This is a genomic window from Kitasatospora sp. NPDC101447 (assembly GCF_044767225.1).
In the GTDB taxonomy this organism is placed as follows: Bacteria; Actinomycetota; Actinomycetes; order Streptomycetales; family Streptomycetaceae; genus Kitasatospora.
Window position 1 is genome coordinate 1 of record NZ_JBIWNL010000041.1, and the last position, 55,963, is coordinate 55,963.

Sequence of the window (55,963 nt, forward strand, 5' to 3'; positions counted from 1 at the left end):
CACCCCGGTCTCCCGCGGCGACTCCGGAACTGTACGGGGACCGGCCCACCACATGCAAATCGCCCCCGCCCGGGAGTCCGGGCGGGGGCGATCCGTCGGTCGAGCACCGTCAGGCGCGGCCCATCTCCTCGGCGATGGCCGCCGCGAAGGCGTCGATGTCGGCCTCCGTGGTGTCGAAGGAGCACATCCAGCGCACCTCGCCGGTGTGCTCGTTCCAGAAGTAGAAGCGGTAACGCTTCTGCAGCCGCTCGCTCACCTCGCGCGGGAGGATCGCGAAGACCGCGTTCGCCTGGACCGGGCGGACGATCTCGACGCCGTCGATGCCGCGGACGGCGGCCTCCAGGCGGCTGGCCATCGCGTTCGCGTGGCCGGCGTTGCGCAGGTAGAGGTCGCCGGAGAGCAGGGCCTCGAACTGGACCGACACGAAGCGCATCTTCGAGGCCAGCTGCATCGAGGTCTTGCGGAGGTACTTGATGTTGCGGACCCGCTCGGGGTTGAGCACCACCACGACCTCGCCGAACAGCAGGCCGTTCTTCGTCCCGCCGAAGGACAGCACGTCGACGCCCACGTCGGTCGTGAAGGCGCGCAGCGGCTGGCCGAGCGACGCGGCGGCGTTGGCCAGGCGCGAGCCGTCGACGTGGACGAGCATGCCCAGCTCGTGGGCGTGCTCGGTGATCGCGCGGATCTCCTCGGCGGTGTAGAGGGTGCCGAGCTCGGTGCTCTGGGTGATGGAGACCGCGAGCGGCTGCGCGCGGTGCTCGTCGCCGTAGCCCCAGGCCTGCTGGTCGAGCAGCTCGGGGGTGAGCTTGCCGTCCGGGGTGGGGATGGTGAGCAGCTTGATGCCGCCCATCTTCTCCGGGGCGCCGCCTTCGTCCACGTGGATGTGGGCGGTCTCGGCGCAGACCACCGCGCCCCAGCGCGGGAGCAGCGACTGGAGGGCGACCACGTTGGCGCCGGTGCCGTTGAAGACGGGGTACGCCTCGGCGGTCTCGCCGAAGTGGCGGCGGAAGACGTCCTGGAGGTGGGCCGTGTAGTCGTCCTCGCCGTAGGCGACCTGGTGGCCGCCGTTGGCGAGGGCGATCGCGGCCAGGACCTCCGGGTGCACGCCGGCGTAGTTGTCGCTGGCGAAGCCGCGGACGGCGGGGTCGTGCCGCCGTACCGCGTCCGTACGGGTGAGGTCGGTCATCGGGCTGTCAGCCACAGGTGCTGTCCGTTCAGTTCTGCTGCGGGGCGGTCCCAGAGGCCCGCCAGGTGATCGGCGAGGTCCGAGGTGTCGGTGAAGCCGGCGAACTTCGCCTCCGGCTTCTCGGCCCGCATCTCGGGACTGACCAACGCCTTGATCACCAGGATCGCAGCCGCCGCGGTGGGCTCGCCGTCCGGGGCGGTGGTCTCCTTCTTGAAGGAGTCGGCCATGGCGAGGGTCCACGCCTCGGTGGCGGCCTTGGCCGCAGCGTAGGCGGCACCGCCGGCCGTGGGCTTGTGCGCGGCCGAGGCGGAGATCATCGCGTAGCGGCCGGACTCGCTGCGGACCAGCGCGGGCTGGAACGCCAGCGAGGTGTGCTGGAGGGTGCGCACGACGGTGTCGTGCAGGAAGTCCCAGTCGTCCAGTCGGCTGTCGAAGAAGGTCTTGCTGCCGCGCCAGCCGCCGACCAGGTGGATGAGGCCGTCGACGTGACCGTGCTCCGACTCCAGGTGGTCGGCCCAGTCGTGGACCTCCTGCGGGTCGAGCAGGTCGATGACCTGGCCGCTGATCTTGGCTCCGCGCACCGCCACCCGGGTGGCGTCCAGGGCGGACTCCAGGCGCTGGGCGTCGATGTCGGCACCGATCACGGTGGCGCCGTCGGCGGCGAGGCGGCGCAGCACGGCCCGGCCGGCGGGGCCGCTGGCTCCGGCGACGGCGATGACCTTGCCGGCCAGCGGCGCGTTGGTGGAGGTGGTCACGCTGCGGCTCCCTGGATGGTGTTGCCGGTGATGCCGGTGGTGGAGGCGATGACGCCGCTCAGCTTCTTGTTGAGGGCCTCGTAGAACATGCTCAGCGGGAACTCGTCCGGGAGCACGGCGTCGCACAGGGCCTTGTTGAGGGCCTTGCCGTCGGTGATGTCGAGCGGCAGGGCCTCCGGGCCCTTCGCCCAGGTGGAGGCGGGGTGCGGGGTGAGGTACTGGGAGACCAGCTCGTAGGCGGCGATCCAGTGGGCCGGCTTGGGCCGGTCGATGCCGTCGCGGTACAGCTTCTCGATGTCGGCGCAGAGCGCGTTGGTGACCTGCGGGGCGCGCTCCCAGTCGATGGAGAGGCGGTTGTCGCGCCAGCTCAGCGCGCCGTGCTTGTGCAGGTACGCGAAAAGCAGCTGGCCGCCGAGGCCGTCGTAGTTGCGCACGCGGTCACCGCTGACCGGGAAGCGGAACATGCGGTCGAAGAGGACGGCGTACTGGACGTCGCGGGCGTGCGGGTTGCCCTCGGACTCCAGCTGCACCGCCTCCTTGAAGGTGGTGAGGTCGCAGCGGAGCTCCTCCAGGCCGTACATCCAGAACGGGCTGCGCTGCTTGATCATGAAGGGGTCGAACGGCAGGTCGCCGTGGCTGTGGGTGCGGTCGTGGACCAGGTCCCACAGGACGAAGGTCTCCTGCGCGCGCTGCTGGTCCTGGAGCAGGCCCTCGGCGTCGGCCGGGATCTCCAGGCCGAGCTGCTGGACGGCGCTGGTGGAGACGGCGCGGAAGCGGGCGGCCTCGCGGTCGCAGAAGATGCCACCCCAGGTGAAACGTTCCGGCGCCTTGCGCACGGACACCGTCTCGGGGAAGAGGACGGCGGAGTTGGTGTCGTAGCCGGCCGTGAAGTCGGTGAAGGTGATCGGCACGAACATCGGGTTGTCGAAGCGGGTGCGCTCCAGCTCGGCCAGCCAGTCGGGCCACACGACGCGCAGCAGGACGGCTTCCAGGTTGCGGTTCGGGTTGCCGTTCTGGGTGTACATCGGGAAGACGACGAGGTGCTCCAGGCCGTCCTCGCGCTGGTCGGCGGGCTGGAAGGCGAGCAGCGAGTCGAGGAAGTCGGGCTCGCGGTAGCCGGTGTCGGCCCACTTGGCGAGGTCCGCGTCGACGGCGGTGAGGTACGCGGCGTCGTGCGGGAAGTTCGGGGCGAGCTCCTCGACGGCGGCGCGGACGGTGGCGACCAGCGGGTCGACGGTGTGCCGCTGGACGGCGGCCAGGTCGATCGAGCCGTCCTTGGACTGCAGCGGGCGCAGCGTCTCGACGGCCTCCTTCAGGCGCAGCCAGGCCGGGTGGCCGGCGAGGGTCGAGACCGGGGCGTCGGCCGCCGCAGCGAGCCTTGGCGAAAGATTCTGCATCGTGGACTCACTTCGACAGGAGTTATTTCAACGGGGACACCATAAGTACGAAAGGTTCTCCCGTTCAAGGGGGTCCGGACCGGCAAAGCTGCGGCGCCCGGCCGCTCCGGCCCGAAATCCTGTGCGGGAAGGCGGTTGTCCGACATGTGGACACTGATCTGGATGTTCTGGACAGATGCGCCGTTCTGATGCGAACCTCCCGGCATGTTCCCGGCGGTGATCACGGTGGCCGTACGCCACGACAGCCCGTTCCGGGTGCCCACCCGTCGACACGGCTGCTGTTGCCGTCGGTGTCGCGCGCGCGGTCTCCGCCGCCGCTGTTGCCGCTGCTGTTGAGCCGGCCTCCGGCCGCTGTCCGGCTGCCGTCGACCCGGCCGCGGCGGATCCGGCTCGGGGGCACCGCGGACATGGGCCCGTACGCCGACCATGCCGTGTGTGTTCCGGCGCCGCCACCGGGGAAGTGACCCGCCGGGAACCCGCCCGCCCCGCCACGCCCTGCCGTCCCGGCCGTTCGTCCCGCCCGTCGTACCCGTTCCGCCCCGCTCCTCCCGCCCGTCCTGCCTGCCCCTCCCCCCGTCCTGCCCGGTCCTTCCTCTGGAGTCCCGCCATGACCCTCCGCAAGCCGTCCGCCGTACTGTCCCTCGCCGCGCTGGTGGCCGCCGCAGCCACGCTGAGCGCGTGCGCGCCGCAGGACTCGAAGTCCGACGCCGCCTCCGGTGCCCCGGGCACGGGCGGCACGGCGGCGGGCTGCGCGCCGGGGGCGCTGGCGACGCGCACGGCCGGGACGCTGACCATCGGCACCGACAAGCCCGCCTACGACCCCTGGTTCTCCGAGGACAAGCCGGAGAACGGCAAGGGCTTCGAGTCGGCCGTGGCCTACGCGGTGGCGGAGAAGCTGGGATACCCGACGTCCAAGGTCAGCTGGGTGGTCGCGCCGTTCGGCAAGGCCACCGCGCCGGGAGCCAAGGAGTTCGACTTCGACATCAACCAGGTGTCGATCAGCGACGAGCGCAAGCAGGCGGTGGACTTCTCCTCCGGCTACTACGACGTGCGCCAGGCCGTCATCGCGCTGAAGAACTCCAAGGCGGCGGGCGCGAAGAGCATCGCCGACCTCAAGGGCGCCAAGCTCGGCGCGCAGATCGGCACCACCAGCCTGGACACCATCACCAACACCATCAAGCCGACCGGCCAGCCGGCCGTCTTCGACTCCAACGACCTGGCCAAGGCCGCGCTGAAGAACGGCCAGGTCGAGGCCCTGGTGGTGGACCTGCCGACCGCCTTCTACATCACCGGCGCCGAGGTGCCGGAGGCGCAGGTGGTGGGCCAGTTCGAGGCGGCCTCGCGGGGCGAGCAGTTCGGCCTGGTCCTGGACAAGGGCTCCAAACTGACCGGCTGCGTGTCGCAGGCCGTGGACGCGCTGCGCTCGGACGGCACGCTGGCGAAGCTGGAGAAGCAGTGGCTCTCCGACGCCGTCTCGGCACCGGTGCTGAAGTGAGCGCTGACACCAGCCCCGGCACGGCCGGGGACGCGACGGCGACCGGAGCCTTGGAGCTCGCGAAGCCCGTGGACGGGGAAGGGGACGACGGGTACCGCCCGTCCGAGCGGCGCCTCGCGCACGAGGCGTACCGGCGCGCCCGGGCCCGCCGGTCGGCGCTGATCGCCGCGGCCTCGACCCTCGCGACGGCGGTCGCGCTCTACCTGCTGATCGTCAACTCCCCCGGCTGGCAGGTGACCCGACGGACCTTCTTCAACCTCGACTACGCGCGCCAGGCGCTGCCCGAGGTGCTGAAGGGGCTGCGGGTGAACCTGGAGCTGATGCTCGGCTGCGGGGTGCTGATCCTGGTGTTCGGCCTGCTGCTCGCGGTGCTGCGGACGCTGCGCGGGCCGGTCTTCCTGCCGGTGCGGCTGCTGGCCACCGCGTACGTGGACTTCTTCCTCGGGCTGCCGATGATCATCTGCCTGCTGGTGATGATCACCGGGGTGCCGGCGCTGCGGCTGACCGGGGTCACCACCGATCCCCTGCTGCTGGGCGGGGCCGCGCTGGTGCTGACGTACTCGGCGTACGTGTCGGAGGTGTTCCGCTCCGGGATCGAATCGGTGCACCCGAGCCAGCGGGCCGCGGCGCGGTCGCTGGGGCTCACCAATGCGCAGGCGATGCGGTACGTGGTGCTGCCGCAGGCGGTCCGGCGGGTGGTCCCGCCGCTGCTCAACAACCTGGTGAGCCTGCAGAAGGACACCGGACTGGTGTCCATCGGCGGTGCGATCGACGCGGTGTACGCCGCGAAGATCATCGCGTCCCGGTCCTTCAACTTCACGCCGTACCTGCTGGCGGGTCTGGTGTTCATCGTGCTGACCGTTCCGCTGACCCGGTTCGCCGACTGGCTGACCGCGCGGATGAACCGTCGGCAGTTCCAGGGAGGTGCGGTGTGACGGCGCAGGTGCTGCGGCTGGAGTCGGTGCGCAAGACCTTCGGCGCCCACGTGGTGCTGCGCGACGTGGACCTCGCCGTGCCCGAGCACTCGGTGACGGCGTTGATCGGGGCCTCCGGCTCCGGGAAGTCCACGCTGATGCGGTGCGTCAACCTGCTGGAGGGCATCGACGACGGCGCGATCTTCCTGGACGGCGAGGAGATCACCGATCCGCGCGCGGACGAGGACGCCGTGCGGCGCCGGATCGGGGTGGTGTTCCAGTCCTACAACCTGTTCCCGCACATGACCGTGCTGGAGAACATCACGCTCGCGCCGCGCCGGGTGCACGGGGTCGCGCGGGCCGAGGCCGAGGCGCGGGCGCTGGAGTTGCTCGACCGGCTCGGGCTCGTGGCCAAGGCGAAGGAGTACCCGGACCGGCTCTCCGGCGGGCAGCAGCAGCGCGTCGCCATCGTGCGGGCGCTGGCCACCGGGCCGCGGCTGCTGCTCCTGGACGAGATCACGGCGGCGCTCGACCCGGTGCTGGTCGGGGAGGTGCTCTCGGTGGTGCGGGACCTCAAGGAGCAGGGGATGACGATGGTCCTCTCCACCCACGAGATGGGGTTCGCGCGGGAGGTCGCCGACCAGGTCTGCTTCCTGGACGACGGGGTGGTGCTCGAACAGGGTCCGCCGGAGCAGGTGTTCGGCGATCCGCGGGAGGAGCGGACCCGGCAGTTCCTCAGCCGGGTGGTCGCCTCGGGGCGGCTCCAGGGCTGAAGCCGGGCAGCCGGCGGGGGTGCGCGGCCAGGAGCTTCGCAACGACGGTCACAACCGTGCGCCCCCGTACGCGCCCTGGCCGCACCGAGGTGACTCCGGTGATCGTGGACGGGACGACCGTCACCGCGGACGGGGGCGGCGAACGGCGGCGAGGAACGACGAACGGATGACAGCCGACAGCTGACAGATGTTGAAATCTGTCAGCTGTCATCTGTTCGCCGACCGCTGTTCGTCGTTCGCCGCCCTCCGCCGCCCGCCGCCCCGGGAGGCCGCCGTTGCACGGACCCACCCTGGTCAACTGGCTGCTCGCCCTCCTCACCGCCACGGCCGGCGCCACCTGCCTGGTCAGACTGCGCCACTCCCCCGCCCCCTGCGCATCGGGCACGCACCGCCCGCGCGCCCGGGAGTCCGACGCCGCCGAAGCCCTGATGGGACTCGGCATGGCCGCGATGGCCGTCACCGGCGCCACCGTCCCGGCCGCCGTCTGGGCTTCGCTGTTCGGCCTCCCCGCCGCGGCCTTCCTGCTCGCCGCCGCCCACGCCCCGGCCGGCCGGGGCCACCGGCTGCACCACGCCGTCGGCGCGCTCGCCATGACGTACACGGCCCTCGCGATGGCCGGGCCCCCCGGCCACCAGCACCACCAGGGCGGCCTGGGCGTGCCGCTGCTGACCGGCAGCCTCCTCCTCTACTTCGGCGGGTACGCCGTCTGGGCCGGCAGCCGGCTGCTGCGCACCCCGGCCGGCACCCTCGCCGTCGGCACCGCGGGACTCCCCCAGGCCTGCCGGCTCACCATGGGCATCGGCATGTTCGCCATGCTCCTGACCATGTGACGCCTACCCGCCCGCCCGCCCGCCCGCGCCAAGACCCCGTCGCGCGCGTGGCGTTGGTCACTGGCCCGTCGAAAGCCGTTCCACCGGGCGTCGCCGGCACATAGGTTGGCAGGGAGCGCGCTGTCGCGTTCCGTGCGTACTCGGGGAGCCCATGCGATGACTGCCCTGATCGGCCTGTTGCTGCTCGGACTGCTGCTCTCGACCGTCGCGCCCCGGCTACTGGCCCGGGCCGGCTGGGTGGAGCGCGAACCGGTGCTGGCCCTGCTGGTGTGGCAGTGCCTCGTGGTGGCGGTGCTGCTGTGCTGCGCACTGGGCCTGCTGCTGGCCGCCTCCGCCGCCCTGCCGGAGCTGCGCGCGCTGGTGTTCTCGGGCGCGCCGCACGGCGTGGAGGCCGCGTACGGACTGCAGGACGCCGAGGGCTGGGGCCGACTGTGCGCCGCGGTACTGGCGGCCGGGGGCGTCCAGACGGTGCTGGCGCTCACCCGCGAGGTCCGTACGGCCAAGGCACTGCGCGACCGGCGTCACGCACAACTCGCCACCCGTGCACCGGAGTTGCCCGAGTCGATCGAGACCGCCCGGAGCCGCCGGGAGCGGCTGGTGGTGCTGGAGAACATCCGCCCGGAGGCCTGGTCGCTGCCGGGCCCGAACTCCCGCCTGGTGGTCACCACCGGCGCCCTCCAGCAGCTGACCGATCGGGAGCTGGCGGCCGTGCTGAGCCATGAGCGCGGGCACGTGCGGGCCCGGCACCACTGGCTGCAGCAGTTCGCGCAGGCGCTCGCCTCCGGCTTCCCCGGCGTCGGCGTGTTCAGCGCGTTCCGGGACCAGGTGGCGGAGCTGGTCGAGCTGGCCGCCGACGACCGGGCCGCACGCCGGCACGGCCGGCACACCACCGCCCTCGCGCTGGCCGAACTCAACCTCGACCGCGGGGTGTTCGGCTCCTGTCCGCCCGGTCTGGCGCAGTCCCCGAAGCGGGTGGACCGGCTCCTCGCGGGCCGTCCACGACTCCCGGTGTCCCACCGGCTCCGGCTCACCGTGGTGGCCCTGGCCGCACCCGCCGCAGCCGTTCTGCTGGCCGTCGCCCCGGGGCTGCACTCCCTCCTCTGAGCCGCCCGGGGCCCGCGCGGACAGCCCGGTCCGCCCGATCCGACCCGGGCCCGATCCGCCTCAGCCCCATTCGACCCGCGCCCGCTCCGACCAGACCAGACCCGCGCCGACCAGGCCGGAGAGAAAGTGACGGCGGATCAGCCCGACGGGGCTTCGCAGGGCTTGCCGAGCCCGTTGCCGAGGGTCAGTTCCAGCACCTCACGGTGGAGCGGCCGGGCCTGCTCGTAGCGCTCCCGACCGGCCTCGGTGAGGGTGAGCACGATGCCCCGCCGGTCCTTCTCGCACATCGCCCGGGTCACCAGCCCGGCCTTCTCCAGGCGGGCGATCAGCCGGGAGAGCGCACTCTGGCTCAGGTGGACGGTGGGCGCCAACTCGCTCACCCGCAGCGCGTGGCCGCCACCGGCGTCACATCCCTCGACGAGGCGCTCCAGCACCTCGAACTCACTCATGCCCAGCCCGAACCGGTCGCCCAGCTCGCGGTCGAGCATGCAGGCGGCCGCAGCGTGCCTGGCCAGCAGGTCGCGCCACTGCGCGACGAGGCCGGCCTCCGCCGGGGAGTCGAGTTCTGCCACGCCGCTACCCTAGCACCTGCGCCGTGAATTATTGCGTTCACATCTAATTCATTTGCATTGAATGCATGCGCATGTACTGTCCTCCCCATGACCACCGCGACCGTCACGCCACCCGACGCCCCGTCAACCAGCGGGCCGCACTGGACTCCCCGCCTCTGGGGCACCCTGATCGTGCTCTGCGCCGCCATGTTCCTGGACGCCCTGGACGTCTCGATGGTGGGCGTCGCCCTCCCGTCCATCGGCTCCGAACTGCACCTGTCCACCTCCACGCTGCAGTGGGTGGTCTCCGGCTACGTGCTCGGCTACGGCGGCCTGCTGCTGCTCGGCGGCCGCGCCGCCGACCTGCTCGGCCGCCGCCGGGTCTTCCTGGTCGCCCTGGGTGCCTTCGCCGCCGCCTCGCTGCTCGGCGGCCTGGTCGACGACGGCGGGCTGCTGATCGCGGCCCGCTTCCTCAAGGGCGTCAGCGCCGCCTTCACCGCCCCGGCCGGCCTCTCGATCATCACCACCACCTTCGCCGAGGGCCCCGCCCGCAACCGCGCGCTGTCGATCTACACCACCTGCGGCGCCAGCGGCTTCTCGCTCGGCCTGGTGCTGAGCGGCCTGCTCACCTCGGTCGGCTGGCGCTGGACCTTCCTGATGCCCGTCCCGGTCGCGCTGCTCGCCCTGGTGTTCGCGGTCCGCCTGCTCCCCCGCCCGGTCGAGGAGCCCGCCAAGGGCGGCTACGACGTACTGGGCGCGATCACCGGCACCGCGACCGTGCTGCTGCTGGTGTTCACCGTCACCGAGGCGCAGGGTGCCGGCTGGCTGAGCGTGCGCACGGTCGGCTCGCTGGTCGCGGTCGCCGCGCTGGCCGCCGCCTTCCTGCTGGTCGAGAGCCGTACCGCCCACCCGCTGGTCCGGCTCGGGATCTTCCGCAACGGCTCGGTCGCCCGGGCCAACCTGGTCGCCTTCGCGATGACCGGCGCGTACGGCGGCTTCCAGTTCGTGGTGACCCTCTACCTGCAGCACCTGCTCGGCTGGTCGGCCCTGCAGATGGCCCTGGGACTGCTGCCGGCCGGAGCGTTCATCGCCCTCTCCGCGCCGTTCATGGGCCCGATCGTGGACCGCTTCGGCACCGGCCGGCTGCTGCCGATCGGCGTGCTCGCCCTGGTCGGCGCCTTCGCCCTCTTCCTGCGGCTGGACGAGCACAGCTCCTACGTCGCCCTGGTGCTGCCCTCGATGCTGCTGCTCGGCGTCGGCTTCGCGCTCGCCTTCCCCTCGGTGAACATCGCCGCCACCGACGGCGTGGCCGACGAGGAGCAGGGCCTGGCCTCGGGCCTGGTGAACACCGCGATCCAGGTCGGCACGGCGGTGGTGCTGGCCGGGGCGACCGCGATGATCACGGCCGGCAGCGCCGGCGGCGACAGCCCGCAGGCCCAGCTGGACGGATACCGTCCGGCGCTGGTGTTCGTCACGGCGGTCGCACTGGTCGGACTGCTGGTCGCGACGGTCGGAGCGCTGGTGGACCGACGCCGGAGTACCGCCCCTGCGACGGTGCCTGACTATGATTATCCGTCAGTCGGGCCGACGCCGGCCCGGACCGAAGTCCTGACCGAGCACTGATCCCGTGAGCCCCGCCCGCGGCCGACCCCCGGCCGTCGGGCAATGGCGCCGGCTCCACCAAACCCCCGTGTTGGTGGAGCCGGCCGTCTTCGTACCGGCCGCCCGGGCGGCGCCCGTCAGGGCACGGTTGCGCGGGGCGGCTGTCGGCTTCGCAAGTATATTGGCCCGGAGCCAACGAACGTTCGGAGCAGACACGATGGCACCTCGCGGGGATTCGGTCAACGAGGAGATGCGGCAACGCTCCCGCCGACGCATCATGCGGGCCACCGTCGAGCTGGTTGACCAGCGCGGTTACGCGGGCACGACACTGACCGACATCGCCGAGCGGGCCGGACTGGCCCGCGGGCTGGTCTCCTACTACTTCGACGGCAAACGACTGCTGATGCAGTCCGCGACGCACCGGATGATGCACCAGGCACTGTCCGGCGCCCTGGCGGAACTCGCGCCCGACTCCTCCCCCGAGGCCCGGCTGGCCCGCGCCATAGACGCCGTCCTCGCGCTGGCGATGGAGCACCCGCGGGTGATGCGCTCGCACCTGGCGCTGATCCTCGACCCGGACACCGGCGCCTTCGTCCAGGACCCGGAGCAGCAACAGCTCGGCGCCATCCTGCAGGGACTGCTGCAGGACTGGGGCGCGCCGGACCCGGTCGCCGAGCACGCGGTGCTGCGCAGCGCGCTGATGGGGGGCTGCATCGGGGTGCTGCTGCCGGGCGCCGAGATCCCGCTCGCCCCGATCCGGGCCGACCTCTTCCGCCGCTACGACCTGGCCTGGCACCTCGGCAGTCCGCCGCAGCCCGACCCGCCGGAACGCGAAAGGCCGCCGGCCCGCGGTTGACGGCGGGGTGGGCGGCCTGCCACTCACTCACTCACTTCGGTCTGCTGCCGGGGGCTCCGCGAGGGAGCGGGCCCCCGGGGTTTCAGCGCTCCTTCAGGATCGAGGCGAGCAGGTCTATGGTGCGCTCCGGCGTGAGGCTGTCCACGCAGAGCCGCTCCATGACCTGGATGTACGCGTCGACGTCGTCCCGCTTGTCCAGGTAGAGCGCGCTGGTGAGCTGCTCCAGGTAGACCACGTCCGCGAGGTCCTGCTCCGGGAAGCGCAGGATCGTGAACGCGCCGGACTCCCCGGCGTGCGCCCCAAAGCGGAACGGCATCACCTGGATCACCACGTTGGCCTGCTCGGCGACGTCGATCAGGTACTGCACCTGACCGCGCATCACCTTGGGCCCGCCGACCGGCCGGCGCAGCGCGGCCTCGTCGATGACCGCCCACAGACGAGGGCTGGCACCCTCGGTCAGCAGCTTCTGGCGGCGCAGACGGAGGCTGACCCGCCGTTCGACCTCCTCCTCGCTGATGACCGGCCGACTCTGGCCGAAAACCGCCCGTGCGTACTCCTCGGACTGCAGCAGCCCGGGGATGAACTGCACCTCGTAGGTGCGGATCAGCTGAGCGGCCTCCTCCAGCCCGACGTAGGTCTGGAACCAGCCCGGCAGCACGTCGTTGAAGCTGTGCCACCAACCGGACTTGTTGGCCTCGCGAACGAGGCCGAGCAGGGCCTCCCGCTCGATGCCGTCGTCGACGCCGTACAGGCTGAGCAGGTCGGCGACGTCACGCTCCTTGAAGCTGACGCGGCCGAGCTCCATGCGGCTGATCTTGGACTCGGAGGCGCGGATGGCGTAGCCCGCGTCCTCGCGGGTGATGCCGCGCGCCTCTCGCAGGCGACGCAACTGCGAGCCGAGGAGGATCCGGCGGACCATCGAGCCGCCGCCCGGCTGAACTGTGGTCATGCGGTCGAAACCTCCACCTAGGGCAAACAGCGCACAGTCTGCCATCAGTTGAGCGCTCACGGTGCCGATACTGACGGATGTTCCTATCAGTTCTGCACTCCGCACACCAGGATGCACGTGCATCCGGCGCTTGCATATGCCAATAGTGCGACTGCACGTGAATCGACTCTTGCATCTGCAGTGAGCGCACACCACCATGGTGCACGTGCACCTGCACATCCCTGGCAATCCCGCGGGCTCCGCGTCGACCCCACGCGCGACTCCGTGCACCGGCCCGACGGCGTCCCCCGCGTCATCGGGCGTTCGAGTGCGCGTGCGTCTGGTCGAAGGGGCGGCCGAGCGGCCGAGCGAGTCGGAGGTGACCGGCATGACCCCGGCGGGTCCAGCCGTGTCCGCCCCCTTATGGGAGGAGCTCTTCATGAGCACCGGTACGGCTTTGGCGGTTGACCCCCATGTGGTCACCTGTACGCTCGCTCCTCGCTTCGAAGCCGTCAGAACCGCGCGCGACTTCGCCCGGACCACGCTCCAGCGCTGGGGACTGACGGAGCTGTTCGACGACGTGGCGCTGGTGGCGTCGGAACTCGTGACCAACGCGCTCCGGCATGCGATCGGCGCACGGCCCGACCCGACGGGCGGTGCCCCGGGCGAGTACGACTTTCCCACACAGACCACCCCGGACGGGCGGCTGCCGATCCGAATAAGCCTCGTGCACCGCGCGCCCCAGGTGGTCTGCGCGGTGAGCGATCCGAGCAGCGTGGGCCCGGTGGCGCGGGAGGCGGACTTCGTCGCCGAATCCGGCCGCGGGCTGCACCTGGTGGAGTCGTTCAGCCGCTCCTGGGGCTGGCACCCGCTGGGCAGCGGCAAGGTGGTCTGGGCCCTGTTCGAGGCGGAGCCGGCGGGCGGACCGCTGGACGGACACCCGGAGATCGGCGGACGCGGGGCGCTCGACGCACTCGGCGGCCCGGTCGACATCGGTGGACGGCACCGGCGCTCGGCCTAGCGCCCCGCGGCACGTGGCGAGCAGCTCCCGACGCCGTGCGGTCGACCGAGGAACCGGCCCGGCGGTCGGCCGGAGGACCCGCTCGGCGATCAGTCGGAGGACCGGCTCGGCGATCGGTCGGAGGACCGGTCCGGCGGTGGTCGGTCGAGTGGTCGACCCGGAACGCCTTCCCGCACCAGGCCCTGCAGCGGGCCGGACGGCGGACGGAGCGGCCGGTCGAGGGAAGCCCCGGGAGGACCACGCCCCGGGCCCCTGCGCCAGGCCCCGTCATCGCTTCGCCCCGGCGGCGACCGGTACGGTCGGCGAAGGCGGCGAAGGCGGAGAAGGCGGAGCAGTCGGAGGAGACGACCGAAAAGACAAAGGCCGTCGCGGTGTCGGCACCCACGACGGCCCCCCGATGGTGAAGCACGGCGGCTGGTCAGACCGCCAGGTGGTCGAACTCCCCGTCCTTGGCCCCCAGCAGCAGGGCGGCGATCTCGGCCCGGGTGTAGATGAGGGCCGGACCGTCCGGGAAGCGCGAGTTGCGCATCGCGACGTCGCCGCCCGGCAGGGCCGCGAACTCGACGCAGTTGCCCTGGGAGTTGCTGTGCCGGCTCTTCTGCCAGACCACCCCCGTGAGATCGGCCGCGGCCATCCCGTTGTAGGTGTCGTGCGAGCCGTGCGTGTTCTGCGAGTCGTGCATAGAAGTCTCCCGAAGAGCTCCGGAGTTGTCGTCCAGCGCGGCGCCCCCGGCACCGCCGAACGAACGGACCGGCCCCGTACCGGCCCGGCACAACGCCTCACTTGACGCGATGATAGCTGCAGTGCACGTGCATCAGCACGGGACATTGCAGGTGCACGAGGCCTTTCACCCGCAGCCCCGAACTCTTCACGGGGCCTTCTCCTGACGGTACGTAAACGGACATAGCCGACTGAATCACCGGGGTCGCGATAACCGGCCGTGAGCGGCCCCCCGCTTAATGTTGATCTTCGAATGCCGGGAGTCGCACCGCCGTGACCCTCCGTCAGGCGACCTCCGGGCTGTGAGACATCTCACGCGCCGCGACTGCAACGCCGCACCCCGTCCGGCACGTCCAGGCAATGAGCCGCGCCCGCACGGGGGTTGGGTGTGGAATGTCCGGATTGTAGGCAAACCGCCCGAACCCGATGCGGCGGACACACCGGGTTCGCACAGCGGCCGCGCGAAACCCGTACGGCAGCCGACTGCAGGCCGGACGGGCAGATGTCCTACGATCTCCGGCATGAGCACCGCAGCCATTCCGGGCGCGCCACTGCCCGTCCGCACTCCAGGCTCCCGTGCGCGGGGGCGCCATCGTCGTCCCGAGCGCCCCGAGATTCCGACCGGCGCGCCGGCCCTGGTGCTCGCCGTGCCCACGGCCGCCGGGCCCGAGTCCCGCTCGGTCGTCGAGGAGCTGCTCTCCATCGTCCGCAGCGAGCAGAACGGCGTCCAGGCCGCAGTCGGCTACCTCCCCGGCGACTCCGCCGAGGGTGAGGGCGGCGAGGACCGCACCGTCGCCGAACTCCTGGCCACGGCCGCCGAAGCCGGCCTGCCGATGCCCGTCCTGGTGCCGCTGGTGCCCGGTCCGCACGGCTTCCTGCCCGAACTCCACGCGCTCGCCGCCGAGTACGGCGCGCCCGTCACCGACGCGCTCGGCCCGCACCCGCTGCTCGCCGAGGCCGTCCACGTACGACTCTCCGAGGCCGGGCTGGCCCGCGCCGACCGCGCCCGGCTCTTCGCCATCGCGACCGCCGCGGACGGCGTGGTCCTGACCACCGTCGGCGGCGAGGACGCCGCCGCCGCGGCCGGCATCACCGGCGTGCTGCTGGCCGCCCGCCTGGCCGTGCCGGTCGTGGCCGCCGCGCTCGACGTGCCCGGCTCGGTGGCCGCGGCCGTCGACCACCTCAAGGAGACCGGCTCCCAGCGCCCGGCGCTGGCCCCGCTGGTGATCGGGCCGGAGGCCGACTCCGAGCTGCTCGCCGCGGCCGCCGAGGAGACCGGCTGCCCGTCGGCGGCGCCGCTGGGCGCGTACCCGACCGTCGGCCAGCTGATCGCCTCGACCTACCTGGCCGCGCTGCCCGCACCGTCCGCGGAGGAGCTGGCGCGGGCCGAGGCGGAGGCGGCGGCCGCCGCCGAGGCCGAGGGGGTCGTGGAGGGCACCCGTGGCGCCCACGCGGCCGCCGAGGGGCCTGCCGGACAGTAGCGGACACCGCGCGCCCGTCGGCGCGCACACGGGGCCCGGAACGACTTGCGTTCCGGGCCCTTCGCTTTGCCCGCTTTCCCGCTCTTGCGGCGTACGGGAGTTACCGGAGTTAAGCGAACAATGAATGGAATGTCCGTTCTGCTGCTGTTTGCCGGGGAATGGCGAGCGCACTCCGGGGCGCTCGAATCACGTCCGCCCCACCGGTTCGACCGGTGCGCCATTTCGCGCTTCGACACACCGTCATGCCATTCCTGAGACAAAGACAGTTGTGGGCATCCGCAATCGCATTGCCGAAAAACGATCATTTACGATCATGATTAGCCGCCAATTTGGCACTTCCCACTAATCCGTGATGCCCGTCACAGCTATTTGCAGTTTGAACTTAAGTCTGCTTAACGTGCTCCCCGTTCGTGACCACACGGACCCAGTTCATCCGCGACGCCGAGTCCTGCCGTCGGATGTCCTGGCAGCGCGAAAACGCACCACGGCAGGAGCGGGGGACCCACAGGTAAGTCGCCCCGGACCGCTCCCAGGAACGGTTCAGGGCTAGGGGTGAAGCCGCGCTCACGCGCGGCCGGGCAACTCCGGCCCGAATCCGACAGCTCACCTCGCAGGCGTGGGAGAGGACCGCGTCTTCATGCTGCCCACCAACGGCACCCGTCTGTCCAGCCGCACCCGCCGCGTGATCGCCGCCATCGGCGTCGCGGGCGTCGGCCTCACCGTCCCGTGCCTCGTCTCCGGCACCGCCTCCGCCGCCTCCGTCGCGACCTGGGACAAGGTCGCCCAGTGCGAGAGCAGCGGCAACTGGAGCATCAACACCGGCAACGGCTTCTACGGCGGCCTCCAGTTCACCCAGAGCACCTGGTCCGCCTTCGGCGGCACCGCCTACGCCTCGCGCGCCGACCTGGCCACGAAGGACCAGCAGATCGCCGTCGCGGAGAAGGTCCTCGCCTCGCAGGGCCCCGGCGCCTGGCCCGTCTGCTCCGTCAAGGCCGGCCTGACCAAGGGCGGCACCCCCGCCGCCGTCGACACCTCGGCCGCTGCCGCTCCGGCTGCTCCGGCCGCCCCGGCTGCTCCGGCTGCCAAGCCCGCCGCCCAGACCCCGGTCCCGGCGGCCAAGCCCGCCAAGCCGGCCGCGCCCGCCCAGGACACCGCCGACTCCGCCGCCGGCACCTGGGCCCAGAAGCACCAGCAGGCCGCCCAGAGCGACGACTACACCGTGGTCGAGGGCGACTGGCTGTCCTCGATCGCGGACAAGCACAACGTCCAGGGCGGCTGGGAGCGGCTGTACGAGCTCAACCGCAGCACCCTGACCGACGGCCCGAACACCATCTACCCGGGCCAGCACCTGACCTTCGGTGACCACGGCCAGACCCAGCAGTCCGCCTCCTCGGACAAGTCCGGCTCGGACTTCACCTGGTTCAACCGCTCGCAGAAGTCCGGTCAGTCCGCGAACGGCGGTTCCGTGAACGCCAAGCCGGTCGCCCAGACCCAGACCCCGGCCGCCCAGGCCCCGGCCCAGGCCCCGGCCGCCAGCGGCAGCATGGCCGCCGCGGTCGCCTTCGCCGAGTCCAAGGTCGGCCAGGCGTACGTCTACGGCGGCACCGGCAACGGCGGCTGGGACTGCTCCGGCCTGACCCAGGCCGCCCTGCGCGCCGCTGGCATCTCCGTCCCGCGCGTCGCCGCCGACCAGGCCGCCGCCAGCACCCACGTCTCGCTGGACAGCCTGCAGCCGGGCGACCTGCTGTTCTGGTCCAACAACGGCAAGGACTCGGGCGTCTACCACGTCGCGATCTACGTCGGTGGCGGCAAGTACGTCGAGGCCGCCAACCCGAGCGCGGGTGTGCGCGAGCAGACCGTCGCCAACTGGGCCCCGGACTTCGCCGGCCGGGTCTGAGCACGGCGAGACGGCTGACGGCAGGCAGCTGACAGCTGACAGCTGACAGATTTCAACATCTGTCAGCTGTCGTCCGTCGTCCGCAGACCGCGGGCCGTAGCCGTCGGCCGCCAACCGAACACTGATCACCCGCCACCCCCGGGGAAGAGTCTGGTCGCTCCTCCCCGGGGGTCGCGGCGTATCCCCGTGGTGGAACCGGACCCGAACGGGCATGCTGCTGCTCTGCACCCGAGGAGGAGTCACATGGCCCAGGTCACCGTCACGCTCGACGCGAACCTCGCGATCGACGCGATGATGCTCTCCGGTACCAAGAACCCGCAGGACGCCGTCGAACTGGTCCTGCGCGACTACCTGGCCCGCGGCCGCCGCACCGAGGCCCGCACCGGCGACCCGGCCGACGGCAACCGCCTCGCCCAGGACCGCACCACCGACACCGAGCACGGCTGAGCGCAGTCGAGATCTGCCGAGATCTGCCGAGCGCTGCCGAGCAGGGCCGAGCAGGACCGAGCACAGGCACGCCGAAGGGCCCCGGAGAGCAACTGTCCTCCGGGGCCCTTCCCTCGGCCCTGTGGCCGGTGCTCAGCGCGCGCAGGCCCCGGTGGACCCGCGCATCACCAGCTCCGGCTGGAACATGAACTCGCCGCGCTGGACGGCGTTCCCGCCGACCTCCTCCAGCAGCGCGTCCACCGCCGCCGTGGCCATCGCCTCGACCGGCTGGCGGATCGTGGTCAACGGCGGCTCGGTGAAGGCGATCAGCGGCGAGTCGTCGAACCCGACCACCGACACGTCCTGCGGCACCGACAGGCCGCGCTGCCGCACCGCCCGGATCGCCCCGAGCGCCATCATGTCGCTCCCGCAGACGATCGCCGTGCAGCCCTTGTCGAGCAGCGCGCCGGCCGCCGCGTGTCCGCCCTCCACGCTGAACAGCGTGTGGTGGACGAGGTTCTCGGCCTCCTCCTGGGTGCGCCCGAGCACCTCCCGCATCGCCGCCGTGAAGCCTTCTATCTTGCGCAGCACGGGCACGTACCGGCGCTGCCCGACGGCCAGCCCGATCCGCTCGTGGCCGAGTTCGGCCAGGTGCTGGACGGCCATCCACATCGCGGCCCGGTCGTCCGGCGAGATGAACGGCGCGTCGATCTTCTCGCTGAAGCCGTTGATCAGCACGAACGGCACCCCGCGCCCGGCCAGTCGCGCGTAGCGGTCGTGGTCGGCCGTGGTGTCGGCGTGCAGTCCGGAGACGAAGACGATGCCCGCCACGCCCCGGTCGACCAGCATCTCCACCAGTTCGTCCTCGGTGGATCCGCCCGGTGTCTGGGTGCACAGCACCGGCGTGAAGCCGTGCCGGCTGAGCACCTGCTCGATCACCTGCGCCAGTGCCGGGAAGATCGGATTGCTCAACTCCGGTGTGATCAGCCCGATCAGCCCGGCGCTGCGCTGGCGCAGCCGGGTCGGACGCTCGTAGCCGAGCACGTCGAGCGCGGCCAACACCGTCTGCCGGGTGGCGGCGGAGACGTTCGCCTTGCCGTTGAGCACGCGGGAGACGGTGGCTTCGCTGACCCCCGCCTGTGCCGCGATGTCTGAGAGTCGCGCCGTAGTCACGGTCCCAGAGCCTATTGCAACCACGTCAGACCGCCCACCAGCCGGTGCTGTCCGGAGCGAGCACCGTCTCGCCGCCGTCCACCACGAGGTCGGCCGAGGCGAGCAGCAGGGTGCCCGGGGCCGCGATCCGCACCGGCTCGCCGGTGGTGTTCACGGTGCACACGAAGGACCCGCGGCGGAAGGCGAGGGTGCCCTCGGGGCCGTCCAGCCACTCGACCTCCGTGCCGGCGCCGAGGTCGGCCGTCGCCCGGCGGAGGGCCAGCGCGCTGCGGTAGAGCTCCAGGGTGGAGGACGGGTCGCCGGTCTGCGCCTCGACGCTCAACTCCGCCCAGGCGGCGGGCTGCGGCAGCCAGGACGGCCCACCGGCCACCGGGCCGAAGCCGTACGGGGCCTCGGTGCCGGACCACGGGATCGGGACGCGGCAGCCGTCGCGGTAGCCGTCCTGTCCGGCCTGGCGGAAGAACGACGGGTCCTGGCGCACCTCGTCGGGCAGGTCGGTGACGTCGGGCAGGCCGAGCTCCTCGCCCTGGTAGACGTAAGCGGAGCCGGGCAGCGCGAGCATCAGCAGGGTGGCGGCGCGGGCGCGGCGCAGGCCGAGCTCGCGGTCGCCGGCGGTGCGGATCTGGGTGCCGAGGCCGGGCTCGTTGCCGAAGCGGGTGGCGTGCCGGGTGACGTCGTGGTTGGACAGCACCCAGGTGGTGGGGGCGTCGACCGGACGCATCGAGTCGAGCGAGAGGTCGATCACCTCGCGCAGCGCGGCGGCCTCCCAATCGGTGCCCAGGTACTGGAAGTTGAAGGCCTGGTGCAGCTCGTCGGGGCGGACGTAGTTGGCGGTGCGCTGGACGGTCGGGGTCCAGGCCTCGGCGACGCCGATCCGCTGGCCCGGGTACTCGTCGAGGATCTTGCGCCAGCTGCGGTAGATCTCGTGCACGCCGTCCTGGTCGAAGAACGGCATGACGTCGTTGCCGAGCAGCTTGAGCTGGTCGGAGCCGCCGAGGTCGGGCAGGCCGGGGGCCTTGACCAGGCCGTGGGCGACGTCGATGCGGAAGCCGTCCACGCCCATGTCGAGCCAGAACCGCAGGATCGAGCGGAACTCGTCGGCGACGGCGCGGTTCTCCCAGTTGAAGTCGGGCTGCTCGGGGGCGAACAGGTGCAGGTACCAGTCGCCGGGGGTACCGTCCGGGTTCTCGGTGCGGGTCCAGGCCGGGCCGCCGAAGATGGACTCCCAGTCGTTGGGCGGCAGTTCGCCCTTCTCGCCCTTGCCGGGACGGAAGTGGTAGCGGTCGCGCAGCGGGGAGTCGGGGCCCTCGCGCAGGGCGCGCTGGAACCACTCGTGCTGGTCCGAGGAGTGGTTGGGGACCAGGTCGACGATGATCCGCAGCCCCAGCCCGTGGGCGTCCCGGATCAGGGCGTCGGCGTCCAGCAGGGTGCCGAACATCGGGTCCACCGCGCGGTAGTCGGCGACGTCGTAGCCGGCGTCCGCCTGCGGCGAGGCGTAGAACGGCGAGAGCCAGACGGCGTCCACGCCCAGGTCGCGCAGGTACGGCAGACGGCTGCGGATGCCGGGCAGATCGCCCATGCCGTCGCCGTTGGAGTCGGCGAAGCTGCGCGGGTACACCTGGTAGATGACCGCGTCCCGCCACCAGTCTCTGTGCACGCCGCCCGCCGCAGGAGCCGGGGTGGCCGCCTCGTGAGCGGTGTCGGCGACAGGCCGGGAGGTGTCGGCCAGGTTCTGGGTCATGGACGGTATCCCTTGGGGATCGGAGGAGCGGGGGGCCTTGCGCGCGAGGTGTGTCGCGGCAGGCGTCACGACTTGGAGGCACCGGCGGTCAGGCCGGTGACCAGGTGGCGCTGCACCAGGTAGAAGAAGGCCGCGGACGGGATCGCGATCAGCACGGCGGTGGCAGCCATCAGGTTCCACTGGGCGTCGTGCTCGCTGACGAAGGTCTGCAGGCCGACGGCCAGCGTGTACTTGTCCGAGCTGAGCATGAACGTCGAGGCGAACGGCACCTCGGCCCAGTAGGTGAGGAAGGAGTAGAAGGCGGCGACGGCCAGGCCCGGGCGGGCGAGCGGCAGCACCAGCCGCCAGAAGGTGCCGAACGGGGTGAGCCCGTCGACCCGGCCGGCCTCGTCGATCTCCACCGGGATGGTGTCGAAGTAGCCCTTCAGCAGCCAGGCGCAGTACGGCACGGTGGTGGTCGAGTAGACCAGGATCAGACCGGTGTAGCTGTCCAGCAGGCCGAGTTCGGAGAGCATCGTGTACATCGGCACGATGAGGACCGCGATCGGGAACATCTGGGTCACCAGCAGCGACCACATCAGCGGCTTGTGTCCGGGGAACTTCATCCGGGAGACGGCGTAGCCGGTGGTGGCGGCGAGCATGACGCCGAACACGGTGGTGATGCCGGAGACCAGCAGGGCGTTGCCGAACCAGGTGAAGAAGTCGGTGTCGGACAGCACGTGCTGGTAGTTCGACAGCGTCAGCTTGTCGAAGATCTGGCCCGGGTGGAGGTAGTCGGTCTTGTCCGGGCCGAGCGAGACGAAGAGGATCCACGCGACCGGGAACAGCGCGATCAGGCTGGCCACGATCAGGGTGCCGTGGGACAGCGCCCGGACCAGCGGGCTGCTCTCGCCGCGGCGGCGGACCTTGGCCGGCCGGGCGGCCGGGGCGGCGGTCGCCGCGGGGGCCGGGCGTTCGGTGGTGGTGCTCATCGGGGTTACCTGCCTTCGTGGGTCAACTGGGTCCGGGGCCTCAGCCGTTGGCCTGCTCGTTGCGGGCGAGCCAGCGCCGGTAGAAGGCGGTGAAGACGATCAGGATGGACAGCAGGATCACGCCGTACGCGGCGGACTGCGCGTAGTCCCGGGGGATCTGGCCGAAGCCGAGGCGGTAGGCCCAGGTGACCAGCAGCTGGGCGTCGGGCGCACCGGTGCCGAACAGCAGGAAGATGACGTTGAACTGGTTGAACGTCCAGATCACGCCGAGCAGGACGACGGTGGAGGAGACGCTGCGCAGCCCGGGCATGGTGACGTGGCGGAAGCGCTGCCAGGGGGTGGCGCCGTCCATCTCGGCGGCCTCGTAGAGCTCGGCCGGGATCGACTGCAGGCCGCCGAGCAGCGAGATCATCATGAACGGCACGCCGGCCCAGGTGTTGACCAGGATCGCGGCCGCCTTCTGCGCCCACGGGTCGGTGAGCCAGCCGGGCTCGGGCAGGTGCAGGGAGGAGAGGATCCCGTTGACGACGCCGCCGTCGGAGAGCATCAGGCGCCAGGAGAAGACCGTGACGAAGGTGGGCACGGCCCAGGGCAGGATGAGCATCATCCGGTAGAAGGCGCGCCCGCGCAGCTTCTTGTTGAGCAGCAGGGCGAGGCCCAGGCCGAGGGTGTAGTGCAGGAAGACGCAGATCGCCGTCCAGGCGATGGTCCAGACGAAGTGCGACCAGAAGCGGTCGTACGAGCCGGGGCCCCACAGGATGTCGGCGTAGTTGTGGAAGCCGACGAAGTTGTAGCTGGCCGGGATCTCGTTGACGCCGATCGTGCGGGCGACGTTGAGGCTGTTGGCGTCGGTGAGGGTGAGCCAGATGCCCTCGACGAGCGGGTAGAGCACCAGCACGCCGAGCACCAGGACGACCGGGGCGATCATCGCATAGGCGTACCAGTGCTTGGCGTAGGAGCGCTTGACGCGTTCCAGCAGGCCCGGACGCTGCTCGCGCTCCCGGCTGCCCTTGCCGGTGGCGCCCTGCACGGCGACTGACATCGTTTGCACCTTCTCGGGGGGATTCTCGGGGGAGGCCGACGGCCCGGCCCGTCGGGGAGGCGACGGATGACGGCGGACAACTGACAGATGATGAAATCTGTTCTCTGTTATCCGTTCGCCGTCATCCGTCAGCCGTCATCCGACGGACCGGGCACGGGGACTACTTGGCGAAGCCCGGCAGGAGCTTGGCGTAGTCGGTGGCGACGGTGTTCAGCGCGTCCTGGGTACCGGTGCCCTGGACGGCCTTGCCCAGGTTGGTGCCCAGCGAGGCGAACAGCGAGCTGTACTCGGGCAGTTCGGGGCGCGGCTTGGCGCTGCTCAGGATGCCCTGGAAGCCGGCGATGCCCGGGTCGGCCTTGACGTCGGCGGTGAAGGCGTCGGAGCGGGTCGGCAGGGTGGAGTTCTTCTGCGCGATGAACGCCTGGCTCTCGGCCGAGGTCATGAAGGCGGCGAACTTCTCGGCGGCGGCCTTGTGGGCCTTGTCGGCACCGGCGTAGACGGCGATGTTGTGACCGCCGGTCGGGGCGCCGGCCTTGCCCGCGGAGCCACCGGGGACGGCCGCGATGCCGAGGTTGGTCTTGTCGGCGAAGGCCGAGCCCTTGTAGATGTTGGTGATCTCCCAGGGGCCCTGGATGATCGCCGCGACCTTGCCGCTGTTGAAGGCGTCCATCATGTGCGCGTAGGCGTCGGTGGTGACGTCGGCCTTGGCGGTGCCGGGCGAGGTGAACATCGACTTGTAGGTCTCGACGGCCTTGACGGCCTCCGGCGAGGTGACGGTGATCTTCTTGCCGGCGGCGTCGACGGTGTCGGTGCCCTCGCCGAACAGGAACGGCATCGCGTAGTAGCCGTCGGCGGCCTTCAGCCAGAAGCCGTCCACGCCCGCCTTGTCCTTGACGGCGGCGGCGTCGGCCTTCAGCTCGTCCCAGGTCTTCGGCGCCTCGGTGATGCCGGCCTTGGCGAACAGCTCCTTGTTGTAGAGCAGGCCCAGGGTGTCGGTGACCAGCGGGACGCCGTACAGCTTGCCCTCGTACTTGGCCTGCTGGATCAGGCTGGGCTGGAAGGCGGAGGTGTCGGCGGCGGCCGGGGTGCCGTCCAGCGGCTCCAGGTAGCCGGCCTTGGCGAAGGCGGCGGTCCAGCCGACCTCGGAGCGGAACACGTCCGGAGCGCCCTTGGCCCCCATGGCGGTCTGGAGCTTGTTCTGCGCCTGGTCGAACGGGACGTTGACGAAGTCGACCTTGATGTTCGGGTTGGCGGCCTCGAACTTCTTGACGAGCTCCTGGTAGTTCGGCGCCTCGTTGGTGGCGTTCGAAGTGTCCCAGTACGTGAGGGTGACCGGCCCGTCGGCCTTGCCGTCCGAGCTGGAGCCGCTGCTGCCACAGGCAGCCATCGAGACCGCGAGGGCCACAACGAGGGCAGAGGCCGCGATGCCACGCCGCATGAGAACTCCTTGGGAGGGTGGGGGTGCCCGAGATCTTCGGAGACAGGCGCATAATGGCTGCCTCGTGCCGACCGCATCCTTGCTGCCGTCGGGCTGGAAGGAAGTTAACAGCGGTGAAAGATCGACGGAAAGTCCTTGCAGCAAGTTTCTGCAAGAAACGGGGATCGTTACATCCGCGTGTCCTGGACGTTGCCACTCGGTAGTTGACGCCCACGCCGATTGCCCCGGTTCGTCCGATTCGGACCGCTGCCGGGTGGCCGACGGAACCACCGTGCGTGGCTGAAAGCCGCCTGGCGCAGACTGGACGCATGCGCATCAGGACCGTCACCGAGGACGAACTTCCGCTGCTCGCCGAGCTGGAACGGGCCGCCGGCGCCCCCTTCGCCGCGATCGGCATGCCGGAGGTCGCCGAGGACGAGCCCCCGGCCCCGGAGGAGCTGGCGCACTACCTGCAACGGGGCGTCGCCCTGGTCGCCGAGGCCCCCGACGGCACGATCGCCGCCTACCTGCTGGCCGAGCCCGTGGACGGCGCGATGCACATCGAGCAGGTCTCCGTCCACCCCGACCACGCCCGCCGCGGCATCGGCCGGGCGCTGATCGAGCACCTCGCCGGGACCACCGACGCCCCGGCGCTCACCCTCACCACCTTCGCCGAGGTGCCCTGGAACGCCCCCTACTACGCGCGCTGCGGCTTCCGCCCGCTGAGCGACGCCGAGGTCACCCCGGGCCTGCGCGAGATCCGGCGCCAGGAGGCCGAGCACGGCCTGGACCGCTGGCCCCGGCTCTGCATGCGCCGGGACCTGCGGCCGTGATCCTGCCCGCGGCCCTGCCGTTGGCCGGGGCCACAGCTGCGGGCAGGTCCCCGGCCCTGACCGTGACGGGCTAGTTCGTCCCCAGCCGCAGCACGGTCGTGGAGCGGAACTCCTCCCCCGGCCGCAGCACCGTGCTCGGGAACGCCGGGTGGTGCGGGGAGTCCGGGAAGTGCTGGGTCTCCAGCGCGACCCCGGCGAACGGCCCGTACGGGACGCCGCTCGCACCGGTGACCGCGCCCTGGAACTTGTTCGCCGTGTAGACCTGGACGCCCGGCTCGGTGGTCAGCACCTCCAGGGTGCGGCCGCTGACCGGGTCCTCCAGCAGCGCCGCCCGCGCCGGGCTGCCGTCCGCGGGCCGCTCCCGCAGCACCCAGTTGTGGTCGTAGCCGCCGGGCCCGATCAGCTGCGGGTGCCGGTCGTGCACCGACTTGCCGATCGGCGTGGCCACCGTGAAGTCGAACGGCGTGCCGGCCACCGGCTCCGTCCGCCCGGTCGGGACCTGCCGCTCGTCGGCCGGGGTGTACTCGTCGGCGTCCAGGGTCAGCAGGTGGCCGAGGACGTCGCCGTTGCCTTCACCCGCGAGGTTGAAGTACGCGTGGTTGGTCAGGTTGACGACGGTCGGCTTGGTGGTGACCGCGCGGTAGGCGATCACCAGCTCGCCGGAGGCGTCGAGCGTGTAGTCGACGGTCACGTCCAGGGCGCCGGGGAAGCCCTGGTCGCCGTCCGGGCTGTGCAGCCGCAGCCGCACCCCGCCCTCCACCGCCTCGGCCTCCCACATCCGGTGCGCGAAGCCGTCCGGCCCGCCGTGGATGGTCATGCCGCCGCCGGTGGGGGCGAGCGGGTACTCCTCGTCGTCGACGGTGACCGACGAGCGGTCGATCCGGTTGGCGTACCGGCCGACCACCGTGCCGTAGTGCCGGGCCGGGCCCAGGAGCTGGGCCAACTCGTCGCTGGAGAGCAGCAGTTGCGCGCATCGGCCGGAACGGTCCGGTGCGCTCAGGGTGTGCAGGGTGGCACCGAGGTTCAGCACGCTCGCCTCGTACGGACCGGCCGTGAGCGTCCAGCGCTCGATCGCGGCGCCCGCGCCCGAGGGTTCGAGGTGTTCGTGTCGAACACTGGTGGCCTCGCTCGCCATGGCCTGCTCCTCACTGTCGGCCGGAGCACTCCGCGCCCGGCCGCTTCCTGGTCCGTCGAGGGTGCCTCGGCAGCCCCGTCTCCGTCAGCCTATCGACGGCGGCGGCCACCCGGGCGCAGCGGCACCGGCGCGCTCCGCCTTTACGCTGCACCCGCCCTGACCGACCGCCACCTGCCACGGCGGCCATCGCCCACCACTGCCACCACCGCACGACAAGCCGCCCCACAAGAAGCGGCCGCACGACAAGCCACCGCCGCGCGGACCGCCGCCCCCTACTCCTCGTCCTCCGCCCGGCTCGCCTCCCGCTGCTGCTGCAGCCCGAGCGCCGAGGCCAGCCCGTCCGGCCCGCTCCCCGCCTTGCGGTAGACGGCCGCCAGCCGCCTGTTCACCAGGCTGATGTGCAGGCCGAGCTCCTCGGCGATCCGCTGCGGCGGCAGGCCCTGCACCGCCTGCCGGGCGACCTCCAGTTCCGGGCCGCTGAGCGTGTCCAGGGTGTCCCGGAAGTCGCGCAGCCCGAGCCGGTTGGGCCGCAGGCCGTAGTTGGCCAGCTCCCGCCGCGCCTGTTCGACCAGCCCCTCCGCCGAGCAGTGCTGGGCCAGCTCGATGCCCTGGTACAGGTACTCCTGGGCGTCCTCCAGCCGCCCGACCCGGCGCAGCGCGGCGCCGAGGTCGACCAGTGCGACGGCGTGCTCGTAGCCGGCCGGGGACTGTCCGAGGTGCATCACGGCCTGCTCCAGCAGCTCGACCGCCTGCTGGCCGTCCTCGACGTACGCCTGCAGCCGCAGCGCGCTGCCGATCGCCGAGGCGGTGCCGAAGGTGCGGGCGTGCCGGACGGCCGTCTGGGCGTACTCGCGGGCGCGCTCGGGCTCGTCCTCCGCGATCGCGACGGCGAGGTGGCCGGCCCAGGGCGCCCAGACGGTGTTGCGCCAGCCGCGGATCTCCAGCTGGGTGCCGGCCTCGGTGAGCGCGGCGGCCGCGCCCGCGTGCCGGCCCTTGGCGATCAGCAGCTTCCCGTACAGCGAGGCCGCGTCCGGCAGCACCATGGCGGTCGCGTGGTACGGCGGGTGGAAGCCGAACTCGTTGGCCAGCTCCCAGGCCTCGTCGACCCGGCCGCGGGCGATCAGGGTGTCCACCAGCACGCCGACCGCGTCCCAGGCCAGCGGCAGCTTCTGCCCGATCCGCTCGGAGATGCGGTACGCCCGGCGCAGGAAGTCCTCGGCCTCGGCGAGCAGGCCGCGGCGGAACCGGGCCAGCCCCATCAGGAAGTACGCGAAGCCCCGGTGGGCTCCGCTCCAGCCGGCCACCTCGAACTGGATGATGGCGTCGGCGGCCAGCCGCTCGGCCTGGGCGACGCGGTCGTTGTAGATGTACGTGAGACCGAGCATCGAGGGCAGTTCGAAGCCCCAGGTGGTGTCGGTCCAGCCGAGGCCCTTGGGCAGCCGGCCGCCGTCGAGCACCCTGTCGGCGAGGGCGAGCGCGTCGGCGGAGGGTGCGCCGCGCAGGGTGAGGTCCCAGGCCCGCATGGCGAGCACGGCCCGGTCGGCGGCTTCCTGGCCGGTCAGGCTGCCGCACATCGCGCCGAGCCGGGCGGAGCGGCCGGGGCCGTCCTCCTCGGACTTGCGGAAGGCGTGCCACATGAACGAGGCGGCCTGCAGCCGCTGTCGCCCGGCCGGGTCGTCGGTGAGCTGCGCCTCGTCCTGGCAGACCAGGGCGGCCTGGCGCAGCTCGCCGCTGTGCGCGAGCACCTCGGAGAGCCGGAAGGTGGCGTCCACCCGCAGTTCGGGGCGCAGCGGCACCTCGTCCGGGTCGAGGGCGAGCTTGAGCTGGTTGACGGTGGCGACGGGGTCGGTCAGCAGGGCGGAGCAGCCGAGTTCGTAGAGCACCTCGGCCTTGATCTCGTCGGCGGGCGGCTCGTTGAGCGCGCGGTGCAGGCAGCGCTGGGCGGCCTCGGGGGCGCCGATCAGCTGGTGTTCGACGGCGGCGCGGCGCAGCTTCTTGACGATCCGGTCGTCGCCCTCGCCGGAGTGGGTCTCGACCAGGTGGCGGGAGGCGGCGAGCAGGCCGAGTCCGGCGTTCTCGATCTCGACGGCGGCGATGCCGTGCATGCCGAGGCGGGTGGCGTCCGGCATGGTGTTGTAGATCGAGCTGGCGATCAGCGGGTGGACGAATTCGAGGTTCCCGTTGGGGGCCTGGGTGAGCACGCGCTGCTTGCGCAGCTGCTTGATGGAGTCGCGGGCGCCCTCGGTGCTCTGGGTGGAGATCCGGGTGGCGAGGTCGACCCTGATGTCGGTGCCGAGCATGGCGCAGGCCCAGGCGAAGCGCAGGGTGCTGGCGCCGAGCCGGTCCAGCCAGCTCTTGAGGGTCATCCCGGTGGCGTCGACGGCGAGTTCGCGCAGCTGCCGGGAGTTCTCCTCGACCGGTTCGAGCTCCTGGTCGCGGACCTGGTCGAGGAGGGCGACGACCTCGAAGGGGTTGCCGTTGACGACGTTCCAGAACTCGTAGCAGAAGGCGTCCTCGGCCTTGGGGCCGAGTTCGGCGCGGATCATGTCGGTGACGGAGCTGAGGTTGAGCCGGTTGAGCTCGTGCTTGCGGCCCTTGAGGCCGATGATGTCCCGGCGGAACTCCTGGGTCGCGACGGGCCAGTCGTTCTCGTCCTCGCGGAAGGCGAAGACCAGCAGGACGGGCAGTTCGCTGGAGCGGACGGCGAACTTGGCGAGCCAGGAGAGGGATTCAGCGTCGGCCCAGTGCAGGTCGTCGACGATCATCACCATCGGCGCGCGGCGCGGTGCGAGCTGGGTGAGGACGTAGTCGAGGCCGTCGCGCACGCCCTGCGGGTCGAGGCGACGGGCACCGGCCTTGGGCTGCTTGAGGCCCATGGCCGGTCCGACGACCTCCTCCCAGGTGCCCATGACCTGGCGGAACACGTCCGGCGCCAGGTCGGTGAGCACCGGCTGGAGCAGCTGGCGCAGCACGTGGTACGGCTCCTTGAACTGGCGTTCGCCGCCTCGGGCGAACAGCACGGTGGCGCCGTCGCGCAGCTTGGCGATCCGTCGGACCTCCTGCAGCAGGCTGGTCTTGCCGATGCCGGGGCGGCCGGAGAACGCGAGCAGGTCGCCGATCTCGGTGCCGCCGGCGGCGAATTCGCGGCAGAGCCGGTCGACGGCGTTCTCCACCGAGCGCAGTTCCGCGTCCCGGTCGCGCAGTCGGACGCGGGGCGCGGTACCGTCACCGTCGCGCCCGGAACCGGCCCCCGCCCGAAGTTCGTTCTCCTGCTCGGTCACCGTCGCGCCTCCGCCTCGCCCGATCGCGTCACAGCTCCATCACTGCGTGGAGCCGAGGTTAGCGCTGCGTGGGCCTCACTGTGCGCCATTCGTGCAGGCTGGGACGGACGGTGAGGGTTCGGAGAGCTTGCCAAGGGCAATTGCCCTATATCCCTAACGTCCGATCATTACATCAGATACCCTACGGCACTCAGGCAAAGATGATCTTGCGAACCCCACCCTCACCATCTCAGCCTCCCCGTGTCAACTCCCCCCACAGACAGTGCTCGAACCACAAGCGCCCCCACCCTCCGCTGCACCGGGAGTCCGATGTCTGACGACACCTCACTTCAGATTCCGTTCCCGCACCGCCGCAGTCCGCACGGCCCTCTCGCCACCGCACTGCACCGCGACTGGCTGATCCGCCACCCCCTGCTGCCCGACGCCGACCACCCCGGCTACGCACACTGGGAGGTGGTCGACCTCGCCGCGCTGGGCTACCCCGACGCCGGGCCGACCGAACTCGCCCTGGCTGCCGACCTGATGGGCTTCTACTTCCTCTTCGACGACCAGTTCGACGGCCCGCTCGGCCGCCGCCCCTCGGAAGTCGCTCCGATCTGCGAACGCCTGATCGCCGTCCTGCACGGCGCCCGCCCCGACCAGGGCTCCCCGGTCGAAACCGCGTTCGCCGACCTGTGGAGCCGCAGCGTGCAGGGCATGCCCGCGCGCTGGCAGGCACGCGCCGCGTACAACTGGGAGTACTACCTGGCCAGTCACCCCGCCGAGGCGGCCGGCCGGATCTCCGCCCGGCCGCCGGACCGGGACGGCTACCTGGAGCTCAGACGGGGCACCGCGGCGATGGAGACCATCTTCGACATGGTCGAACGCATCGGCCTGTTCGAGGTCCCCGCCGCCGTCCTGCACCACCCGGTGCTCCGTCAACTCCGCCAGCTGGCAGCCGACATACCGTCACTGAGCAACGACGTCCGGTCCTACCCGCTGGAGGCGCCGCGCGGGGACGTCAACAACCTGGTCATGATCGTCCAGCGTGAGCGCCGCTGCTCGGCCGAGGAGGCGTGCGCGGCGGTCATCGCGGAGGCCCAGCTGATGGTCGAACGCTGCGCCGAGCTGCACGGACGACTCCCCGACGTCTACCGCGAGTTGGGCCTGTCCCGGATAGAGCGGGCGATCGCCCAGCGGTACGCGGACGGGCTGCTCACCTGGCTGGCGGGCTACCTCAGCTGGGAGGCCCGCACCGGCCGGTACCACGCGGTCTGACACCCGCCCGCCGGGCACCCGGCCGTGCGCCTGCCGGGCACGGCCACCTCACCCGCCCCGCCCGGGGGCGCCGAGGTGGACGACCGCACCGACGCCGACGCCGATGACCACGACGGCGACGGCGATCGCATCGACCACGGCGGCGACGATGACGGCGATCGCACCGACCACGGCGACCGCACCGACCCCGACCGCGCCTGCGAGAACGGCCGGAACGCCCACCCTCCGTACGGACGGGTCGCACGGACCGTAGCCGCACCACGCGCCCGGCGGTTATCGTGCTCGACGGCGGGCGCCCCCGGGCGCCCGGCCCGTGTGCGTGTCCATACCCTCCCGCCGGGCCGCCCCGACCGGGCGGTCCGGCGCGCCGCCTCCGGCCGTGCGGTCCGGGCGGCGCCCGACGTCGCGAGGAGACACCAGAGCATGACGGTCTACCAGCCCCCCGGCGCGCCCGGCAGCATCGTCGCCTACCGGTCCCGGTACGAGCACTGGATCGGCGGTGGATGGACGCCCCCGGTGCGCGGCGAGTACTTCGGCGATCCGACCCCGGTCACCGGCGAGGTCTTCACCGAGGTCGCCCGCGGCACCGCCGAGGACGTCGAGGCCGCCCTGGACGCGGCCCACGCCGCCGCCCCCGCCTGGGGCCGCACCCCGGCCGCCGAGCGGGCCCAGGTGCTGCTGCGGGTCGCCGACCGGATGGAAGCCAACCTGGAGAAGCTGGCCGTCGCGGAGAGCTGGGAGAACGGCAAGCCGGTGCGCGAGACGCTGGCCGCCGACCTCCCGCTCGCCATCGACCACCTGCGCTACTTCGCCGGTGCGCTGCGCGCCCAGGAGGGCAGCCTCTCCCAGCTGGACGAGGACACCGTGGCGTACCACTTCCACGAGCCGCTGGGCGTGGTCGGGCAGATCATCCCGTGGAACTTCCCGATCCTGATGGCGATCTGGAAGCTCGCGCCGGCGCTCGCGGCCGGCAACGCGGTGGTGCTCAAGCCCGCCGAGCAGACCCCGGCCTCGGTGCTGCTGCTCGCCGAGCTCACCGCCGACCTGCTGCCGCCCGGCGTGCTCAACATCGTCACCGGCTTCGGCGAGGAGGCCGGCGCCCCGCTCTCCGCCAGCCCGCGGATCCGCAAGCTCGCCTTCACCGGCGAGACCTCCACCGGCCGGCTGATCTCCCGCGCGGCGGCCGAGAACCTGATCCCGGTCTCCCTGGAACTCGGCGGCAAGAGCCCCAACGTGTTCTTCGCGGACGTCGCCGACGCCTCGGACGCCTTCTACGACAAGGCCATCGAGGGCTTCGCGATGTTCGCCCTCAACCAGGGCGAGGTCTGCACCTGCCCCAGCCGGGCGCTGATCGACTCCTCGATCTACGAGCGGCTGCTCGCCGACGGCCTGCAGCGGGTGCGCGCGATGCGCCAGGGCGACCCGCTGGACACCGAGACCCAGGTCGGCGCCCAGGCGAGCGCCGAACAGCTGAAGAAGATCCTCTCCTACTTCGAGATCGGCCAGGCCGAGGGCGCCAAGGTCCTCACCGGCGGAGAGCGCGCCGACCTCGGCGGCGCCCTGGCCGGCGGGTACTACGTGACGCCCACCGTGTTCGAGGGCGACAACTCGATGCGGGTCTTCCAGGAGGAGATCTTCGGCCCGGTCGTCTCGGTGACCCGCTTCGACGGCTTCGACCAGGCGGTCGCGCTCGCCAACGACACCCAGTACGGGCTCGGCGCCGGTGTGTGGACCCGCAGCCTCAACACCGCCCACCGGGCCGGACGCGCCATCCAGGCGGGCCGGGTCTGGACCAACTGCTACCACGCCTACCCGGCCCACGCGGCCTTCGGCGGCTACAAGAACTCCGGCATCGGACGGGAGAACCACAAGGCGCTGCTGGAGCACTACCAGCAGACCAAGAACCTGCTGGTCAGCTACTCCACCGACGCGGTCGGCTTCTTCTAGGCCGAAAGGCTCCGGACCGACAGGCTCCGGACCCAGAAGCTCCGGGCCGACAGGCTCCGGGCCGAAAGGCGGAGCGGGAGACCGGCCCCGGCCTCCCGCTCCACCGCCACTCCCCGCGGCGGGCTTTTCGGGCAAATCACCTGGTTCGGGATCTAAGCACATGAATCCTGCCATTTTCCCGACGCGCCGCCGACATGCCCGGACGGACCCCGCGAACGCCTTAGAACAGGACTCCCCGACACCCCTCACCCCCGGGAGTCCCGCATGACCATCGCCGTCTCCAAGCTCTCCGACCCGGCCGTCCGCAACTTCGTCACCGCGATCAACGCGGGCGACCGCCAGGCCTTCCAGGCCACCCTCACCCCCGGCGCGACCATGTCCGACGACGGCTCCGACCGCGACCTGGCGGACTGGACGGAGCGCGAGATCTTCGGTGCCGGCGGCCGGATGGCCGTCCAGACCGAGTCGGACGGCGGCCACGCGCTCGTCGCCAACTTCACCAACGACACCTGGGGCGAGATGCGCACCGCCTGGCGCTTCACCGTCGACGGCGGCAAGATCAGCCGCTTCGAGACCGGCCAGGCCTGAACCGGCAGGCCTGAACCGGACCGCCGGGGATCAGGACAGCCCCAGGCACCCCCGCACCGCGCGGATCAGGTTCCGCGAGCGGACGTCCCCGGTGACGCCCGGCTGCATGCCGTTGGTGACGTAGCCGAAGCCCAGCCCCAGCTCCGGATCGGCGAAGCCCAGCGAACCGCCGCGCCCCGGGTGCCCGAAGCTCGCCGGGGAGGCCATCGGCGCGGTCGGGCCGTGCCGCCAGAAGCCCAGGCCGAAGGTGGAGTTGACGATCAGCACCCGGTCCGGCCCGCTCACGGCCGGCCCGACCGCGCGGGCCAGCACCTCCGGCCCGAGCAGCGGCGGCAGCAGCGCGCCGGAGCCGTCCGGGCGGTCGGCCGCGCCGATCAGCGCCGCGTAGAAGCGGGCCAGCGAACGGGCGGTGCCGATGCCGCCGGCTCCGGGGATCTCGGCGGCCTGCACCGCCGGGTCGTTGAGGTCCACCCCGGGGCGCACCGAGGCGAAGGACCGCGCGGTCAGCGAGCCCGGGTCCTGGTAGGCGTCCCGGACGGCCTGCTTGGGCCGCAGCCGCAGCCCGCTCGGGCCGGTCCGGGCCGCTTCCGGGGCGGGCAGGTCGACGAGCTTGCCGACCCTCGGCGCCACCCCGGCGGGCAGCCCGATCCACAGGTCCAGCCCGAGCGGCCGGGCGATCTCCTCGGCGAAGTACTGCCCGATCGTCCGGTCGCTCACCCGCCGCACCACCTCGCCGACCAGCCAGCCGAAGGTGTACGGGTGGTAGCCGTGCGCCGTGCCGGGCTCCCACGCGGGCGCCTGCGCGGCGACGGCGGCGGCCGCGCGCTCCCAGGTGAGCACGTCCTCCAGCCGCAGCGGCACGTCCAGCGCGGGCACCCCGGCCTGGTGCGAGAGCAGCCAGCGCACCGGCACCCCGGCCTTGCCGGAAGCCGCGAACTCCGGCCAGTACGAGGCCACCGGCGCGTCCAGGTCCAGCAGCCCGCGTTCTGCGGCCAGCAGCGCGGTGGTCGCGGTCAGGCCCTTGGTGACCGAGCGCAGCACCTGCGCGGTGTCCGCCGTCCACGGCACCGCCGGCGCGGGCCGCCCGCCGACCTCGGGCCGGGCGTCGCCGCCCCACAGGTCGACCACCTTGCGGCCGTGCACGTACAGCGCGAAGGCCGCGCCCAGTTCGCCGTACTCGACGAAGTTCCGCGCGAAGGCCGCCCGCACGGGCCCGAACCCCTCGGCCGTCTCGCCCCAGATCTCCACCACCGCGCGCCGCCTTCAGGCCGTTCCGATCGCCGTCGTCCGCCCGCGTTCGAAAGTTCGTGGAGATCCGTTCGAACCGGGCCCCGAAACCCTAACCTGTTCGTCATGACCAACCCTGCCGAGGAACTGCTGGACGTCGTCGACGAGCACGACCGGGTGATCGGAACAGCCTTGCGCGGCGAGGTCTACCGGCGCGGCCTGACGCACCGCTGCGTCTTCATCCTGGTCCGCGACCCGGCCGGACGGATCTTCGTCCATCGCCGCACCGCCACCAAGCTGTTCGCCCCCGGCGCGTACGACATGTTCGTCGGCGGCGTCGTCGGCTCCGGCGAGACCTACGCCGAGGCCGCCGTCCGCGAGGCCGAGGAGGAACTCGGCGTCCACGGCATCGCCCCGCGCCCGATGTTCAAGTTCCACTACCGGGAGCCCGACGGCGGCAAGCTCAACTGGTGGTGCGACATGTACGAGGCCGAGTGGGACGGCCCGGTCAGCCCGCAGGAGTCCGAGGTCGCCTGGCACGCCTGGCTCACCCCGGACGAACTCGCCGAGCGCCTCGCCCGCGACACCTTCGTCCCCGACGGCCGCGAGGCCTACCGCCGCTACCTGGACCTCCGGAGCGCATAGGCCGCCGGGACGGCACCGGGGACCGGACAGCATGGGCCGCCGGACCAGCGCCGGATAGGGTGACGCGCATGGCCTCCCGTACGCCGTCCCCGACGGCCGACCGCGCAGCACGGACCTCCGCAACCGGCCGGGCCGCGGCGGGTGAACGGCCCCGTCGACGGCTGAGCGTGGACGAGCGGCGGGAGCAGCTGATCGCCGTGGCACTGGAGCTGTTCAGCCGGCGGCCGCCGGAGGAGGTGTCGATCGACGACATCGCCGCCGCCGCGGGCGCCTCCCGGCCGCTGGTGTACCACTACTTCCCCGGCAAGCAGGCGCTGTACGAGGAGTCGCTGCGGCGGGCCGGGCGGGAGCTGGCCGCCCGCTTCGAGGAGCCCATGGAGGGGCCGCTGTCCGAGCGGCTCCTCCGCGTGATGGGCCGCTACCTGGACTTCGTCCAGAGCCACGGGCCCGGCTTCGCGGCGCTGCTGCGGGGTGGCTCGGTGGCGGCCAGCGCGGGCACCTCGGCGGTGATCGACGACGTGCGCCGGGCCGCGCAGGAGCAGATCCTGGCCCACCTCGCACTCCCCTCGCCCAGCCCCGGACTGCGGCTGACCGTGCGCGCCTGGATCGCCAACGCCGAGATCACCTCGCTGGAGTGGCTGGGCGAGCGCTCGGTGCCGCTGGAGGAACTCCAACTGCACCTGGTGCAGGAGTTCGTCGCGGCGCTCACCCTCACCGCTGCCCGCGAGCCGGCGCTCGCCGCCGAACTGGCCTCGTTCTTCGCCGCCGAACGTCCGGACGGCCCGACCGGACGCCTGGTCCGGGACCTCGCCGAGCTGTTCGCCGTCCCGGGGATCCTCGACGCGGTCACCGCGCTCGCCACCGCAGCTCCGGCCGACGCGCCCGCCGGGTCGCTCGCCGACGTGCCCGCCGGGTCGCCCGAGCCTCCTGCGACGGCCTCCGGCCCCGAGGCTGGACCGAAGGCCGGACCCAAGGGCGGACCTCAGGGCGGACCGGAGGCCGGAACCACCGCCGGTTGACCGCCGAAGCAGTGGTCACCGCGCTGGTCCGAGTGATCATCGGGTCATCCTGCGGTTCGGTCAGGACGGCGGGCTCTGATAGGAATGGGCAGGGATTTGACGGCGCGCCGCCGCGGCGGGCCCGGTCCCACCCGAACCACCGACGGCAGACGGAGCAGAGCGGGGGGCTCACCAGTTGACCCAGGACGTCCAGTTCAGTGCGGAGGCCAACCCCTTCGCGGCAGCCGAGCAGGTCTGCGCGACCCTCGGCACGCTCACCGACGCCCTCTTCGACGAGCAGACCTCGCGCCACCCGGCGGCCTCGCTGAGCGCGCTGCGCACGAGCGCGCACCCCGCCGCCGAGGCACTGTTCGGCCTGCCGCTCGCCCCCAACGGCCCGGTGCACGCCGCCGTCGACCGGCTCGGCACGGTGATCACCGCGGGCTCCGCGCGTCCCGGTACCGGCGCGCGGATCGCCGACCGGGTCATCGACGCCCTGCAGTCCCGCTACGGCGGCGGACCGGTGCGCGGCGCCATCGCCGACCGGGGCACCACCTCGGCCGCACTGTTCCAACTGCCGGTCACCGGCGAGTTCGCCGATGCCAAGCTGCGCCCACCGTTCGCCCCGGCGCTGGCCGCGCTGGCGGCCGGACAGCAGACCCGGCAGCCGGTCGAGCTGCCCACCGGCGCGGGCGCCGAGGTCCGGCTGGTCGTCCCGCCCGGCTTCCACCCGCTCACCTCCCCCGGCGGTCCCCCCGGCGTCTCCGCCCGTACGGTGCCGCTGCTGCCCGCCGACGCCGACCCGGCCGACCGGGCCACCGTGGCGTCGGCCGCGGAGCTGTCCGGGCACCTGGCGGAGGTCGCCGAGGAACTGTTCAGCGCCACCGGCACCGAAGGGCGCCGCGACTTCGCGGTGATCTCCGCCACCCTGGCCGACCTGATCCGTGACGCGGGCGTCGCGTACGCGGGCGTCTGCGCCCTGCAGCTCGACGACCGCGCCTCGGACGCCGCCCTCGTCGTCTCCCTCGCCCGGCACCCGCTGCCGATCGCCGCGCTCGCCACCGAGCTGGCCACCGTCCGGCGGCACGCCGAGGTGTGGACGGTGCTGCTACCGGCCGGACCGGCCGCCGTCCTGGTCGAGGGCCGGACCGTGCCGGTGCCGGGTTCCCTGGCGGCCGACGGGCAGCGGCGCTGGGTGGTCACCTCGGCTGTCCAGGCCTTCATCCCGCTGCCGGACGGCGCGACCGTGCTGTGCGCCCAGCTGTCCACGGCACGGCCGGAGGACTGGGAGCTGTACACGGAGGCGTTCGCGGAGCTGCTGAAGAGCATCCAGTTCGGATGGGACGGCGAGCCCGCGCCCACCGCGGCGGTGGGTGACGCGGTGCCGGCCGTCGTCCCGGCGACCGCTCCCGCCCAGGTGCCCGCCCAGCCGCCGGTCTCGGCACCGGTCCTGGCGCCGGCCGCCGTTCCCGTCGAGGCGGAACGGGCGGACCGGGTGGAACAGGTGGAACAGCGGGCGGCGGACGAGCCTGCGGAGGTGCCGGTGCACCTGCGCGGTACGCCGGTGCGCGTCCCGCCCGCGGACTTCAACCCCTTCGCGCCGGTCGCCGAGTCGGCCGCCACCGAGACCGCGCAGGCCCCGGACGACCGTCCGAAGGGCACCCCGGTCATGATCCCGCCGCCGGACTTCGACCCCTTCGCCCCGGAGGCCCTCACGGGTACACCGGGCGACGCGCCGACCGCCCGGCCCGTGGGTGCGCCTGCGGTCGCCGACCCGTTCGGTACGACGGTCGCGGCCGAGCAGAAGGACGACCCGTTCGGCACCACCCTCGCCTCGCAGGGCCCGGCCGTCCCACCGCCGCCGTCGACCCCGCCGGTCGTCCCGGCGCCCGTCGTGGCCGCCGCGCCCGCCCCGGCCATGACCGCGGGCGACGAGGGAGCGCCCCGCAAGGGCACGCCGGTCATGATCCCGCCGCCGGACTTCGACCCCTTCGCGATGTCGGACTTCTCGGCCACCGCGCCGGTGGAGGAGGCGAAGCCCGCGGCGGAGGCGAACGACGCGGTGCCGGAGCACCGGCCGTTCGGCTGAGCGGGCAGCGGGCAGCGGGCAGCGGGCAGCGGGCAGCGGGCAGTCGACGACAACGGGTAACAGCTGACAGATTTCAGATTTCGTTCGCTGAACTCTGAAATCTGTCAGCTGTTCCCTGTCAACTGTTCTCTGTCACCCGTCCCCCGGCCCCGTCACCCGTCAGCCGCCCTCCTCAGGCGCGCCGCCCCTCGATCGCCGCCTCGATCCCGTCCAGCATCCGCGCCATCCCGAACTCGAACAGCGCCTCCAGGCTCAGGTCGATCTCCGGCCCCCGGTTCATCGCGTCGAACATCGGGAACCGCTCCGGGTCCGACATCAGCCGATCGTGGTCCTCGTCGCCCAGGCGGTCCATCCACTCGTCGGCGGACAGCCCGCTGTCCTGCTCGGCCTGCGCCTCCCGCTCGAAGTGGACCGCCAACCCGCACACGAACGCCGCCAGCGCGACGGAGGCCTGGGCGATCTCCTCCCCGCTCAGCCCCAGCCCCGACAGCGCGGCCATCGACCGTTCGGTGTGCAGGGCCGCGTCCGGCGCCAGCACCGGCCGGGTGAAGGACATCGTGGACGCCAGCCACGGGTGCCGCCGGTAGATCCGCCACTGCAGCCGCGCGACGGCCTCCAGGCCCTCCCGCCAGTGCGACGCGGGCGGCTCGGGCAGCGGCTGCTCACCGAAGGCCACGTCCATCATGAGCCGCAACAGTTCGTCCTTGCCCGGCACGTGCCGGTAGAGCGACATCGTCGCGACCCCGAGGTCCGTCGCGACCCTGCGCATCGACAGCGCCGCCAGCCCCTCCGTGTCCGCGACCCGGACGGCCGTCGCCACGATCCGCTCCCGGGTGAGCTCGCGGTCACCCCCGGCCCGCGCCCGCCGGATCCCGGGCACCCCGGAGGCCCCCGAACTCCCCTGCGCCTCGCCCGCTCGCTCCCCGCCAGCCCTCGCCCCGTCGGCGCTCGCCCCGGCTGCTCGCTCCCCGGCAGCCCGCGCCCCGGCAGTCCTCGCGCCCGGAGCCTTCGCCCCGACCACCACCGTCCCCACCCCGGGGACGGCCCGGACCAGCCCCTCCTCCCGGAGGCGGCTCAGCACCTTGGTCGCCGTGGCCATCGCCACGCCCCACTCCCGGGTGATCCGCCGGGTCGACGGCACCCGCTCGCCCGGCGCCAACTCCCCTGCCACGATGCGCCGTCGAAGTTCGGCCGCGATCCGCTCCGAGGGAGTCCCGCTCTCAGCCACCACCCACCACCGCCCGCCAGACCATCAACCACCCCGGGGGGAAGCCCGATCGGGGCACCCCACCCGGACGATCACTGCCAACAGCCCGCCCCGCAGGCCGAGTCGGCTCTCAGCCGACGCGCCGCGCCAGGTGCACCACGTCCGGCACTCCCCGGGACACCGGGATCTCGTGCGTCACCACGTCCGAGAAGCCCGCCGCCCGCAGCGCCTCCTCGAAGGCCACCGACGGCTGCGCACTCCACACCGCCAGCACCCCGCCCGGCTGCAGCCGGTGCCACAGCACCGCGAGCCCGTCCGCGCCGTACAGCCCGTTGTTGGAGTCGGTGACGGTCCAGTCCGGCCCGTTGTCGATGTCCAGGCACAGCGCGTCGTAGCGCTCGCCGTCCGCGGCCGCGAGGTACTCCAGCAGGTCGGTGTGGAGCACCGCGACCCGCTCGTCGTCGAGCGCACCGTCCGAGAAGCTGCCGAGCGGGCCGTTCCGGTGCCAGTCGATGATCGCGGTCTCCCGCTCGACGATGGCGATCCGCCCCCAGCGGGGCTCGGCCGCCGCGTAGGCGAGCGAGAAGCCGACCCCGAGGCCGCCGATCAGGACCGTCGGCCGCTCGGCGCGGCTGCCCGTGCGGTCCAGCTCGTCCAGTGCCGCCTGGACCAAGAGCCGCTCCGAGCGCCCGTCGGCGGTGTCCATCAGGAAGCAGCCGTTGGCGATGATCTCGAAGTGCCGTCCGCGCTGCCGAAGCACCACCTCGCCGAACGGGCCCTCCCGCCGGTCGAGCGTGACGACGGCCTCGGGGCCGTCCCGTTCGGGCAGTGCGGTGGTCATCCGTCCTCCTCGACGAACCCAGCGAACTCGGGCGAACTCGGGCGAACTCGGGCGTACTCGGGCGCACTCGACCGCCGGCGGCTCCCGTGCGAGCACGGGACCGTCCCGATGCGGACGAGTACCCGCCCGACAATAGCCGAGTCCGCACCCGGTTCCGTCAGGTCGTGATCAGTACCCCCGCGTAGGAGACGCCGGCCACCACCACCCAGGAGCCCAGCCCCAGCAGGGCGATCCGTCCGCCGGTGCGGACCATCGTCGGCAGGTGCACGGCGCTGCCGAGTCCGAACAACGCGGCGGCGAGCAGCAGCTCCTGGGCGTCCCCGGCCAGGTCGAGCGCCCGCTCGGGCAGCACCCCGGTGGTCCGCAGGACGATCATCGCGAGGAACCCGGCCACGAACAGCGGCAGGATCGGCGGACGGCTCGCGGTCTTCACCGACTTCCCAGCCGCCCCCTCCGCCGAGCCCGATCCCGCGGCACCGGCACCGGCACCCACACCCGCAGCCTTCGCCACCCGCAGGTTCCGCCGCACCACCACGGCCACCCCCGCGACCAGCGGCGCCAGCAGCACCACGCGCATCAGCTTGACCAGCACCGCCTCCCGCAGCGCCCCCGCCCCGCCCGTCTGCGCGGTGGCGACGACCTGCCCGACGTCGTGCACGCTCGCGCCGACCCAGCGCCCGAACTCGACCTCGCCGAGCCCCAGCGGGTGCTGGAGCAGCGGCAGGACGGCGATGGCGAGGGTCCCGCACAGGGTGACCAGGGCGACCGAGGCCGCGACGTCCTCCTCCTCGCTGCCCGCCGCCTGGCTGACCGCGCCGATCGCCGAGGCCCCGCAGATCGAGTACCCGGTGGCGACCAGCAGCGGCTGGTCTCCCGGCAGGCCGAGCCGTCGGCCCAGCCACAGCGTGCCGGCGAAGGTGGCCGCGACCACGGCGAGCACCATGGCGACGGTGGCCCAGCCGAGGCCGAGCACGTCGCCCAGGCTCAGCTTGAGCCCGAGCAGGACGATCCCGACCCGCATCAGCCGCTTCCCGGCCGTGGACAGGCCCGGCCGGGCGACCCCGCGGACCACCGGGCGCAGCCCGGGCAGGTGGGCGGCCGCCATGCCGAGCACGACGGCGGCGGTGAGCTTGGGCACGGCCGGGACCGCCGCGTGGACGGCCAGGGCGGCGGCCACGCCGAGGACCGCGAGCAGCAGCCCGGGGGCGTCGCCGCGCATCGGGGGCAGCGAACGGGTGCGGGCGGCGCGCTGCCGGAGGGTCAGTGCCACGCCGCCGCTCACTGCTCCTGGTCGGCGGGCAGCCGGTAGACCCGCCGGATGCTGGTGCCGAGCCGCGAGACGTCCGCGCCGTACACGTGGATGGAGATGGCCGTGGTGTTGCAGGAGTTGCGCACCAGGTGGATGTCACCGGGCGGGGCGAACGCGGCGACGGTGCCGGCCGGGCCGGCCACGTGCTCGGTCTCGACCAGCCGGGCGGTCCGGCCGTCGGAGACCAGTCGGTAGCGGGTCTCGCTCTCCTGGCCCCGGTGGACGCCGGCCACGCACCACGAGACGTGGTCGTGGATCGGGGTGTGCTGTCCGGGCAGCCAGACCAGGGCGACGACGGAGAAGCTGCCGTCCTCCTCGGCGTGCAGGACGTGCTGGCGGTAGCGCTGCGGGTCGCCCTCGCACTGGGCGGGGGTGAGCAGGGCGTCGGGCCCGTCCGGGTCGGCGTGCAGGTGCGGGGCGAGGCGCTCGCCCACCAGGTAGGCGGTGAGCTCCGGGGGCAGTCCGCGGTCCACGACGGCGCGGATCTCGCTGATCAGCGCGGTCATCCGCTCGGTGAGCCGGTCGCTGCCGACCGTGGCTGGGGGCGTCATGTCAGCAGATTGGGACCAATGGACCTATCACGTCCAAGGAGGGTTCGTAAGCGACATCCCCATCAGGGCTTATGGGTCAGCAGCCGACCCGGCTCGCCGCGGCCTGCCGCAGGTGGTCCAGCACCAGCCCGGTGGCCGGGATCCGGCGGTGTTCGCGGAGCACGTACGCGCTCACCTGCCGCCGCAGGTGCGGTTCGACGGCCCGCCCGGTGACCTTCCGGTGGCACATGAAGGAGAGCACCAGGGCGGGCATCAGGGCGATCCCGACCCCGGCGGCGACGAGCGACTGCACCGCGAGGTTGTCGTCGGTGGAGAAGACGATGTCCGGCGCGAAGCCCTCCTCCGCGCAGACGTGCAGCAGGTTGGCCCGACATCGGGGGCAGCCGGCGATCCAGCGCTCGCCGTCGAGGTCGACGAGCCGGACGGCGTGCCGGCGCCCGAGCGGGTGCCCGACCGGGAGCAGCACCGTGAGCAGGTCCTCCATCAGCGGGATCTCGTCCACCCCGTCCGGCACCTCGGTGGCGGCGCCGGGGTAGCGGAAGGCCAGCGCGATGTCGCACTCCCCGCGCAGCAGCCGCTGGACGGAGTCGGGGGGCTCGGCCTCCAGCAGCTCGACCCGTACGCCGGGGTGCTCGGCGAGCAGTCGGGCCATCGCCTCGGGTATCAGGGTGGCGTTGGCGCTGGGGAAGGCGCAGACCCGCACCCGCCCGGCGCGCAGCCGGGCGAGCGCGGCGAGCTGCTGCTGGGCTGCGGACATGCTGCCGAGGATCAGTTCGGCGTGCCGGGAGAGCGCCTCGCCCGCCTCGGTGAGCCGCAGTCCTCGCCCGGCACGGGTGAACAGGGGGACGCCGACGGTGCGTTCGAGTGCCTTCATCTGCTGGGTGATGGCGGGCTGGGTGTAGCCGAGTTCGCGGGCGGCGGCCGAGTAGGAGCCCGCCCGGACGACTTCGTGGAACGTCCTGATGTGCCGCGAGTCGAACACCGGCTCCATGGCCCCTCCCGCCCGGGTGGTCGTCGTCCGAACCGCTCGGGCGGTCCCGTCCAGCCCCGCAATCATAAGAGGAATTTGGAGGTACCGACCCCGACCCCATCCGTACCTATGGTTCACTGCCGAACCAGGCCTCTCACTGCTGCGCGGACGGCGGCAGCCCCATCGAGACCTCGGCCTTGGCCACCGGCGCCCCGCCCCGCACGCTCGGGCTGCGCCGGCTGCGCTTCTCGACGAAGCGGGCGAACCAGGAGAGCAGCAGACACATGCCGATGTAGATCGGCGCGATCACGATCACCACCGGGATGAACGGCAGGTCGTAGTCCAGGTTGGTGGCGATCAGCTTGCCCGCGTGCAGGAACTCCTCGTAGGTGATCAGGAAGCCCAGCGAGGTGTCCTTGAGCGCGACCACCAGCTGGCTGATGATGGCCGGCAGCATCGCCCTGTTGGCCTGCGGCACCAGCACGTACGTCATCACCTGGGTCTTGCGCATGCCCAGCGCGTACGCGGCCTCCCGCTGCCCCTTGGGCACCGCGAGCACGCCGGCCCGGAACACCTCGGCCAGCACCGAGCCGTTGTAGAGCACCAGCCCGGTGACCAGCGCCCACAGCGGCTGCACCTTCAGGGCCACGAACACGAAGAAGATCATCACCAGCACCGGCATGGCCCGGAAGAACTCCACGACCAGAGTGGAGAGCCAGCGCACCGCCCGGTGGTCGGACAGCCGCCCGGCCGCGAACAGCGCGCCGAAGGGCAGCGCGAACAGGACCGTCCAGCCGAAGGCCTTCAGGGTGTTCCCGAGCCCGCGCAACAGCAGCTCCTGCACGCCCCGGTACTGGAAGGCCGTCCACTTCTCGTACGTGAACTGGTCGGTGTGGAACAGCATGTAGACGACCCAGCCGAGCACCGCCGCGATCAGCACCAGCGCGATCCCGCCGTACAGCCGGTGGCGGGCGAGCGCCTTGGGACCGGGGATGTCGTACAGCGCCGAGGATTCAACGGTCATCGGGACACCGCCACTCGTCGCTCCAGCAGGTAGAAGACGGCGCTGACGCCCAGGGTGATGATCAGGTAGCCGACGGCGATCCAGACGAAGGTCCACACGATGCTGTAGCCCAGCTCGTTGATGGTCCGGTAGGTGCCCAGCAGTTCGGTGACGCTGAACGAGCCGGCGATCGCCGTGTTCTTCGCCAGCGCGATCATCACGCTGCCGATCGGTGCCACCACCGAGCGGTACGCCTGCGGCAGCACCACCAGGCCCATCGTCTGCCCGAAGCTCATGCCCAGGCTCCGGGCCGCCTCGCCCTGCCCGGTCGGCACGGTGTTGACGCCCGCGCGCATCGCCTCGCAGACGAAGGCCGAGGTGTAGCAGCCGAGCGCGAGCACCGCGAAGGTGTAGAAGGGCAGGGTGATGTCGAAGCGGGGCAGGCCGAGCACCACGATGAAGAACAGCAGGGTCAGCGGCGTGTTGCGCAGGATCGTCACCCACACCGCCCCGAACACCCGCAGCGGCCTGACCGGCGAGACCCGGAAGCTCGCGATCAGCACCCCCAGCACCAGCGACAGCACGGCGCTCACCGCGAACAGCGAGAGCGTGCCGAGGAAGCCCTCCCAGTAGGTCGACCAGTTGTCGATCAGCGTCTTCACGGCGCGGGCCCCTCTCAGTACCGGTTGATCTGCGGCGGGGTGGGCGCCGGCTCCCCGGAGAGGCCGAGGGTCGCCTCGAAGGCCTTGTTCCAGTCGCCGTTCTGCTCGTGGTGCTCCAGTGCGTCGTTCAGCGCGGCGCGCAGCACGGTGTCGTTCTTCGGCACCCCGATCCCGTACGGCTCGGTCGAGAACAGCGGTCCGACCACCTTGAGCTCGTCCGGCACCTTGGCCGCGTAGCCGAGCAGGATCGCGTTGTCGGTGGTCACGGCGTCGACCTGGTTGGTGATCAGGTTGTCCACGCAGGCCGAGTAGGTGTCGTAGCCGATCAGCTTGGCCTTCGGGAACTGCGACTGGATGCGCTGGTACGGGGTCGAGCCGGCCGCCGAACAGACCTTCTTGCCGTCCAGGTCCTGCGGGCCGTGGATGGTGTTGTCGTTCTTGCGCACCAGCAGCGACTGCCCGGCGACGAAGTACGGCCCGGCGAAGCCGACCAGCTTCTTCCGGTTGTCGTTGATGGTGTAGGTGCCGACGTAGTAGTCCACCTGGCCGTTCTGCAGCGCGGTCTCGCGGTTGGCCGACGCGATGGTCTTGAACTGGATCTCGTCCGGCGGGAAGCCGAGGGAGGCGCCAACCATCTTGGCGATCTCGATGTCGAAGCCGGAGTACTCGCCGGTCGCCGGGTTCTTCTGGCCCAGGTACGGCTGGTCCTCCTTGACGCCGACCACCAGGTGGCCGCGCTTCCGGGCCGCGTCCAGGGTCGGCGAGCCGGTGATCGAGACGGCGTCCTGCACCTGGTAGCTGGGCAGTGCGCTGGGCTGCGGCCCCTTGGGCGGCGGGGTGCCGGGCTTGCCGCAGGCCGCTGCCAGAGCGGTGAGCAGCAGAGCGACGGCGAGCACGAGCGTCCGCGCGCGTGCGCCGCCCCTCCCCGTCCGCGCACCGGACCTCCCCGCCCGCGCGCGGGGCGTCGTCTCACGGTTCACGCCGCCGCCTCAGTGCTTCAGGATCTTGGACAGGAAGTCCCGGGCTCGCTCGCTCTCGGGTGCGCTGAAGAAGTCCTCCGGGGCACGGTCCTCGACGATCCGGCCGTCCGCCATGAACACCACCCGGTTCGCCGAGGCCCGGGCGAAACCCATCTCATGGGTGACCACGACCATCGTCATGCCCTCGTGCGCGAGTTGGCGCATGACGTCCAGCACCTCGTTGATCATCTCGGGGTCGAGCGCCGAGGTGGGCTCGTCGAAGAGCAGCGCCTTGGGGTCCATCGCGAGCGCGCGGGCGATCGCGACCCGCTGTTGCTGGCCGCCCGAGAGCTGGGCCGGGTACTTGTCGGCCTGGGTCGCGAGGCCGACCCGCTCCAGCAGCGCCCGGGACTTGCTGTCGGCCTCCGTCCTGGGCCGGCCGCGCACCTTGATCTGCGCGAGCGAGACGTTCTGCAGCACGGTCTTGTGCGCGAACAGGTTGAAGGACTGGAACACCATCCCGACGTCGGCGCGCAGCCGGGCGAGCCCCTTGCCCTCCTCGGGCAGCGGCCGGCCGTCGATCAGGATGCTGCCGTCCTCGATCGGCTCCAGCCGGTTGATCGCCCGGCACAGCGTGGACTTGCCGGAGCCGGACGGGCCGATGACCACGACGACCTCGCCGCGGCCCACCGTCAGTTCGATGTCCTGCAGCACGTGCAGGTCCCCGAAGTGTTTGTTGACCCCGCGCAGCTCGATCAGCGGGGTGAAGGCCGAGGTGCCGCTGCGGGCCGACTCGGGATCGGTCGTCACCGGCTGCGCCGCCCCTTCAGCAGCCAGCCCAGCACACCGCCCGCGATCAGCGTGGCCAGCAGGGTGATCCAGAGCGGCGCGGTGACGGTGAACACCCAGAACTGGATCTTCACCCGGTCGAGGTTGGCGAACAGGAACCACACGGCGAGGATGACGATGACGCCGATCCCGATGTAGCGCGTGGGGATCCCGCCGATCTCACCGCGCGGGGAGCGGGACGGGCCGTCTGAAATCTTGGTCACCGGAGCAGTCTGCGGGCCGGACCGCCGATTTGCCCGGTTACGCGCCCTTCCGGGCCGGGCAGTAACCCGCACGGGGCAATCCGACCCCGTGCGGGTTTACCGATCTACGCCCTGCGGCCGGGCTCCCCCGACTGCTACCGCTCGTCCCGTACTACCGCTCGTCCCGCCAGGAGCGCCATAGCGCCGCGTACGGACCGCCGGCCGCGACCAGTTGCGGGTGGCTGCCGTACTCGCTGATCCGCCCGCCCTCGACCACCGCGATCACGTCCGCGTCGTGCGCGGTGTGCAGCCGGTGGGCGATGGCGATGACCGTCCGGCCCTCCAGCACCCGGGCGAGCGAGCGCTCCAGGTGCCGGGCGGCGCGCGGGTCCAGCAGCGAGGTGGCCTCGTCCAGCACCAGGGTGTGCGGATCGGCCAGCACCAGCCGGGCCAGGGCCAGTTGCTGGGCCTGCGGCGGGGTCAGCGCGGTGCCGCCGGAGCCGACCTCGGTGTCCAGGCCCTCGGGCAGGCCGTCCACCCAGTCCCCGGCGTCCACCGCGTCCAGCGCGGCCCGCAGCTCGGTGTCGTCCGCGTCGGGCGCGGCCAGCCGCAGGTTGTCCCGCAGGGTGCCGACGAAGACGTGGTGCTCCTGGTTCACCAGGGCCACCTCCGCGCGCACCCGTTCGGCCGGCATCCGCGACAGCGACGCCCCGCCGAGGGTCACGCTGCCGCGGCCGGGGGCGTAGATCCCGGCCAGCAGACGGCCGAGCGTGGACTTCCCCGCCCCGGACGGCCCGACCAGCGCCACCCGGCTGCCCGGGGCGACGTCCAGGCTGATCCCGTGCAGGACGTCCGCGCCCTCGCGGTAGCCGAAGCGGACGTCCGTGGCCTCCACCCGGCGGCCGTCGGGACGGGCGGATTCGTCCCCCTCGTGCTCCGGTACCTCGCGCACACCGACCAGCCGGGCCAGCGAGGCCTGTCCGATCTGCAGTTCGTCGTACCAGCGCAGGATCAGGTCCACCGGGCCGGTCAGCATCTGGGCGTACAGGACGCCCGTGGTCAACTGGCCGACGGTGATCCAGCCCCTGAGCGTGAACAGCCCGCCGAGCACCAGGGTGGCGAGCACGGCGGCGGTGTAGACCGCGTCGATGGTCGGGAACCAGACCGAGCGCAGCCACAGGGTGTAGCGCTCCCAGGCCAGCCACTCCCGCAGCTTGCGATCGGTCAGCCGGATCCGCTGCTCGCCCAGGCGCAGCGCCTCGACCGTCCGGCCGGCGTCCACCGTCTCGGCCAGCACGGTGTTCACCGCGGCGTACCCGGCCGACTCGTTGCGGTACGACTGCGGCGCGCGCCGGAAGTACCAGCGGGACGTGGCCAGCAGCAGCGGCAGCCCGATCAGCGAGGTCAGCGCGAGCAGTGGCGAGGTGACCAGCAGGGCGCCGAGCACCAGCAGCAACGACACCACGGCGACGGCGAGTTCGGGCACCGCCTCGCGCACCGACTTGTCCAGCCGGTCGACGTCGGTGGTGCCCCGGGAGACCAGGTCCCCGGTGCCGGCCCGCTCCAGCACGCCGGTCGGCAGTGCGACCGAGCGGACCAGGAAGTCCTCGCGCAGGTCGGCGAGCACGCGCTCGCCGAGCACCGCGCCGCGCATCCTCGACCAGCCGGTGAACGCCGCCTGCGCCACCAGTGCCAGCAGGTACCACGCGACGGCCACGGTGATGGTGGACCCGGCGGTGCCGGTGGCCAGCGACTCGACCAGCCGGCCGAGCACCCAGGGGCCGACCAGCCCGGCGAGCGTGGCCACCGAGTGCAGCGCCACCACCCCGGAGAACCCGCCGCGGTGCCGCCGCGCGAGCAGCAGGAGGTACCCGCGCACGGCGGCCGGGGAGCCGACCGGCAGGGTGGCGGCGGGCCCCTGCTCCTCATGGACGGGTGGCTTCATGGCGTACTCCTCGCTTGCGTGGCAGGGCGGTTGACGAACAGGTCCGGGAGGCGTTCACACGGCCTCACCCACTCGCTGGGCGGCCTCCTCGTCGCGGGTGACCACGGCGCGGTAGGCCGGCTCGGTCCGCATCAGCTCGCGGTGCGGACCCGCCGCGACCACCCGGCCGTCGCGCAGCAGCACCACCCGGTCCGCCTGGTCGAGCAGCAGCGGACTGGTCGCGAACACCACGGTGGTGCGGCCTGCCCGGGTGTCCCGCAGCCCGGTGGCGATCCTGGACTCGGTGTGGGCGTCCACCGCACTGGTGGGCTCGTCCAGCACCAGGACCGGCGGGTCCGCCAGCAGTGCGCGGGCCAGGGCGAGCCGCTGGCGCTGCCCGCCGGACAGCGAGCGCCCGCGCTCGGTGATCCGGGCGCGCATCGGATCTCCCGCGCACTCGGGCGAGCCGTCCACCAGCGCCTCCAGGACGTCGTCCGACCGGGCGGCCGCCAGCGCCTCCGCCGGGGAGACCCGGCCCGAGGACGGGATGTCGAACAGCTCGGCCAGCGTGCCGGAGAGCAGCACCGGCTCCTTGTCGTGGACCAGCACGGCCGCCCGCGCCTCGGCGAGCGGCACCGTGTCCAGCTCCGTGCCGCCGAGCCGTACGGAGGGCTGTTCCGGCTCGCCGTCGGCGAGCGGGACGTGGCCGCCGAGCCGTTCGGCGAGCGCCCCGGCGAAGTCCGGGTCCCCGCAGACGACGGCGGTCAGCTCGCCGGCCCGCGCGGTCAGTCCGCTGACCGGGTCGTGGAGGTCGGCCTTGGCCGGCCTGGTCAGCGCGGCGTCGGCCGTTCCGCCGGTCCGGCCGAGGGACAGCACCCGGACCGCCCGCCCGGCGGAGACCCGGGCGACGCTCCAGGCGTGCGCCGCCTCGCCCAGGATGCGCAGCGGCGAGGCCAGGAAGGCGGTCGCACCGTAGACCGCGATCAGGGTGCCGACGTCGAGCTCGCCGGAGGCCGCGAGCCGGGCGCCGTACCAGGTGACCCCGACCACGAACAGGCCCGGGAGCAGTACCTGTTGCGCCTGCATCAGCGACCAGATCCGGGCCGAGCGGACGGCGGCCGCCCGGACCTTCTGCGAGGCGGCCCGGTACCGCTCCAGGAAGAGCTCCTCACCGCCGATGCCGCGCAGCACCCGCAGCCCCGCCACGGTGTCGGCGGCCAGCTCGGTGGCCTTGCCGCCGAGCGCGCGCTGCTGCTCGTAGCGCCGCTCGAACGGCCCGATCAGCGGCCAGACCGAGGCCGCCAGCACGGGCACGCCGAGCAGCACGCCGACGCCCAGCACCGGCTCGACCACCAGCACCACCGAACTGACGGCGAGCCAGACGATCACCGCGGACCGGACCCTGGCGACCAGCTCGACGTACCAGCCGATCCGCTCGACGTCCCCGCTGCCGACCGCGACGACCTCGCCGGTGGCGATCCGGCGGGACAGCCCGGCCCCGAGCCGGGAGGCCTGCCGGGACACCAACTGCCGTACCTGGCAAGCGGCGTGGATCCAGTTCCAGACCGCCTGGCGGTGCGACAGGACGGTGCCGAGGGCGGCGCCCGCGGCGAGCAGCAGGGCGAGCCCGCCGGCCCGCCAGATCCCGCCGGCGTCACCGTCGACGGCGGACTGCACGCCCGCTCCGAGCGGCACCGGCAGGGCGGCCTGGCACCCCATTTCGAGCAGGGTCCAGCAGGTGGCGAGCAGCTGCCCGCGCCGCTGGCTGCGCTGCAGCCAGCGCAGGAAGGCCAGGGGCGAGGACAGATCGGGGCTGCCGGGGTCGGCCAGCGGCAGGGGGGTGAGCGGCATGACACTCCGATGCGAACGGTGCGGAGGTACGGGTAAGGAGGGAACGGACGCGCGAACGGGTGCGCGCCGGGCTCGCCCGCCGGCCCGGAGCCCGGCTCACCCGAGCAGCCCGGACCCACGGGCAACGGGCAACAGGTGAGAAGCACCGGGCGACGGACGGCCGGCGACGGACGACGGGCCCGCGGCGCAACGGCACGGCGGCGTCGATGCGTCCGGCGGGAGGGCCGGACGGACTGGGAAGGGCACGAAGGGCCCGGAGTTCAGGAGGCCATGTCCGCGAGCCTGCCAACCCCGGTGTGACCCGCGCAACAGGTTTTCCGCCGCCATGACCGGTCGACCGGCCGCCGGGCCGACGGGGCCGACCGCCCGCGTCCGCCGGTGCGGCCCGGCCGGGGCGCCTCCGCCCCTCCTCCGGCCCCGCCGGCCCCTCCTCCGCCCCCCACCGGCCCTCCTCGGCCCTCCTCCGGCCCGCTCCGCCGACCCCTCCGACCCGGTCGGGGCCCTGCAAAACAACACCCAAGATTCACCCGTTTGGCGGGAACAATCACGTTCCGGCGCCAGTTGCCCCCCACTGGAAAGACCTACGACCAGGAGGGCACCCCGTCCCGTGAGCAACATCCCCAACGTCACCCTCAACGACGGCGCGCAGATCCCGCAGCTCGGCTTCGGCGTGTGGCAGGTCCCGGACGACGAGGCCACCCCGGCCGTCCGCACCGCGATCGACGCGGGCTACCGCTCGATCGACACCGCGGCCATCTACGAGAACGAGGCCGGCACCGGCGCGGCGATCGCCGGGGCACTGGCGGGCGGCGTCGCCCGCGAGGACCTCTACATCACCACCAAGCTGTGGAACTCGGGCACCCGCGACTGGTCCGGCGAGCAGGGCCGCGACGCGGTGCTGCGCGAGTTCGACGCCTCGCTGGCCAAGCTCGGCCTCGACTACCTCGACCTGTACCTGATCCACTGGCCGCGCCCGATGCACGGCAGCTTCCTCAACGTCTGGAAGGCCTTCGAGCAGCTGAAGGCGGACGGCCGGGTCCGGTCGATCGGCGTCTCCAACTTCGGCACCGAGCAGCTGACCCGCCTGCTCGACGAGGCCTCGGTCGTCCCGGTCCTGAACCAGGTCGAGCTGCACCCGTACTTCCCGCAAGAGGAGCTGCGCGCCTTCCACGCCGAGCACGGCATCGCCACCGAGGCGTGGAGCCCGCTGGGCCAGGGCGGGGAGCTGCTCGCCGAGCCGACGCTGGTCGCGATCGCCGAGAAGCACGGACGCACAGTCGCCCAGGTGGTCCTCCGCTGGCACCTGCAGAGCGGCGTGATCGCCATCCCGAAGTCGGTCACCCCGTCCCGGATCCGGGAGAACCTGGACGTCGCCGGCTTCGAGCTGGACGCCGAGGACCTCTCGACGATCGCGGCCGTCGCCACCGGCAAGCGCATCGGCCCGGACCCGCAGGGCTTCGACTGGAACTGATGCGGGCCCGGAGCTCCGGAGCGGGGCCCCGAGCCACCGCTTCGGGCCCCGCCGGAGCCTGACGGCCGGCCACGACGACGACCGCCCACCCCGTTCGGGGTGGGCGGTCGTCGGTGTGCGCGATTCACGGAACCGAAGGCCAGGAACCCTCAGTACGTTGGCGAATCGTTTTGGCTGCTGTTACCAAAGCTTGGTCTAGAACCTGGCCGCCTTGCCGATGAGCGCGAGTGCAGCCTCGTGCTCACCCTCCTCCAGCGGCGCCAGCAGCAGCCGTTGGACCTCGGCCACCCCGGCGGCCGAACGGTGCAGCAGGTCCTGTCCCGCCGGTGAGAGCGAGAGCAGGTTGCGCCGTCCGTCCGAGGGGTCGCGCCGACGCTGCACCAGACCGCGGCGCACCAGCCGGCTCACCATCTCGGCCATGGTGGCCTTGTCCAGCGAGGCCAGCTCGCCGACCGTGCGCTGGTCGGCGCCCGGCTCCAGCTCCAGCGCGTCCAGCACCGCATACTGCGGGGCCGTCAGCTCGGCGCCGACGTGCTCCGACCAGAGCTTGGTGTGCACCTGCTGGCTCACCCTGATCAGGTAGCCGATCGCCCGCTGGGCGTCCAGTATCGGCCGCGCGTCCGTGAAGACGGCGACCGCCGCGGGCTCCAGCCTGGCTATCTTGGCCATCACCCGGACGATCTCGACCTGCTCCTCCGCCGTCAGCGGCTCGAACAGGACGCGCTGCACGCGGACCACACCACCGGTGGCCTCGCGCACCGCCTGGGCGCCGCTCTGCGAGAGAGCGAGCAGCTTGCGCCGGCCGTCGGCCGGGTCACGCCTGCGCAGCACCAGGCCGCGGCGGACCAGCCGCGCGACCATCTCCGCCATCGTGGCCTTGTCCAGCGAGGCTCGCTCGCCGACCGTCCGCTGGTCCGCACCCGGTTCGAGGGCCAGGACCAGCAGCACGGCGAACTGTGGAGCCGTGAGATCGGCTCCGACGTGCTCGGACCACAGACGGGTGTGAACCTGCTGTGCAACACGAATGAGGTGTCCGGGCGACTGCTGCAGTCGCGCGGACACGCGGGTTGTCGGGATCTCCCCCAGCACCATGTATCCGTCCCGATGTCACACCCGGTGTGTGTGGGACACCCGGGTGGGGCAGTAACGGCGAGTGGGCGTCCAGCTATGAGGGAGGGCGCTCCAGCCGTGCAGCCGGTGGCTGCTGGCGGACACTATACAAACGGCGGGCCCTTGCTGGCAGGCAGGGGCGGATAGTAGACGCAGGTTCGGCAACATTGGCATATTTACGCGCTGCCACGCCCTTGCAGTAACCCGTTCTCAGCAGAAAGCCGACCGGTCGGTCCTTACCGACCGTCACCTGCACCTCTCCGCTCTGGCCGCCTTCCCTACTCGCCGGTAGGGTGTGGCCACCCTCTCCGGGGGCTCTCCCCGGAGGAACCCCCGAGAGAGACGAGAGCGAGCATGACCGAGCAGAGCACCGCCCCCCGGGTCGCCGTCGTCACCGGCGCCGCCCGCGGCCTGGGTGCCGCCACCGCCGAGCGGCTGGCCGCCGACGGCTACGCGGTCGCCGTCCTGGACCTCGACGAGGCGGCCGGCAAGGACACCGTCGCCCGGATCACCGCCGCCGGCGGCAAGGCGCTGGCCGTGGGCGCCGACGTCTCGGACGCCGAGCAGGTCCAGGCCGCCGTCGACCGCGTGGTCGCCGAGCTCGGCGCCCCCGTCGTGCTGGTCAACAACGCGGGCGTACTCCGCGACAACCTGCTCTTCAAGATGTCCGAGTCCGACTGGGACACGGTCATGAACGTTCACCTCCGCGGCGCCTTCCTGATGACCCGCGCAGTGCAGAAGCACATGGTCGACGCCGGTTTCGGCCGCATCGTCAACCTGTCCTCCTCCTCGGCCCAGGGCAATCGCGGCCAGGCCAACTACTCGGCCGCCAAGGCGGGCCTGCAGGGCTTCACCAAGACTTTGGCCATCGAGCTCGGCAAGTTCGGCATCACCGCCAACGCGGTCGCCCCCGGCTTCATCGCCACGGACATGACCGCGGCCACCGCCGCCCGCGTCGGCATGGACTTCGAAGACTTCAAGCGGGCCGCGGCCTCTCAGATCCCGGTCCAGCGGGTCGGTCTGCCTGAGGACGTCGCCCACACCATCTCGTTCCTCGCGAGCGAGGGCGCCGGCTTCGTCTCCGGACAGGTGATCTACGTCGCGGGCGGCCCCCTCGACTGAGCACGGAACCTACACAGGGTTACCACGGAGTGGGAAGCCGGACCGACCGGCCTCCCGCTCCGTTTCCTTTACCGGGGCTTTTGCAGAATCATTCGAAGACCACACGGGCATTCGATCCCTGAATAGCGTGAATCACTCCCGGACTGCTCGGGGGCGGGCCCAATTGTCGATTTCACGGGAAAATGACAATTCCCTCCGAAATGGCCCTGTCCGGATGGGTAAGGTCACCCCGTGCAATCCAGAAGTACCCACGCTCCCATCCCGCGACCGCGGTCGGAACACCACGTCGTCACGCCGGGCCGGGAACGACCCGCCACCACCGGCAGCGCCCACGGCCGGGTCGTCCCCGTCCGCCGCGGACCCGACCGCCGGGGCCCGGCCGGCCCCGGCCACCGCGAGCCCGGCTGGCCCCCGATGAGCCGACGGCAGGCCGCACTGCTCACCGCCACCCTCGTCGTCTACCTGCTGGTACTGGCCGGCGTCCTGCTGAACACCGCCCTGGTCGACCTCGACTGGTCGGTCCGCCTGCTGCGCCCGTACGAGCGGTGGCCCAGGCTGGAGCCGCTGCTCGACACCTGGGTGGTCGCCGGGCAGCGCGGTCCCTCGGCGATCGCCGCCTTCGCCTGGCTCGCCTGGCGCGCCCACCGCGTCGGCCGGCTGCGTCCGCTGCTGGTCATGGCCGTCGCGCTGCTGCTGCTCAATGTCACGGTCGGCGCGGTGAAGATCGTCACCGGGCGGCTCGGCCCGCACTACGCCCAGTACGTCGGTTCGCCCGAGCTCTTCTCCGGCGGCACCATCTTCCCGTCCGGCCACACCGCCAACGCCGTGGTCACCTGGGGCGTGCTCGCCTACCTCGCGGTCCGCTGGCGCCGCACCGGCGCGCTGATCGCCGCCGCGACCGCCTGCTCGATCGGCCTGACCACGGTCTACCTGGGCACCCACTGGGTCACCGACGTGCTGGCCGGCTGGGCCGCCGGACTGCTCGTCCTGCTCTCACTGCCCCTGCTGGAGCCCCTGGTCGCCGTCGCCGAACAGCGACTGCACCGCCGCTTCGGCCGCCGCGTCCTCCGCTACCGGGCCTGATCCCCGTCAGCCCATGGTGGAGGCGGTGGAGGCGACCGCTACCCCTCCCAGCTCCGCTCGACCACGCCGTCCCGCACCGCCAGGTTGAGGCGCCCCTGCCGGTACTCCATGGTCATCAGCTCCCCCGGCTCCAGCACCCGGACCGAGGCCCAGCCGTGCCGCCGGGCCAGCTCCTTGGCCCGTTCGACCCGCAGCCCCGCGTACCCCTCGGCGTCCGCCCCGGCCGCTCCCGACCCCACCGCGTCCGATCCCGACATCGCGCCTCCCCCGGCCAGCTCCCTCGGACGTACGCTGGAATCGTAGCCCGACCCGAGCGGTCCGGAGGTGAACGCCCATGCGCACCACCACCCCGCGACGGTGGCGCAGCGGCACCGAGCCGGCCACCGCCCGCAGCGACCTCAAGCTCCGCTACCTGCTCTCACTGGTCTTCACGCCGCTGTTCATCCTGGGCACGGTGGGCTTCGCCGTCTGGGCGGCCACTTCCCCCGTCAACGGCGCCCCCAGCCGGGGCACGCTCACCGGCTTCGCCATCGCCTGCGGCCTGCTCTCCCTGTTCGCCGTCGTCGATCTCGTGGTGGTGGTCCGGCGC

General features: G+C 72.3%; 50 protein-coding genes, 1 pseudogene and 1 riboswitch (1 of these 52 cut by a window edge). Of the genes and pseudogenes, 22 read left to right on the top strand and 29 right to left on the bottom strand.

All coding sequences use genetic code 11. The features are described 5' to 3' along the window. Nucleotides 1-109: 109 nt before the first annotated feature. From ACIRST_RS35845 to ACIRST_RS35855, 3 genes are read right to left on the bottom strand one after another with little or no spacing between them, the layout of a single operon-like run. Complete coding sequence (locus tag ACIRST_RS35845) at nucleotides 110-1,186, bottom strand: low specificity L-threonine aldolase (RefSeq protein WP_350524284.1); 1,077 nt, start codon at nucleotides 1,184-1,186, stop codon at nucleotides 110-112. After that, nucleotides 1,183-1,941, bottom strand: coding sequence for an SDR family NAD(P)-dependent oxidoreductase (locus ACIRST_RS35850; protein WP_350524274.1), 759 nt, complete (start codon nucleotides 1,939-1,941; stop codon nucleotides 1,183-1,185). Before ACIRST_RS35850 ends, ACIRST_RS35845 begins: the two co-directional genes overlap by 4 nt. Further along, nucleotides 1,938-3,338 (bottom strand): DUF6421 family protein, encoded by a 1,401-nt coding sequence (locus ACIRST_RS35855; protein ID WP_350524273.1) that lies wholly within the window; start codon nucleotides 3,336-3,338, stop codon nucleotides 1,938-1,940. Before ACIRST_RS35855 ends, ACIRST_RS35850 begins: the two co-directional genes overlap by 4 nt. Before the next feature lie 607 nt (nucleotides 3,339-3,945). Here ACIRST_RS35855 and ACIRST_RS35860 point away from each other — a divergent pair. The 5 genes from ACIRST_RS35860 to ACIRST_RS35880 all read left to right on the top strand — a co-directional run bounded on the left by ACIRST_RS35860 (nucleotide 3,946) and on the right by ACIRST_RS35880 (nucleotide 8,454). After that, nucleotides 3,946-4,833: an ABC transporter substrate-binding protein gene (locus ACIRST_RS35860; protein WP_396553462.1), complete on the top strand. Its 888-nt coding sequence runs from the start codon at nucleotides 3,946-3,948 to the stop codon at nucleotides 4,831-4,833. Between the two features lie 68 nt (nucleotides 4,834-4,901). Then, nucleotides 4,902-5,768, top strand: coding sequence for an amino acid ABC transporter permease (locus ACIRST_RS35865; RefSeq protein ID WP_402807898.1), 867 nt, complete (start codon nucleotides 4,902-4,904; stop codon nucleotides 5,766-5,768). Next, nucleotides 5,765-6,520, top strand: coding sequence for an amino acid ABC transporter ATP-binding protein (locus ACIRST_RS35870; RefSeq protein ID WP_402807826.1), 756 nt, complete (start codon nucleotides 5,765-5,767; stop codon nucleotides 6,518-6,520). Before ACIRST_RS35865 ends, ACIRST_RS35870 begins: the two co-directional genes overlap by 4 nt. 275 nt (nucleotides 6,521-6,795) lie before the next feature. Continuing rightward, complete coding sequence (locus tag ACIRST_RS35875) at nucleotides 6,796-7,350, top strand: DUF5134 domain-containing protein (RefSeq protein ID WP_402807829.1); 555 nt, start codon at nucleotides 6,796-6,798, stop codon at nucleotides 7,348-7,350. Between the two features lie 156 nt (nucleotides 7,351-7,506). After that, complete coding sequence (locus ACIRST_RS35880; RefSeq protein ID WP_350524269.1) at nucleotides 7,507-8,454, top strand: M56 family metallopeptidase; 948 nt, start codon at nucleotides 7,507-7,509, stop codon at nucleotides 8,452-8,454. Between the two features lie 137 nt (nucleotides 8,455-8,591). On the opposite strand, the gene ACIRST_RS35885 is transcribed toward ACIRST_RS35880, so the two are convergent. Next, the gene (locus ACIRST_RS35885) at nucleotides 8,592-9,026 is read right to left on the bottom strand and encodes a MarR family winged helix-turn-helix transcriptional regulator (RefSeq protein ID WP_402807832.1); all 435 of its coding nucleotides are present in this window, start codon (nucleotides 9,024-9,026) and stop codon (nucleotides 8,592-8,594) included. An 87-nt stretch (nucleotides 9,027-9,113) separates the two neighbouring features. Here ACIRST_RS35885 and ACIRST_RS35890 point away from each other — a divergent pair, with 87 nt between their 5' ends. Both ACIRST_RS35890 and ACIRST_RS35895 read left to right on the top strand, forming a co-directional pair. Next, nucleotides 9,114-10,628, top strand: coding sequence for an MFS transporter (locus ACIRST_RS35890; protein ID WP_350524267.1), 1,515 nt, complete (start codon nucleotides 9,114-9,116; stop codon nucleotides 10,626-10,628). A 229-nt stretch (nucleotides 10,629-10,857) separates the two neighbouring features. Next, entirely contained in the window at nucleotides 10,858-11,463 is a 606-nt protein-coding gene (locus ACIRST_RS35895) for a TetR family transcriptional regulator (RefSeq protein ID WP_350524266.1), read from the top strand. A gap of 82 nt (nucleotides 11,464-11,545) precedes the next feature. Here ACIRST_RS35895 and ACIRST_RS35900 read toward each other — a convergent pair whose 3' ends face one another. Then, a complete protein-coding gene (locus ACIRST_RS35900; protein ID WP_350524265.1) occupies nucleotides 11,546-12,412 on the bottom strand; it encodes a helix-turn-helix transcriptional regulator in 867 nt (288 codons plus the stop codon). A 418-nt stretch (nucleotides 12,413-12,830) separates the two neighbouring features. Between ACIRST_RS35900 and ACIRST_RS35905 the strand changes: the two genes are divergently transcribed. Continuing rightward, the gene (locus ACIRST_RS35905) at nucleotides 12,831-13,412 is read left to right on the top strand and encodes an ATP-binding protein (RefSeq protein WP_402807837.1); all 582 of its coding nucleotides are present in this window, start codon (nucleotides 12,831-12,833) and stop codon (nucleotides 13,410-13,412) included. A 418-nt stretch (nucleotides 13,413-13,830) separates the two neighbouring features. Here ACIRST_RS35905 and ACIRST_RS35910 read toward each other — a convergent pair whose 3' ends face one another. Next, nucleotides 13,831-14,094, bottom strand: coding sequence for a DUF397 domain-containing protein (locus tag ACIRST_RS35910; RefSeq protein ID WP_350524263.1), 264 nt, complete (start codon nucleotides 14,092-14,094; stop codon nucleotides 13,831-13,833). Nucleotides 14,095-14,653: 559 nt separating this feature from the next. Between ACIRST_RS35910 and ACIRST_RS35915 the strand changes: the two genes are divergently transcribed. From ACIRST_RS35915 to ACIRST_RS35925, 3 genes are all read left to right on the top strand, one after another. Then, on the top strand, nucleotides 14,654-15,613 hold the full coding sequence (locus ACIRST_RS35915; protein WP_350524262.1) for a hypothetical protein: 960 nt from the start codon (nucleotides 14,654-14,656) through the stop codon (nucleotides 15,611-15,613). Nucleotides 15,614-16,083: 470 nt separating this feature from the next. Then, nucleotides 16,084-16,243, top strand: a riboswitch (cyclic di-AMP (ydaO/yuaA leader). Continuing rightward, nucleotides 16,230-17,510 (top strand): transglycosylase family protein, encoded by a 1,281-nt coding sequence (locus tag ACIRST_RS35920; RefSeq protein WP_402807840.1) that lies wholly within the window; start codon nucleotides 16,230-16,232, stop codon nucleotides 17,508-17,510. (Overlaps the previous riboswitch by 14 nt.) A 243-nt stretch (nucleotides 17,511-17,753) precedes the next feature. Continuing rightward, complete coding sequence (locus ACIRST_RS35925) at nucleotides 17,754-17,957, top strand: hypothetical protein (RefSeq protein WP_396553451.1); 204 nt, start codon at nucleotides 17,754-17,756, stop codon at nucleotides 17,955-17,957. 132 nt (nucleotides 17,958-18,089) lie between these two features. Here ACIRST_RS35925 and ACIRST_RS35930 read toward each other — a convergent pair whose 3' ends face one another. The 5 genes from ACIRST_RS35930 to ACIRST_RS35950 form a co-directional block, all read right to left on the bottom strand. Next, on the bottom strand, nucleotides 18,090-19,109 hold the full coding sequence (locus ACIRST_RS35930; RefSeq protein ID WP_350524259.1) for a LacI family DNA-binding transcriptional regulator: 1,020 nt from the start codon (nucleotides 19,107-19,109) through the stop codon (nucleotides 18,090-18,092). Between the two features lie 25 nt (nucleotides 19,110-19,134). Next, nucleotides 19,135-20,850: a glycoside hydrolase family 13 protein gene (locus ACIRST_RS35935; RefSeq protein ID WP_350524258.1), complete on the bottom strand. Its 1,716-nt coding sequence runs from the start codon at nucleotides 20,848-20,850 to the stop codon at nucleotides 19,135-19,137. Between the two features lie 65 nt (nucleotides 20,851-20,915). Then, a complete protein-coding gene (locus ACIRST_RS35940) occupies nucleotides 20,916-21,821 on the bottom strand; it encodes a carbohydrate ABC transporter permease (protein ID WP_350524257.1) in 906 nt (301 codons plus the stop codon). A 40-nt stretch (nucleotides 21,822-21,861) separates the two neighbouring features. Next, entirely contained in the window at nucleotides 21,862-22,863 is a 1,002-nt protein-coding gene (locus tag ACIRST_RS35945) for a sugar ABC transporter permease (RefSeq protein ID WP_350524256.1), read from the bottom strand. Nucleotides 22,864-23,023: 160 nt separating this feature from the next. Beyond that, complete coding sequence (locus tag ACIRST_RS35950) at nucleotides 23,024-24,301, bottom strand: extracellular solute-binding protein (RefSeq protein WP_350524255.1); 1,278 nt, start codon at nucleotides 24,299-24,301, stop codon at nucleotides 23,024-23,026. A gap of 308 nt (nucleotides 24,302-24,609) precedes the next feature. On the opposite strand from ACIRST_RS35950, the gene ACIRST_RS35955 reads away from it, so the two are divergent. After that, on the top strand, nucleotides 24,610-25,113 hold the full coding sequence (locus ACIRST_RS35955; RefSeq protein WP_350524254.1) for a GNAT family N-acetyltransferase: 504 nt from the start codon (nucleotides 24,610-24,612) through the stop codon (nucleotides 25,111-25,113). A gap of 70 nt (nucleotides 25,114-25,183) precedes the next feature. On the opposite strand, the gene ACIRST_RS35960 is transcribed toward ACIRST_RS35955, so the two are convergent. Then, nucleotides 25,184-26,248, bottom strand: a complete 1,065-nt coding sequence (locus ACIRST_RS35960; protein ID WP_402807846.1) for an aldose epimerase family protein — start codon at nucleotides 26,246-26,248, stop codon at nucleotides 25,184-25,186. 272 nt (nucleotides 26,249-26,520) lie between these two features. After that, complete coding sequence (locus ACIRST_RS35965; protein ID WP_402807848.1) at nucleotides 26,521-29,529, bottom strand: ATP-binding protein; 3,009 nt, start codon at nucleotides 29,527-29,529, stop codon at nucleotides 26,521-26,523. 309 nt (nucleotides 29,530-29,838) lie between these two features. Here ACIRST_RS35965 and ACIRST_RS35970 point away from each other — a divergent pair, with 309 nt between their 5' ends. After that, a complete protein-coding gene (locus tag ACIRST_RS35970) occupies nucleotides 29,839-30,786 on the top strand; it encodes a terpene cyclase (protein WP_350524251.1) in 948 nt (315 codons plus the stop codon). A gap of 48 nt (nucleotides 30,787-30,834) precedes the next feature. Here the strand turns inward: ACIRST_RS35970 and ACIRST_RS35975 are convergent, their stop codons facing one another. Then, the gene (locus ACIRST_RS35975) at nucleotides 30,835-31,008 is read right to left on the bottom strand and encodes a hypothetical protein (RefSeq protein WP_402807850.1); all 174 of its coding nucleotides are present in this window, start codon (nucleotides 31,006-31,008) and stop codon (nucleotides 30,835-30,837) included. Between the two features lie 201 nt (nucleotides 31,009-31,209). On the opposite strand from ACIRST_RS35975, the gene ACIRST_RS35980 reads away from it, so the two are divergent. Continuing rightward, nucleotides 31,210-32,733: an aldehyde dehydrogenase family protein gene (locus tag ACIRST_RS35980; RefSeq protein ID WP_402807852.1), complete on the top strand. Its 1,524-nt coding sequence runs from the start codon at nucleotides 31,210-31,212 to the stop codon at nucleotides 32,731-32,733. A 264-nt stretch (nucleotides 32,734-32,997) separates the two neighbouring features. Further along, nucleotides 32,998-33,321: a nuclear transport factor 2 family protein gene (locus ACIRST_RS35985; RefSeq protein ID WP_350524249.1), complete on the top strand. Its 324-nt coding sequence runs from the start codon at nucleotides 32,998-33,000 to the stop codon at nucleotides 33,319-33,321. 30 nt (nucleotides 33,322-33,351) lie between these two features. Here the strand turns inward: ACIRST_RS35985 and ACIRST_RS35990 are convergent, their stop codons facing one another. Continuing rightward, nucleotides 33,352-34,572 (bottom strand): serine hydrolase domain-containing protein, encoded by a 1,221-nt coding sequence (locus ACIRST_RS35990; RefSeq protein WP_402807855.1) that lies wholly within the window; start codon nucleotides 34,570-34,572, stop codon nucleotides 33,352-33,354. A gap of 102 nt (nucleotides 34,573-34,674) precedes the next feature. Here ACIRST_RS35990 and ACIRST_RS35995 point away from each other — a divergent pair, with 102 nt between their 5' ends. The 3 genes and pseudogenes from ACIRST_RS35995 (at nucleotide 34,675) to ACIRST_RS36005 (ending at nucleotide 38,280) form a co-directional block, all read left to right on the top strand. Further along, a complete protein-coding gene (locus tag ACIRST_RS35995; RefSeq protein WP_402807858.1) occupies nucleotides 34,675-35,193 on the top strand; it encodes an NUDIX hydrolase in 519 nt (172 codons plus the stop codon). Between the two features lie 161 nt (nucleotides 35,194-35,354). After that, a pseudogene (locus ACIRST_RS36000) lies at nucleotides 35,355-36,026 on the top strand (TetR/AcrR family transcriptional regulator); the annotation flags it as partial. A 361-nt stretch (nucleotides 36,027-36,387) separates the two neighbouring features. Then, entirely contained in the window at nucleotides 36,388-38,280 is a 1,893-nt protein-coding gene (locus ACIRST_RS36005; RefSeq protein ID WP_402807860.1) for a hypothetical protein, read from the top strand. 172 nt (nucleotides 38,281-38,452) lie between these two features. Here ACIRST_RS36005 and ACIRST_RS36010 read toward each other — a convergent pair whose 3' ends face one another. From ACIRST_RS36010 to ACIRST_RS36065, 12 genes are all read right to left on the bottom strand, one after another. Next, the gene (locus ACIRST_RS36010) at nucleotides 38,453-39,508 is read right to left on the bottom strand and encodes a TetR/AcrR family transcriptional regulator C-terminal domain-containing protein (RefSeq protein ID WP_402807863.1); all 1,056 of its coding nucleotides are present in this window, start codon (nucleotides 39,506-39,508) and stop codon (nucleotides 38,453-38,455) included. Nucleotides 39,509-39,617: 109 nt separating this feature from the next. Beyond that, on the bottom strand, nucleotides 39,618-40,328 hold the full coding sequence (locus ACIRST_RS36015) for a spermidine synthase (RefSeq protein ID WP_350524244.1): 711 nt from the start codon (nucleotides 40,326-40,328) through the stop codon (nucleotides 39,618-39,620). A gap of 157 nt (nucleotides 40,329-40,485) precedes the next feature. Then, nucleotides 40,486-41,547 (bottom strand): YeiH family protein, encoded by a 1,062-nt coding sequence (locus ACIRST_RS36020; protein ID WP_402807900.1) that lies wholly within the window; start codon nucleotides 41,545-41,547, stop codon nucleotides 40,486-40,488. Nucleotides 41,548-41,606: 59 nt separating this feature from the next. Beyond that, nucleotides 41,607-42,188, bottom strand: a complete 582-nt coding sequence (locus ACIRST_RS36025) for a cysteine dioxygenase family protein (RefSeq protein ID WP_350524243.1) — start codon at nucleotides 42,186-42,188, stop codon at nucleotides 41,607-41,609. 76 nt (nucleotides 42,189-42,264) lie between these two features. Then, nucleotides 42,265-43,170 (bottom strand): LysR family transcriptional regulator, encoded by a 906-nt coding sequence (locus ACIRST_RS36030; RefSeq protein ID WP_350626643.1) that lies wholly within the window; start codon nucleotides 43,168-43,170, stop codon nucleotides 42,265-42,267. Between the two features lie 142 nt (nucleotides 43,171-43,312). Next, complete coding sequence (locus ACIRST_RS36035) at nucleotides 43,313-44,182, bottom strand: amino acid ABC transporter permease (RefSeq protein WP_350524242.1); 870 nt, start codon at nucleotides 44,180-44,182, stop codon at nucleotides 43,313-43,315. Then, entirely contained in the window at nucleotides 44,179-44,823 is a 645-nt protein-coding gene (locus tag ACIRST_RS36040) for an amino acid ABC transporter permease (protein WP_350524241.1), read from the bottom strand. Before ACIRST_RS36040 ends, ACIRST_RS36035 begins: the two co-directional genes overlap by 4 nt. A gap of 14 nt (nucleotides 44,824-44,837) precedes the next feature. Next, the gene (locus tag ACIRST_RS36045) at nucleotides 44,838-45,719 is read right to left on the bottom strand and encodes a glutamate ABC transporter substrate-binding protein (RefSeq protein WP_402807867.1); all 882 of its coding nucleotides are present in this window, start codon (nucleotides 45,717-45,719) and stop codon (nucleotides 44,838-44,840) included. 93 nt (nucleotides 45,720-45,812) lie between these two features. Next, nucleotides 45,813-46,541 (bottom strand): amino acid ABC transporter ATP-binding protein, encoded by a 729-nt coding sequence (locus ACIRST_RS36050; RefSeq protein WP_350524280.1) that lies wholly within the window; start codon nucleotides 46,539-46,541, stop codon nucleotides 45,813-45,815. A 47-nt stretch (nucleotides 46,542-46,588) separates the two neighbouring features. Next, entirely contained in the window at nucleotides 46,589-46,834 is a 246-nt protein-coding gene (locus tag ACIRST_RS36055) for a LapA family protein (RefSeq protein WP_350524239.1), read from the bottom strand. Nucleotides 46,835-46,985: 151 nt separating this feature from the next. Beyond that, entirely contained in the window at nucleotides 46,986-48,758 is a 1,773-nt protein-coding gene (locus tag ACIRST_RS36060) for an ABC transporter ATP-binding protein (RefSeq protein WP_402807871.1), read from the bottom strand. Nucleotides 48,759-48,812: 54 nt separating this feature from the next. Beyond that, nucleotides 48,813-50,588, bottom strand: a complete 1,776-nt coding sequence (locus ACIRST_RS36065; RefSeq protein ID WP_350524237.1) for an ABC transporter ATP-binding protein — start codon at nucleotides 50,586-50,588, stop codon at nucleotides 48,813-48,815. A 607-nt stretch (nucleotides 50,589-51,195) separates the two neighbouring features. Between ACIRST_RS36065 and ACIRST_RS36070 the strand changes: the two genes are divergently transcribed. Continuing rightward, nucleotides 51,196-52,059, top strand: coding sequence for an aldo/keto reductase (locus tag ACIRST_RS36070; protein ID WP_402807873.1), 864 nt, complete (start codon nucleotides 51,196-51,198; stop codon nucleotides 52,057-52,059). A gap of 195 nt (nucleotides 52,060-52,254) precedes the next feature. Here the strand turns inward: ACIRST_RS36070 and ACIRST_RS36075 are convergent, their stop codons facing one another. After that, nucleotides 52,255-53,151 carry a MarR family winged helix-turn-helix transcriptional regulator gene (locus ACIRST_RS36075; RefSeq protein ID WP_350524235.1) on the bottom strand — a complete coding sequence of 299 codons (897 nt, stop codon included), beginning with the start codon at nucleotides 53,149-53,151 and terminating at the stop codon, nucleotides 52,255-52,257. A gap of 372 nt (nucleotides 53,152-53,523) precedes the next feature. On the opposite strand from ACIRST_RS36075, the gene fabG reads away from it, so the two are divergent. Both fabG and ACIRST_RS36085 read left to right on the top strand, forming a co-directional pair. Continuing rightward, entirely contained in the window at nucleotides 53,524-54,291 is a 768-nt protein-coding gene (fabG, locus tag ACIRST_RS36080; protein ID WP_350524234.1) for a 3-oxoacyl-ACP reductase FabG, read from the top strand. A gap of 414 nt (nucleotides 54,292-54,705) precedes the next feature. Then, the gene (locus ACIRST_RS36085; RefSeq protein ID WP_402807877.1) at nucleotides 54,706-55,374 is read left to right on the top strand and encodes a phosphatase PAP2 family protein; all 669 of its coding nucleotides are present in this window, start codon (nucleotides 54,706-54,708) and stop codon (nucleotides 55,372-55,374) included. Nucleotides 55,375-55,412: 38 nt separating this feature from the next. Here the strand turns inward: ACIRST_RS36085 and ACIRST_RS36090 are convergent, their stop codons facing one another. Then, nucleotides 55,413-55,631 (bottom strand): I78 family peptidase inhibitor, encoded by a 219-nt coding sequence (locus tag ACIRST_RS36090; protein ID WP_350524232.1) that lies wholly within the window; start codon nucleotides 55,629-55,631, stop codon nucleotides 55,413-55,415. Nucleotides 55,632-55,708: 77 nt separating this feature from the next. Here ACIRST_RS36090 and ACIRST_RS36095 point away from each other — a divergent pair, with 77 nt between their 5' ends. Beyond that, on the top strand, nucleotides 55,709-55,963 hold the 5' portion of the coding sequence (locus ACIRST_RS36095) for a DUF6343 family protein (protein WP_350524231.1). The gene runs 18 nt beyond the window's last position; the window shows 255 of its 273 coding nt (coding positions 1-255); it begins with the start codon at nucleotides 55,709-55,711; the stop codon falls past the right edge of the window.

What these genes read in the sequence shown, in the direction of transcription:
- ACIRST_RS35910 (WP_350524263.1), bottom strand. Translation starts at nt 14,094, where the DNA reads ATGCACGACTCGCAGAACACGCACGGCTCGCACGACACCTACAACGGG.
- ACIRST_RS35845 (WP_350524284.1), bottom strand. Translation starts at nt 1,186, where the DNA reads ATGACCGACCTCACCCGTACGGACGCGGTACGGCGGCACGACCCCGCC.
- ACIRST_RS36085 (WP_402807877.1), top strand. Translation starts at nt 54,706, where the DNA reads ATGAGCCGACGGCAGGCCGCACTGCTCACCGCCACCCTCGTCGTCTAC.
- ACIRST_RS35860 (WP_396553462.1), top strand. Translation starts at nt 3,946, where the DNA reads ATGACCCTCCGCAAGCCGTCCGCCGTACTGTCCCTCGCCGCGCTGGTG.
- ACIRST_RS36015 (WP_350524244.1), bottom strand. Translation starts at nt 40,328, where the DNA reads ATGACCACCGCACTGCCCGAACGGGACGGCCCCGAGGCCGTCGTCACG.
- ACIRST_RS36025 (WP_350524243.1), bottom strand. Translation starts at nt 42,188, where the DNA reads ATGACGCCCCCAGCCACGGTCGGCAGCGACCGGCTCACCGAGCGGATG.
- ACIRST_RS35980 (WP_402807852.1), top strand. Translation starts at nt 31,210, where the DNA reads ATGACGGTCTACCAGCCCCCCGGCGCGCCCGGCAGCATCGTCGCCTAC.
- ACIRST_RS35935 (WP_350524258.1), bottom strand. Translation starts at nt 20,850, where the DNA reads ATGACCCAGAACCTGGCCGACACCTCCCGGCCTGTCGCCGACACCGCT.
- ACIRST_RS35925 (WP_396553451.1), top strand. Translation starts at nt 17,754, where the DNA reads ATGGCCCAGGTCACCGTCACGCTCGACGCGAACCTCGCGATCGACGCG.
- ACIRST_RS36065 (WP_350524237.1), bottom strand. Translation starts at nt 50,588, where the DNA reads ATGCCGCTCACCCCCCTGCCGCTGGCCGACCCCGGCAGCCCCGATCTG.
- ACIRST_RS35900 (WP_350524265.1), bottom strand. Translation starts at nt 12,412, where the DNA reads ATGACCACAGTTCAGCCGGGCGGCGGCTCGATGGTCCGCCGGATCCTC.
- ACIRST_RS35950 (WP_350524255.1), bottom strand. Translation starts at nt 24,301, where the DNA reads ATGCGGCGTGGCATCGCGGCCTCTGCCCTCGTTGTGGCCCTCGCGGTC.
- ACIRST_RS35940 (WP_350524257.1), bottom strand. Translation starts at nt 21,821, where the DNA reads ATGAGCACCACCACCGAACGCCCGGCCCCCGCGGCGACCGCCGCCCCG.
- ACIRST_RS36075 (WP_350524235.1), bottom strand. Translation starts at nt 53,151, where the DNA reads ATGGTGCTGGGGGAGATCCCGACAACCCGCGTGTCCGCGCGACTGCAG.
- ACIRST_RS35945 (WP_350524256.1), bottom strand. Translation starts at nt 22,863, where the DNA reads ATGTCAGTCGCCGTGCAGGGCGCCACCGGCAAGGGCAGCCGGGAGCGC.
- ACIRST_RS36060 (WP_402807871.1), bottom strand. Translation starts at nt 48,758, where the DNA reads ATGAAGCCACCCGTCCATGAGGAGCAGGGGCCCGCCGCCACCCTGCCG.
- ACIRST_RS36020 (WP_402807900.1), bottom strand. Translation starts at nt 41,547, where the DNA reads ATGCGCGGCGACGCCCCCGGGCTGCTGCTCGCGGTCCTCGGCGTGGCC.
- ACIRST_RS35880 (WP_350524269.1), top strand. Translation starts at nt 7,507, where the DNA reads ATGACTGCCCTGATCGGCCTGTTGCTGCTCGGACTGCTGCTCTCGACC.
- ACIRST_RS35890 (WP_350524267.1), top strand. Translation starts at nt 9,114, where the DNA reads ATGACCACCGCGACCGTCACGCCACCCGACGCCCCGTCAACCAGCGGG.
- fabG (WP_350524234.1), top strand. Translation starts at nt 53,524, where the DNA reads ATGACCGAGCAGAGCACCGCCCCCCGGGTCGCCGTCGTCACCGGCGCC.
- ACIRST_RS36035 (WP_350524242.1), bottom strand. Translation starts at nt 44,182, where the DNA reads ATGACCGTTGAATCCTCGGCGCTGTACGACATCCCCGGTCCCAAGGCG.
- ACIRST_RS35855 (WP_350524273.1), bottom strand. Translation starts at nt 3,338, where the DNA reads ATGCAGAATCTTTCGCCAAGGCTCGCTGCGGCGGCCGACGCCCCGGTC.
- ACIRST_RS35915 (WP_350524262.1), top strand. Translation starts at nt 14,654, where the DNA reads ATGAGCACCGCAGCCATTCCGGGCGCGCCACTGCCCGTCCGCACTCCA.
- ACIRST_RS35955 (WP_350524254.1), top strand. Translation starts at nt 24,610, where the DNA reads ATGCGCATCAGGACCGTCACCGAGGACGAACTTCCGCTGCTCGCCGAG.
- ACIRST_RS35985 (WP_350524249.1), top strand. Translation starts at nt 32,998, where the DNA reads ATGACCATCGCCGTCTCCAAGCTCTCCGACCCGGCCGTCCGCAACTTC.
- ACIRST_RS35960 (WP_402807846.1), bottom strand. Translation starts at nt 26,248, where the DNA reads ATGGCGAGCGAGGCCACCAGTGTTCGACACGAACACCTCGAACCCTCG.
- ACIRST_RS35970 (WP_350524251.1), top strand. Translation starts at nt 29,839, where the DNA reads ATGTCTGACGACACCTCACTTCAGATTCCGTTCCCGCACCGCCGCAGT.
- ACIRST_RS35905 (WP_402807837.1), top strand. Translation starts at nt 12,831, where the DNA reads ATGAGCACCGGTACGGCTTTGGCGGTTGACCCCCATGTGGTCACCTGT.
- ACIRST_RS36090 (WP_350524232.1), bottom strand. Translation starts at nt 55,631, where the DNA reads ATGTCGGGATCGGACGCGGTGGGGTCGGGAGCGGCCGGGGCGGACGCC.
- ACIRST_RS35895 (WP_350524266.1), top strand. Translation starts at nt 10,858, where the DNA reads ATGCGGCAACGCTCCCGCCGACGCATCATGCGGGCCACCGTCGAGCTG.
- ACIRST_RS35995 (WP_402807858.1), top strand. Translation starts at nt 34,675, where the DNA reads ATGACCAACCCTGCCGAGGAACTGCTGGACGTCGTCGACGAGCACGAC.